Raw genomic sequence first — 57671 nt, 5'->3', positions numbered from 1 at the left:
ACAGCCTGCAATTGGCCGGCCGTCACTTTGCGGGTCAACAGGGTGACGATGTGGCGTTTCTTGCCCTGATTGCCCACCCATTGCTGGTAATCCTCTTCGGACACCGGAGTGAAGCGCACCTGCTGGTCGAGCTCGTAGCCCTTGAACAGGATGTCCTTGAGCACGGATTTGCCTTGCTCGGAGTCGGGAATTTCAACCAGGATGCCGAACGACAGGGTGTCGTGGATCACCGCCTGACCGATGTCGAGAATGTTCACGCCACCTTGGGCCAGAACACCCGTAATGGCCGCCGTCAGACCAGGACGGTCGACTCCCGTGATGTTAATCAGGACGATTTCGCGCAATGCGCACCCCCGCAACTGGAAAAAAACCGCATTCTACCCACTTTCAGTGACCATCGGGCACAGCGAGCGCTTTGCCGGTCTAGGGCCTGTCGCTATACTGCGCGTCAACTTCACGGACAAAAGAGCCGAGCTCAGTGAACCGGCCTACGCCAGTCAAAACCGATAACTTCTTCCTGCTGATCTTCCGTGCACTGCGCCACCGCCGTGTACCGATAGCATTGCGCATTGCCAGCCATAACGTGATCCTGGTCGCTCTGGCCCTGGTGATCTATGCCGGCGTGATGGGTTTGCAATTCAAGCAGGCCATGCACGAGCAGGCCGATGCGCTGGGCGAAAGCCTGACCACGCAGACCGCCACCTCCGCCACGGAGCTGTTGGTGTCCAACGACATCCTCAGCCTTAACGTGCTGCTCAATAACCTGACCAAGAACAAACTGGTCGCCCACGCGGCTATCTATAGCGTGGATAACCGCATCCTCGCCGAATCCGGCCAGCGCCCCAAGCACAGCCTGTTGGGCGAAGCCGAGGGCATGTACGAGAGCAAGATCACTTTCCAGGACGTGACGGCCGGGCAACTGCGCATCAGCCTGGACATGGATCAGTTCCAGCAGCCAATGACCATCAGCTTGCAGAGCATGGGCATTCTCAGTGCAATTCTTTTGGCGCTGTCGCTGGCCTTGAGCCTGCGCATGGGCCGTTATCTGTCCACACCGCTGCTGCAATTACGCGTCTGGCTGCGCCGGATCGACGAGCACACGCCGGGCATAGAGCGCCAGGATGAAATTGGCGATCTGGCGCGGCAACTGCACGCCAACTACGCGCCGGAACCTGCGCCCGAGCCTGAGCCGGAACCTGAGTTCGAGGACGAAGAAGACGAGCCGGAGTTCGAAGTACGCAACCTGCGCGACCCGAGCTTTGACGAAACCCGCCCGCTGGCCGCGCACAAGCCTGCTCCGCGCCATGTGGTCAGCACTGTCGAAGACGATGATGACGACGACGCGTTCGCCGACCTGCGCGACGAGTCTTTGACTGCTGTCGCGCAACCGGCCGTGCGCAAAGCAACGCCGAACGTACCGCAACACACGGCAGTGCTGGCGGTGCAATTGGGCTCGCAAGAGCAACTGCGCCGTTTGCCTCGGGCACGTCTGGAAGAATTGCAGGCGCGCTACCGCGACTGTCTGGATCAAGCCGCTTCGTTGTATCAGGGCGAAATCGAAACCCTGAACGACGGCAGCACGCTGATGCTGTTCCACACCGAAGACAGCGGCGACGACTACCTGACCAACGCGATTTGCTGCGGCGAGTTGCTGCGCGCACTGGGTCATCAGTTGCAAATCGAAGTCGCCGACAGCGGCATCACGCTGCAATTGCAACTGGGCCTGACCCTTGGCGATGAATTGTTCGGTTTGAGTCAGATCGATCTGCTGCTGACTGATTCGGCGCAGGATGCCCTGGCCCTGTCGCAACACAGCCGCAACCTGCTGCTGGTCGAGCGCAAGATCAGTGATGACGCGCTGATCCGCCAGCGTGCGCGGATCCGGCCGATAGCCAGCCCTGAGGGCGCTTGCTGTGTCGAGCGGTTGATGGAGCCTTATCCATCGATGCTGGAGCGGCAACTGGCGCGGATGCATGAGCGTCGGGCTTAAGCCTTAGCCCTGATACGCAAAAGCCCGCAGACGAGTGATTGTCTGCGGGCTTTTTTGTGGTCACCTGAAAGGATCTTCGAACGCGGAATCGGATCGTGTAGGAGCTGCGGCACGCTGCGATCTTTTGATCTTGATGAAGACCAGATCAAAAGATCGCAGCCTTCGGCAGCTCCTACAGGGTTCGCGTGTGTTATTCGTTCGTCCAGACACAACAAAGCCCGCACAAGGGCGGGCTCTGTCTTGACTCGATCCAGCCTTAGAAGCGAAACACTTCCATGTCTGTACGAATCGGCGATGCCATCGGGATCTTCGGCTGCTTCTCAGCTTCGTCGGCCCGCGCTGCCGGTTTCTGCGCCGCTTTACGCGGTACTTCTGCCACAGGAGGCTGATTGGCCAATGGCTTGAGCGCTACCGACAGTTGCTCGGCCAGACGTTGCAACAGAATGCCTTGCGCCTTTACCTGCGACGCTGTGCTGCCCGCATGCAACTCTTGCAGATGAACGATGCGGTTATCGCGCACCTTGCCGCGGCGGTCGATCAAGCGCCATTGCGCATCGAGAATCGCCGGTTGTTTCGCACCGGAGTCCAGACGCGTGATGGTCAGCAACACCTGCACATCCGGGGTAAACCCGCCAGTGGCCGGCGCCAGCACGACACGCTGGCTGTCCAGATGACCGGCAACCTGACGCATCAGCAACTGATCAATATCCGACGAAAGGCTGCCAGCCCAACGACCGTCGGTCGCTGCTTGCAGGCTGCCATCCGGTTGACGTTGCAGCAGGGTTTCACGTTGCAGGTAATCGGCTACGACTACCGGGCCCAACAAAACCGCCATGCCCGCGCTTTGCGCAGGCTGAACCGGACTTCCGCTGTCCAGTTGATAGAGCGACACCGGCTGGTGAACGCTGCAACCCGCCAGGCCAAGAACGCCGGCGAGTAACAAAATAATTGGAAGGCGCAGCGCAGTCATCATCCCGTCCAGGTGGCCGCCACAAAGCTGACCACAGTGAAAATACTCAATAAATATGAAGAACGCTCGGCCACGCCGGCGCTTGAAAGGCCATATCATCCGTGAATATGCGTTCCGACTCCAGCGCCAAAGCGTCGATCTACGCGTTAAATCGTAGATCGAGCTCTCTAGGACGCCTAATTGAGGTTTTCGACGAGCAGCGCATCCACTCGCTGGAAGCCACGCGGAAGCTTGTTACCGCGACGCCCACGCTCACCTTTGTAGTGTTCGAGATCGTCAGCCTTCAGCGACAACGTGCGTTTCCCGGCCTGCAATACCAAGGTCGAGCCTTCCGGAATGACGGCGATGTCCGTTACATATTCTTCGCGACTGGCGACACGCTCACCGGGAATACCGATGATCTTGTTGCCTTTGCCCTTACCTAATTGTGGCAGATCGCTGATTTTGAAGATCAGCAGGCGACCCTCGGTCGTGACCGAGGCCAGCCAGTTGTTCTCACGATCAGCCACCGGACGCGGCGCGATGACCTTGGCGTTGTTCGGCAGGCTCAACAGGGCCTTACCGGCCTTGTTTTTGGCTTGCAGGTCTTCACCTTTAACCACGAAACCATACCCGGCGTCGGAGGCGATGACGTACAGCGCATCGTCTTCGGGCATCAGCACGCATTCAAACGTCGCACCCGGTGGCGGTGTCAGACGACCGGTTAACGGTTCGCCCTGGCCGCGAGCCGACGGCAACGTGTGCGCGGCGACCGAATAGCTGCGGCCGGTGGAGTCAATCACCACGGCAGACTGGTTGGAACGCCCCGCCGCCGAGGTCTTGAAGCCGTCGCCAGCCTTGTACGATAGGCCGGTGGCGTCGATGTCGTGCCCCTTGGCAGAACGGATCCAGCCTTTTTCCGAGAGCACGACGGTGACTTTCTCGTTTGGCAGCAGATCGTGCTCGGTCAGCGCTTTGGCTTCGGCGCGCTCGACGATTGGCGAGCGGCGGTCGTCGCCATAGGTCTCTGCATCCTTGATCAGCTCGGTGCGCACCAGTTTCTTCAGCTTGGCTTCGCTGCCCAGCAGGGCTTGCAGCTTGGCTTGTTCCTTGAGCAGTTCGTCCTGCTCATCACGCAGCTTCATCTCTTCCAGTCGCGCCAATTGACGCAGACGCGTGTCGAGAATGTAGTCGGCCTGAATTTCGCTGAGGGCGAAACGCTCGATCAGCTTGGCTTTCGGGTGTTCCTCGGTACGGATGATGTGGATCACTTCATCCAGGTTGAGGTAGGCAATCAACAAACCGTCCAACAGGTGCAGACGACGCTCGACCTTGTCGAGGCGGAATTGCAGGCGCCGACGCACGGTCTGCACGCGAAACTCCAGCCATTCGACCAGCAATGCGCGCAGGTTTTTCAGCTGCGGTTTGCCATCCAGACCGATGATGTTGACGTTGACCCGGTAGGTCGACTCCAGCTCGGTGCTGGCGAACAGATGCTGCATCAGTGCTTCGTGATCGACGCGGCTGTTGACCGGAATGATCACGATGCGGCACGGGTTTTCGTGGTCGGATTCGTCACGCAGGTCAGCAATCTGCGGCGCTTTCGATGGTTTGGCCTGCATCAGCCCGGCGATCTGCTCCAGCACTTTGGCCCCGGAGACCTGATGCGGCAGCGCGGTGACGATGATGTCGCCGTCCTCGACGTGGTACACGGCGCGCATGCGCACCGAGCCCTTGCCGGTTTCGTACATTTTCAGCAGGTCGGCGCGCGGTGTGATGATTTCCGCTTCGGTCGGATAATCCGGGCCCTGAATGTGTTCGCAGAGCTGTTCGACCGTGGCTTTGGGCTCATCGAGCAAGCGCACGCACGCGGTCGCGACTTCGCGCAGGTTGTGCGGCGGTACGTCGGTGGCCATGCCCACGGCGATACCGGTGGTGCCGTTGAGCAGAATGTTGGGCAGGCGCGCTGGCAACACCAGCGGCTCCTGCAGGGTGCCGTCGAAGTTCGGGCCCCAGTCCGCGGTGCCTTGGCCAAGTTCGCTGAGCAGCACTTCGGAATATCGCGACAGACGCGCTTCGGTGTAACGCATGGCGGCGAAGGACTTGGGATCATCCGGCGCACCCCAGTTGCCCTGACCGTCGACCAGCGTGTAACGATAGCTGAACGGCTGGGCCATCAGCACCATCGCTTCGTAGCACGCCGAGTCACCGTGCGGGTGGAACTTGCCGAGCACGTCGCCGACGGTACGCGCCGATTTCTTGTGCTTGGAATCGGCGTCCAGCCCCAACTCGCTCATCGCGTAGATGATCCGCCGCTGCACTGGTTTCAGGCCGTCGCCGATATGCGGCAGGGCACGGTCCATGATCACGTACATGGAGTAGTTGAGGTAGGCACTTTCGGTGAAGTCAGCCAGCGAGCGGCGTTCAACACCGTCCAGGCTAAGATCAAGGGGATTGCTCATGCAGGCCTCATCGGTTCGTTGTCTGGCGCAGCAGCATGGTGCCACCGCGCTGAGTAAATTCAAGTTTGTTCAGGGCGCTCATGCCGAGCAGCACCTGATCACCATGCAACCCCGGCGCCACCAGTGCGCGGACATCCCGCAACACGATGTCGCCCAGTTGCAGGCGAGCGATTTTTGTACGATAGCCCTGGCTCAGGCCATTGGCCGTGCTCAGGGTCACACCGAAACCTTCTTCCAGCTTCAAACGTTTGGCCAGATCCGCCGGGATCGCGACATCGGTCGCGCCGGTGTCGAGCATGAACTCCACCGGTTCGCCGTTGATCTGACCGCTGGCGACAAAGTGCCCTTGGGCATTGCTCGCCAGTTTCACTTCGATAAATCCTGCGCCCTGCTCCGAACTCACGACGACGTTCGGATTCTGCTGGCGTTGTTCCCACTGGCCAAAAAACCGCGTGGCCAGAAACAGCGCTGCGCACCAGGCCAGAATCATCAGCACCCGACCGGCGCGCTTGCCCGGCGGTTGCTGGCTCATGGCTTGGCGCTCCAGCCACCTTCCGGCGCTGCGAAGCGCCAGACAATCGGGCGGTTCTCGCCATCGGCACGCGGGCCGAAATTATTGTCGACGCCAATCCACGCACCGTCGGCATCGACGATCAACGCTTCTTCCAGCCCATAGTCCTGTGAATAACGGCGATTTTCCTGCAACAGTTCGGCGGCATACGACCAGCAGCGCTCGACCTTGGCCGTCAGCGGATCGCGACGGCAAATCTGAAAGGCGTTGCGCTCGAGGGTGAACAGCTTGCCGTTGAAAAATGACAGGTCGGAAAAATCCCGATCGACAGCTTTGGCATTGGGAAACTGCGCCGGCTGCATTTCCTTGCCGCCTTCGCTCAGCAGTACACAGCGACCGTCGCAGTCCCACACCGTCTGCTGGCGCTTGATCAACAGCAAGCCACGGCTTTGGCGCTCGGCAGCCAACCACATCTGATCCCCCGCCGGATTGATCGCCAGACCTTCGAATATCGCGTTGAATTTCTGCAACATACCCTTGGCTCGCGCTTCGCGAACCACAATCGGCGAGATCTTCAGCCAGTTCGCCGGACCGTTGACAGGCAGTTGCAACACCGCCGCATGCCCCTCGCTGACGATGTAGCGATTGCCGGCGCTGTCGCAACTGATGCCTTCGAAATCCAGATCGCCGCCACGCACAAAGGACGCCGCCCAGTTGCGCGAACGCAAACCCCAGGGCAGCCCGGTCTCGGGTAACTCAGGCACGTCGATGCCCACGGTTTCGGCCTGCCAGGTGGCTTGCCGCGTATCGAGGCGATAGATCTGATCATCGTCGCGATCGGACACCGTCCACAACTCGTTGCCACACTGCGCCAGCCCCGACAGGTTGCCGCCGCGCATGCCGTCTACCGGATGCTCGGACAGCACGCGCAACTCCGGCACCGGCTCGGCAAGCGCCGAAACAGAGGTCAGGAGTAACGCACACGCCAGGGCAAAGCCAACCCGCATCAACCAAGAACCTCGGCCAGGTTGCCTTTGGATTCCAGCCAGGATTTGCGATCACCGGCGCGTTTTTTCGCCAGTAGCATGTCCATCATTTCCGAGGTCGCGTCGAAGTCTTCCAGGGTCAACTGCACCAGACGCCGAGTGTTCGGGTCCATGGTGGTTTCACGCAGTTGCGGCGGGTTCATTTCACCCAGACCTTTGAATCGGGTGACCTGTGGCTTGCCGCGTTTCTTCTCGGCCACCAGACGGTCGAGAATGCCGTCACGCTCAGCCTCGTCGAGGGCGTAGTAGATCTCTTTGCCCAGGTCGATGCGGTACAGCGGCGGCATCGCGACGTAGACGTGACCGGCGTCCACCAGCGGGCGGAAATGCTGGACGAACAACGCGCAGAGCAAGGTTGCGATGTGCAGACCGTCGGAGTCGGCGTCGGCGAGGATGCAGATCTTGCCGTAGCGCAGTTGGGCGATGTCGGCCGAGCCTGGATCGACACCGATGGCCACGGCAATATTGTGCACTTCCTGACTGGCGAGCACTTCGCTGCCGTCGACTTCCCAGGTATTGAGGATCTTGCCGCGCAACGGCAGAATCGCCTGAAATTCCTTGTCCCGCGCTTGCTTGGCGGAACCGCCGGCGGAATCACCTTCGACCAGAAACAGTTCGGAACGCATCGGGTCCTGCCCGGCGCAGTCGGCCAGTTTGCCCGGCAGTGCCGGCCCCTGGGTGACGCGTTTGCGCTCGACTTTCTTGCTCGCTTTCAGGCGACGGCCGGCGTTGTTGATCGCCAGCTCGGCCAGCGCTAGGCCGGTTTCCGGGTTGGCGTTGAGCCACAGGCTGAACGCGTCCTTGACCACACCGGAGACAAACGCCGCCGCTTCACGGGACGACAGACGCTCTTTGGTCTGGCCGGAGAATTGCGGCTCTTGCATCTTCATCGACAGAACGAAGGCAATGCGCTCCCAGACATCTTCCGGCGCCAGCTTCACGCCACGCGGCAGCAGACTGCGGAATTCGCAAAACTCGCGCATCGCATCGAGCAGGCCCTGACGCAGACCGTTGACGTGGGTACCGCCCTGCGCCGTCGGGATCAGGTTGACATAGCTTTCCTGCACCGCGTCGCCACCTTCCGGCAGCCACAGCAATGCCCAATCGACCGCTTCTTTATTACCGGCGAAAGCGCCGCAGAACGGTTCGTTCGGCAGGCGTTCGAACTCGCTGACAGCGTCGACCAGATAGGAGCGCAGGCCGTCTTCGTAATGCCACTCGATTTTCTCGCCGGTGCCTTTGTCTTCAAAGCTGACCAGCAGGCCCGGGCACAACACAGCCTTGGCCTTGAGCACGTGCTTGAGGCGGCTGATGGAGAATTTCGGTGAATCGAAATACTTAGGGTCCGGCGCGAAATACACGCTGGTACCGGTGTTGCGCTTGCCAACGGTGCCGACGACTTCAAGTTCGGTGGCCTTGTAGCCATCGGCGAACGTCATCTGGTACTCGTTGCCATCACGCTTCACGCGCACCCGGACTTCGGTCGACAAGGCGTTGACCACGGAAATACCCACCCCGTGCAGACCGCCGGAGAACTGGTAGTTCTTGTTGGAAAACTTGCCGCCCGCGTGGAGCTTGGTGAGGATCAGCTCAACACCCGACACCCCTTCTTCAGGGTGGATGTCGACCGGCATGCCGCGGCCATCGTCGCTGACTTCCAGCGAGTGGTCGGCGTGCAGGATGACCTGCACCGATTTGGCGTGGCCGGCCAAGGCTTCGTCGACGCTGTTGTCGATGACTTCCTGGGCGAGGTGGTTCGGCCGACTGGTGTCGGTGTACATGCCGGGGCGTTTACGCACCGGGTCGAGGCCCGAGAGGACTTCGATGGCGTCGGCGTTATAAGAGCTAGCGCTGGGAGTGGCCATAGGGTCTCGTCGTCAGTCATTCATGAAATAGGGGCAAGACTTCACAGTGCGGTGAAATCGATTGCCTGATACAAATCGGCGCCAATGCCGGCAAAACTCAGCAACGCCGGCAATTGCCCGGCGAAACCCTGGAAACTGTGGTCGCCGCCGGCCTGGATGCGCAAGGCACAGGCGCGGTAATACTGCTGGGCGAGGCGATAATCCAATGTTTCATCGCCGGTCTGCAACCAGACCTGAAAACGCTGCGCATCCTGGGGCGCCGGCACTTCCAGTTCGGCCAGGGCCGCAACGTGGTCGTGGGTCAATTCCCAGGTTTCATCGGTGTACAGGTTTTTCTGCGTGCCCAGATAGCCGTCGAACATCCGGTGCGGGCTGACCGCCGGGTTGACCAGCAGGGCTTTCAGGCCATGGCGCTCGGCCAGGTGAGTCGCATAGTAGCCGCCGAGTGAGCTTCCCACCAGCAACGGCTGGCCTAGCTCGGCAATCGCCTGTTCCAACTGACCGATGGCTTCACGCGGATGGTGATGCAGGGCCGGGACACGCAATTGCTCGCTCAAACCCATCCGTTCCATCACCGCCACCAGCTGACAGGCCTTTTTTGAGGTCGGAGCGCTGTTGAAACCGTGGATATAGAGGATCGAACCGGACATTTGAGCTCCCTGGGTGTCGGCGAAAGATAGCGGAGTTTACAGGGAGTCACAGCAGGATGGGCCATACAAATGATGCCCATGCTGAGCATGTTGCCTCTTGTAGGAGCTGCCGCAGGCTGCGATCTTTTGATTGTAAAAACAGGGTCAAAAGATCGCAGCCTTCGGCAGCTCCTACAAGGTAGCGTTAGCCGGGGTTGGCATTAGCCGTTGGGAAAAGGAGTTTCAGTACCCGTTGGAGCCGTAGTCGACGGTGAAGGCGAAATCAGTCACGCGCTCAACGCCGGTTTCCAGCCGTCCATCCGGCAACAACCGCAACCAGCGATACCCCGGTGCCTGCTCACCGACCTTGAAGTCTTCACTCCCCGGCTCGAACTGAATGCAGGTCGAAGGTGACGCCATCAAACGCACGCCATTACGCTGGCGATCAATTTCCTGATGCACGTGCCCCCACAGCACCGCCCGCGCCTGCGGAAAACGATCCAGCACTTCGAAAAACGCCTCTGGATTGCGCAAACCAATCGGTTCCATCCACGCACAACCGATCGACACCGGATGATGGTGAAAGCACACCAGATGATGACGCTCCGGCGCTTCGCTCAACGAGCGGGCCAGCAGTTGCAACTGATCGTCCTGCAAGTACCCCGGCACCGAACCCGGTACCGCCGAATCCAGCATCGTCACACGCCAGTTGCCGAGATCGACCACCGATTCGAGCAACGCGCTTTGCACGGCGGCCTCAGCCATGATCATCGGTTCGTCGTGGTTGCCGGGAATCCAGCGCGCCGGCGCATCGATCTGCGCGGTCATTTCACGAAATTGCTGATAGGACTCCAGCGTGCCGTCCTGGGAAATATCCCCGGTGGCCAGCATCAGATCGATCCGTGGCTGCTGCCCCAGGACCAACTCGATGACCTTTTGCAGGCTCTGGCGGGTGTTCATGCCCAGCAGCGAGCCATCCGCTTCGGCGAACAGATGGCTGTCGGACAACTGCACCAGCAACGCCGGATCGGCGGTGGTCAATGTGGATACGCTCGGCAAGGCGTTCTCCCAAGGCAAAAGCACGGAATCGTTAAGTGCCGCAATTATGCTGGGGGATTACTGAAAGAGGAAACCGAGGAACCGGACGCAGTTCACAACTAGCGTACGACTTCGTACTCGTGCCCCAGCGCCAGACAATGACTCAGCCATTCCCCCAGGAACAGATTCAGCTGAGCCTTTTCATCGGGCTGATGCATCGCGGCGTTCGGGTAAGGATAGATGCCGCGAAAGCGTCGTGCATGTTCGGCGCTGATCACTTCAGCCATACGCGCGTCGTGATAGACCTGAACTTCCAGTTGCGGCACCGGCAGCCACGGCAGGCTGTGCTCCTGGCGCACCTGCAACGTGGTGGTATACGGGCAGGTTTGCAGCACTTCGAGGGCCAGTACGCCGAGCATCTGCTCGCCCTGAGTCACGGCGATGCGCCGCGCCTCGGGCTCGTTGCGCATGTCCGGCACCAGTCGCATCAGGCGCGCGTAGTTGGCCTCGCAGGCAGCCTGTAGCCCCACGAGGTCGACTCGATAACGATCGCGCAGCTTGTTTACAACCATAACCCCCTCACTTCGGCGCGGTTGAGCGCCAGCCACTGCAAAGCGATGATGCTCGCCGCGTTGGCAATGCGTCCGTCACGGACGGCCTGCAAGGCATCTTCAAAGGCCCAGACCGTGACGCGGATATCTTCTGCCTCTTCCTCCAGCCCATGCAGGCCGCCAACGCCATCGGTGCTGCAACGCCCCAGATACAGATGCACGAACTCGTTGCTGCCGCCCGGTGACGGGAAATATTTGGTCATCGGCCACAGGGCCTTGATGTCCAGCCCAGCTTCCTCCTGCGCCTCGCGGTGAGCAACTTCTTCCGGTTGTTCATCCTTGTCGATCAGACCAGCGACCAGTTCTACCAGCCACGGATTGTCAGCCTTGCCCATCGCACCGACGCGAAACTGCTCGATCAGCACCACTTCGTCGCGCTGCGGATCGTACGGCAGAACGCACACGGCATCGTGACGCACGAACAATTCACGATTGATCTCGCGACTCATGCCCCCGGCGAACAGCTCATGGCGCAGGTGCACACGGTCGAGCTTGTAGAAGCCCTGATAGCAGCTCTCGCGGCGCACGATGTCGACGGCGGTCGGAATGGCGTTGGCAAAATCAGTCATGAGCATCCTCGTTTACTGCGAATCCATTACGAGGTTGCTTATCGTTACTGGCAACCTCGACTTCGCGCCATCCTAACGCGCCCGTACCGTTTGATGCAGCCCCTTTACCGTCATCGGGATGGACGGTGGCGGCGAAACCCACTCTAATTAGCTTAGTGGCGAACTGACTGCTTCGTTGAGAGTCGAAGCGGTAACTTTTTGCCTTCCCCTGCTTTCGAAAGGACGCCCATGTCGCTTTTCAAAATTGCCTCCGTGGCCGCCATTGCCCTGACCCTGGGCGCGTGCGCGAGCCTGTTCCAGCCCAACTATCGCACGCCGCTGGAAACTACCCGTGATGCGTCGGAACAGCTGAAACCGGGATGTTCCACCCCTGATTGCCCACTGGTGAACATCGACACCCTGCGTTTCCCGGCAGAGCCCGCGCTGGACCCGATCATCGAAAAACGCCTGCTGCAAATGACCCGCACCGAGCCGGGCGCACCTGTTGCGCCGACGCTGGCGGCCTATCGCGAGCAGTTCCTGGCCAACGCCGGCCCGCGCAACAGCAGCTATCTGCAAGCGAAAGTACGTGAGCAGCATGACGGCTTGGTGATCATCGAATTGTCGAGCTACCTCGACACCGGTGGCGCCCATGGCACACCGGGTCGCGGCTTCATCAACTATTCGCGCCAGCAGCACAAAGTGCTGAACCTGTCCGACATGCTGATGCCGGGGCAGGAAGAGGCGTTCTGGAAGGCTGCGCAAGTGGCGCACAACAGCTGGCTGATCAGCACCAAGCTCGATCAGGAGCCCGAGTTCGTCAAAAGCTGGCCATTCGTGAAAACCCCGCACGTGGCGTTGACCTACGGCGGGGTAATCCTCAAGTACGAAGTGAGCACCATCGCTCCTTACGCGCTGGGCCACGTCGAACTGAAGATCCCTTATCCACGTCTGAACGGCATTCTCAAGCCTGAGCTGTTTCCCGGCCGTAACTGAAGGCCCGACCGAGCACAAATTGCAGCAGCCCTGCCAGCACCAGCGCCGGCAGGGTCGCGCCGATGTCCGGATACAGATTCGCCAGCAAGTGATAGGTGCTGACGCCACCCAGCCACGCCAACAACGCCGGCCAGCGCAACGCGGCTGATGCGACCTGCCCCCGGCGCTTGCGCAGGATGAAGTGATCCACCAGCACCACGCCGAACAACGGCGCAAACACCGAGCCGATCAGCAGCAGGAAATTCTGGTATTGCGCCAATGGCGCCAGCAGTGCAATCAGCGTGCAGATGACGCCGATGGCCAAAGCCAGATGCTCGACTTTGAGGCGCAACAGAATCCCGCTGGACACCGCTGCCGAATGAATGTCGGCGAAGGCGTTTTCAGATTCGTCGAGCAGGATCAGCAGCAACGGAATACCCAACCCGGCACCGGCCAGTGCCAGCAGCAACGCATTGACTTCACCGCTCGGCGCGAACGCCAGGGTGTAGGCCACGCCGAGGCTCATCAGCCAGAAATTGCCGATAAAGAAACCGACGGCGGTGCCGCCGAAAACGTTCTTCGCACGCTTGCCGAAACGCGAGTAGTCGGCGATCAGCGGCAGCCACGACAGCGGCATGGCGATGGCGATGTCGAAGCCCACGGCGAATGGCATCGAACCGTCACCGGCACGCGCCCAGAGCGCCGTCAGGTCCGCCTTGGCGAACAGGTTCCAGGTCAGCCAGAGGCACGCAGCCAACAGCAGCCAGATCCCCCATTTGCGCAGGATCTGCCGGACAAACGTCAGCGGCCCGCTGACGGCAAGCAGGGTTGCCAGAGCGCCGAAGAACAGCGTCCACAACACAGGATTGGACCACAGCGAACCTTCGCTGAATGCGCGGGTGCCGAGCAGGCTGGCCGCATCACGCATGACGATGATTTCGAACGAGCCCCAACCGATCAGTTGCAGCAGATTGAGCAGCGCCGGCAAGCTCGCACCTTTGCTGCCGAGGCTGAGTTTGAGTGCAGCCATCGAAGACAGACCGGTGTCGCTGCCGATCACGCCGACGGCCGCCAGCAGCAAAACGCCGACCAGCGTGCCGAGGAAAATGGCCAGCAGCGAACCGGACAAGCCCAGACCCGGCGCAAGCAATGCGCCGGTCTGCAGCACCATCAGGCCGATGCCGAGGGAGAACCATAGGGAAAACAGATCGCGACCGCCGAATACACGCCTGTCGGCGGGCACGGCGAGATCGGGGGAGTAGGTACCGGGTTGAATGCTCAAGGGTGTTGATCTCACGGAGTGATAGCTACAAGTTGCAAGCCACAAGCTGCAAGAAAAAGCAGGTTTCGCATCTGCTTCTAACTTGCAGCTTGTAGCTTGCCGCTTACACTTTTTTATAAAGCTGACTGCCTTCCTTCTTGAACCGCTCAGCCTGTTCCGCCAGGCCTTGGGCGACGTCCACGTCGACCGCTTCGATGCGCTGGTTGGCCGCGTATTCGCGGACTTCCTGAGTGATCTTCATCGAGCAGAATTTCGGCCCGCACATCGAGCAGAAATGCGCGACCTTGGCCGAATCTTTCGGCAAGGTTTCATCGTGGTACGAACGCGCGGTATCCGGATCGAGGCCGAGGTTGAACTGGTCTTCCCAACGGAATTCGAAACGCGCCTTACTCAAGGCGTTGTCGCGGATCTGTGCGCCCGGGTGCCCCTTGGCCAAGTCCGCTGCGTGCGCGGCGATCTTGTAGGTGATGATCCCGGTTTTCACGTCATCCTTGTTCGGCAGGCCCAAGTGCTCCTTCGGCGTCACGTAGCAAAGCATGGCGCAACCGAACCAGCCGATCATCGCCGCACCGATACCGGAGGTGATGTGGTCGTAGCCCGGCGCGATGTCAGTGGTCAACGGGCCAAGGGTATAGAACGGCGCCTCGTCGCAGCATTCCAGCTGCTTGTCCATGTTCTCTTTGATCAACTGCATCGGCACGTGGCCCGGGCCCTCGATCATGCACTGCACGTCGTGCTTCCAGGCGATCTTGGTCAGCTCGCCGAGGGTTTCCAGCTCGCCGAATTGCGCTTCGTCGTTGGCGTCGGCAATCGAGCCCGGACGCAGGCCGTCGCCCAGCGAGAAGCTGACGTCGTAGGCCTTCATGATTTCGCAGATTTCGTCGAAATGGGTGTAGAGGAAGTTCTCTTTGTGGTGCGCCAGGCACCACTTGGCCATGATCGAACCGCCACGGGAAACGATGCCCGTCACACGTTTGGCGGTCAGCGGCACATAGCGCAACAGCACGCCGGCGTGGATGGTGAAGTAGTCGACGCCCTGCTCGGCTTGCTCGATCAGCGTGTCGCGGAACAACTCCCAGGTCAGGTCTTCAGCGGCGCCGCCCACTTTTTCCAACGCCTGGTAGATCGGCACGGTACCGATCGGCACTGGCGAGTTGCGGATGATCCATTCGCGGGTTTCGTGAATGTGCTTGCCGGTGGACAGGTCCATCACCGTGTCCGAACCCCAGCGGATGCCCCAGGTCAGTTTCGCCACTTCTTCTTCGATCGAAGAACCCAAAGCACTGTTGCCGATGTTGCCGTTGATCTTCACCAGGAAGTTACGGCCGATGATCATCGGTTCCAGTTCGGTGTGGTTGATGTTGGCCGGAATGATCGCGCGACCACGGGCAATTTCTTCTCGAACGAATTCAGGGGTGATGACTTTCGGCACGCTGGCACCGAAGCTGTGCCCGGCGTGTTGCTGGTCCAGCAGGCCGGCGGCGCGAGCCACTTCGAGCTTCATGTTTTCGCGGATGGCGACGTATTCCATCTCGGCAGTAATGATGCCTTTGCGCGCATAGTGCATCTGGCTGACGTTGGCCCCGGCCTTGGCGCGGCGCGGGTTGTTCACGTGGGCAAAGCGCAGTTTGGTCAGCTCGGCGTCGGCCAGGCGTTCCTGGCCAAAATTGGAACTCAAGCCAGGCAGGCGCTCGGTGTCGCCACGGGATTCGATCCACGCCGAACGCACATCGCCCAGGCCTTTGCGCACATCGATGATGACGTTGGGATCGGTGTACGGGCCCGAGGTGTCGTACACGACGACCGGCGCGTTGATCTCGCCGCCGAAGTCGGTCGGGGTCACGTCGAGACTGATTTCGCGCATCGGCACGAGGATGTCCGGGCGGGAACCCTGAACGTAGACTTTTTGCGAACGGGTGAACGGCTTGACCGATTGCTCGTCGACCTTGGCCGAGTCACTCAGGTTGATCGCGTTTTTTGGTTTTGTAGTCATCACGGGCTCTCCAGACATCATCCAGGCAGTGGATTGTCGGAGCAGAACCTGAAAGGCACGGACGCACCAGGACTGGTGCTGTGCATCGTCGTCGAGCGCTCGATTGTCGAACAATTTCCCGGACGAAGCACAAGAGGACTCGCCGGGTGACGAGAAATCTTGTTCCCTACGCAGGCGCTAACCTGATCAGGTTCAACGGGATCCGAAATTATTCGATCTCAGCCTCATAGCAAGGCACCCCGACAAGAACCCGGCCAGTCTAGACACAACCGGCAAAGAACGCCAACTCCGCGGCAAACACCATGATGAATGGCGCAATTAACGGATTGTTGCCGAACGCAGGCGCAACTACACTCGCTCTGCCCTGCCGGGCCTTGACGCTACGGGGGGTGCGCCTTACCTTTGGCGCCCGGATTACTTCCATAATATTCATGCTAGGGATCGCCTCATGCTGCGCAAACTTTCACTGGCTCTTGCCGTGTCTTGTGCGTCCAACGCAATGGCCTGGGCAGCAGAAGCGCCCTTGTCGACCAAAACCGATCTGGTCAGCGTCTATCAGGAAGCGGTCGACAACAACGCCGACCTGGCCGCTGCCCGCGCCCAGTACGGTGCACAGAAAGAAGTGGTACCGCAGGCTCGCGCCGGATTGCTGCCGAATCTGTCCGGTGGCGCCGAAGTCGCTGACGTGCGCACTTCGCTCGACCAGCCTTCAGCCATCGCCAACCGCAGCGCTCACTCGTATCAGGCGACCCTGGCTCAGCCGCTGTTCCGCGCCGATCGCTGGTTCCAGTACCAGGCTGCCAAAGACGTCAACGAACAAGCCGCGCTGCAACTGTCGGCCACCGAGCAGAACCTGATCCTGCAATCGGCCGAGAGCTACTTCAACGTGCTGCGCAGCCAGGACAACCTGGCCTCGACCAAGGCTGAAGAAGCCGCGTTCAAGCGCCAGCTCGACCAGTCCAACGAGCGATTCGACGTCGGCCTGTCGGACAAGACCGACGTGCTGCAATCCCAAGCCAGCTACGACACCGCGCGCGCCAACCGGATCGTCGCGCAGCGTCAGGTCGATGATGCGTTCGAAGCGCTGATCACCCTGACCAACCGCCAGTACAACTCGATTCAGGGCATTGTCCATACGCTGCCGATCCTGCCGCCGGCGCCGAATGACGCCAAGTCGTGGGTCGACACCGCCGCCCGACAGAACCTCAATCTGCTCGCCAGCAACTACGCTGTCAGTTCCGCCGAACAGACCCTGAAACAGCGCAAGGCCGGCCACTTGCCGACCCTCGATGCGGTGGCCAAGTACGAAAAAGGTGACAACGACGCCCTCGGTTTCGCCAACCCGAACGCCTTTGGCACACCCTACGGTGGCAACGTCGAGCAAAGCACGCTGGGCCTGCAACTGAACATTCCGATCTACAGCGGCGGGCTGACCAGCTCCCAGGTGCGTGAGTCCTACTCACGCCTCGATCAAACCGAGCAGCAGCGCGAAGCCCTGCGCCGGCAAGTCGTCGAAAACACTCGCAACCTGCACCGCGCGGTGAACACCGACGTCGAGCAGGTGCAGGCGCGCCGCCAGTCGATCATCTCCAACCAGAGCGCGGTGGAAGCCACGGAAATCGGTTATCAGGTGGGCACGCGCAACATCGTCGACGTGCTCGATGCGCAGCGCCAGTTGTATACCTCGGTGCGCAACTACAACAACACGCGTTATGACTACATCCTCGACAACCTGCGCTTGAAGCAGGCCGCGGGGACATTGAACCCGGGTGATCTGGAGGATCTGCGCCGTTACCTGAAGGCCGATTACAACCCGGACAAGGATTTCCTGCCGCCGGATCTGGCCAAGGCTGCCGAGGCGCAGCTCAGGGCCCGCCCTTAAAAGCAAAAGATCGCAGCCTTCGGCAGCTCCTACATTGGAATGCATTTCCATGCAGGAGCTGCCGATTGCTGCGATCTTTTTTGCTTTATTTGATCAGTCGGCCCAAGCCATCCAGCAAACGCTGCAACGCGCCCTGATTGCGGCGCATCACCGCCAGCCCCTCATCAGCCATACGCTGTGCATCCCGTGGCAGTTCGAACAGGCGCTGGACTTCCACTGCCAGCCCTTCGGCATCATCCACTTCAACCAACGCCCCGGCCTCGCGCAACTGCGCGGCGATGTCGAGGAAGTTGAACAGGTGCGGGCCGCTGATCACCGGTTTCGCCAGTGCGGCGGGCTCCAGCAAATTGTGCCCGCCATTCGGCACCAGGCTGCCGCCGACAAAGGCGCTGTCGGCCAAGGCGTAGAGAAACAGCAGCTCACCCATGGTGTCGCCGAGCAGCACCGAAGTTTGCGCATCGACATTAGCGGCGGTCGAACGACGCAGTGTGGCAAAACCTTCGCGCTGACACAGTTCGAACACCGAGTTGAAGCGCTCCGGGTGACGCGGTACCAGAATCAGCAACGCATCCGGATGATTGGCCAACAAACGCCGATGGGCGTTCAACACCACTTCATCCTCGCCTTCATGGGTGCTGGCAGCGATCCACACCGGTCGCTCCAGCGCCTGCCACTGGTCACGCAATTGGGCGGCGCGTTGCAGCAGTTGCGGGTCGATGGTCAGGTCGAATTTGATCGAACCAGTGACCTCGACGGTCTCGGGACGCGCACCCAGATCGCGGAAGCGCTGAGCTTCGGCCTCGGTCTGCACGGCAAAAAAACTCATTTCGGCGAGCATCGGCGTGGTCAGTTTGCTGAAGCGGCCATAACCCTTGGCCGAGCGTTCGGACAATCGTCCGTTGGCGAGCGCCACCGGGATGCCGCGTTTGGCGCACTGATGAATATGGTTGGGCCACAGTTCGGTTTCCATGATCACGGCCAGTTTCGGCTGTGCGCGATCAAGGAAGCGCGCCGCTGCACATGGCAAGTCATAGGGCAGATAGCAATGCTGGATGCGCGGCTCGGTGGCGAACAGTGCCTGAATCCGCTCCGAGCCGGTCGGGGTCATGCAGGTCACGGTGATCGGCAGTTGTGGATAACGTTGCAGCAACGCGCGGATCATCGGCGCGGCGGCGATGCTTTCGCCCACCGACACCGCGTGTACCCAGATGCCGCCGGGTTGCAGCGCCGGCATCGCGTAAGAGAAACGTTCGCCAATGCGCTTGGCATACGCCGGCGCCTTGCGCGCCCGCAGCCACAGCCGAATCGCCACCAATGGCAGCCCCAGGTAAAACAGCGCGGTGTAGAGAGTTCTATTCATGGCGGCGGAGTTTATCGACTTTTTCCGTCGATCGCGCGCAAGTGCACGGCAAAACGCTCGGCCAGCCAACGCGCAGCCGGGCCGAGCGGCTCGTCGCGCCGCCAGACCAGCTCCACCACCAGCGCTGGCGGCGTCCATTCACTGGCGAGTTCGACCATCAAGCCCTGATAGGCCGAGTACTGCACCACGTGCCTGGGCAGCCACGCCCAGCCTAGATCGCGCACCAGCCATTCGGCCATCACGTAAAAACTGTCGGCACGCCACACCTGTGGGCTGGCCGGCTCGTTGCCGGGGTAGACACTGGTTTGCGTCGACATCAAAAGCTGCCGGTGTTGCGCCAGTTGTTGGCAGGTCACGTACGTCTGCGTCGCCAACGGATGATTGATCCCGCAGACCGTGACCATTTCCACGCTCCCCAATACTCGTCGCTCCAGCGCCTCGGGGATTTCATCGTGATAGAACAGCAAGCCGAGATCGGCGCGGCGCTCGACGAGTTTGCGTGCGACTTCGCCTTGAGCAGCGCTGGTGAGTTGTACTTCCAGGCTGGGAAATTGATCGGCCAGCGCGCCGAAACTTTCCACCAGCGCCTGATAGGGCATCGCCTCATCCTGCGCCACGCGCAGTTGCGCTTCCTGGCCGCGCATCATCGCCATGGCCCGGCCATTCAGGCGCTCACACTGGCGCAAGACTTCTCGCGCCTCCTCGAGCAGCGCCTCCCCCGCTTCGGTGAGCCTCGGCTGACGACCGCTGCTACGCTCAAACAGGCTCACGCCCAGATCATCCTCGAGCATGGCGATGGCACTGCTGATCGCCGACTGCGCCTTGCGCTGTTGCCGGGCCACGGCGGAGAACGAACGCTGTTCGGCGACCGCGATAAACACGCGTAGCTGATCCAGATTCCACTGCATACTCATCGCGCAACCCATCTCCCAAACAGATAGGTAATGACTTTACCGCATCTGAACAACCTCTAAAATGCCGACCTCAGAAAGTAACGCTACACACGAGGATTACACATGAACGCCTACGCCTACCTTGCCATCGCCATCTGCGCCGAAGTCATGGCCACCGTTTCGATGAAAGCGGTCAAAGGCTTCAGTACACCGCTGCCGCTGCTGGTAGTGATCGTGGGTTACGCCATCGCGTTCTGGATGCTGATCCTGGTAGTGCGCACGGTGCCGGTGGGTGTCGCTTACGCGGTGTGGGCCGGGATGGGCATTGTGATGGTCAGTATCGCGGCGCTGTTCATCTATGGGCAGAAGCTGGATGTACCGGCGATTTTGGGGATGGGATTGATTGTTCTGGGCGTTGTGGTGATTCAACTGTTCTCGAAAACCGCCGGCCATTAAAAACCAATCGCAGTACCTGTGGGAGCGAGCCTGCTCGCGAAGAGGGCATGTCAGTCGACAACGATATTGCCTGACACAGCGCTTTCGCGAGCAGGCTCTCTCCCACATTTGATTTTGCATCCAGCCTGTTAATCATCGACAAATCCGCCTCTTTCCCGAGTCTGTATACTGCGCCCTCGTCTTAAACACTGAGGTCGCTGCATGCCATCCGTTATTTCCACCGACGTTCTGATTGTCGGCGCTGGTGTCGCCGGCCTCTGGCTGAATGCGCGCCTGCGCCGTCAGGGGTTTTCGACCGTGCTGGTGGAAAGTGCCAGCCTCGGTGGCGGGCAGAGTGTGAAATCCCAAGGCATCATCCACGGCGGCGCCAAGTACGCGCTGCATGGCGCGTTGACCGGTGCTTCGGAAGCCATCGCCGACATGCCGCGACGCTGGCGTGAGGCGCTGGCCGGCAACGGCGAGCTGGATCTGAGTGGCGTGCGCCTGCTCTCCGAAGCCCATTACCTGTGGTCGCCAGGCACCCTCGCCGGCAACCTCACCAGCTTCTTCGCCAGTAAAGCCGTGCGCGGCCGCGTCGATCAGGTCAAGGGCGATCAACTGCCGCCAGCCCTGCAAGACAAGCGTTTCAAGGGCAAGGTCTATCGCCTGGCCGAACTGGTGGTCGATGTGCCGAGCCTGATCCAGCGTCTGGCCGATCTGGCCGGTGACGGTCTGCTCGCCGGGCAGACCATCGAGCCGTTGCTGGAAGCAGGCGTGCTGGTGGGCCTGAAGGTCGACGGTCGCGAGATCCGCGCCCAGCGCATCGTGCTCAGTGCTGGCGAAGGCACCGCGCATTTGCTTGAGCACCTGGGCCTGAGCAAACCGGCCATGCAACGCCGGCCGCTGCACATGATCCTCGCCAAAGGCCCAGGCCTGAAACCGCTGTACGCCCACTGCCTGGGTGGCGGCACCAAACCACGCATTACCGTCACCACGCATCCGGCGGCTGATGGCCAGTGGGTCTGGTACATGGGTGGCGACATTGCCGAAAGTGAAGGCGTGAACCGCGAACCCGCCGAACAGATCGCTACCGCGCAAAAAGAAATCGCCCAGTTGTTGCCGTGGATCGACCTCAGCACCGCGCAATGGGCGACGTTGCGCGTCGACCGTGCCGAGCCGCTGCAAACCGGCCTGACGCGCCCGGACAACGCGTTCCTCGCCGAAGAGGGTCGCCTGCTGGTCGGCTGGCCGACCAAACTGGCGCTGGCGCCGGACTTTGCCGACCGAGTGATGGCCTCATTGCAGCGCGACGGTATCCAGCCGCAACCCGGCGAACCGTTACCGTCGCTGCCAAAACCACCGATGGGCGTTCCGGCCTGGGAGCAACTGTTGCCATGAGCATTGCCACCCTGCATGACTTTCACCGCCCGCTGGGCAGTACCGGCCTGACGGTCTCACCGCTGGGCCTAGGCACGGTCAAACTTGGCCGCGATCAAGGGGTGAAATACCCCAACGGCTTCCAGATTCCCGATGACGACGAAGCGCGGATGCTGCTCAGGCAGGCACGCGAGTTGGGCATCAACCTGATCGACACTGCCCCGGCCTACGGTCGCAGCGAAGAGCGTCTTGGCCCGCTGTTGCGCGGCCAGCGTCAGGATTGGGTGATCGTCAGCAAAGTCGGCGAAGAGTTTGCCGACGGCCTCTCGCGACACGATTTCAGCGCGGCGCATACGCGTTTGTCGGTCGAACGCAGCCTGAAACGTCTGGAAACGGACGTTATCGATCTGGTGCTGGTGCACTCCGATGGCAACGACCTGGCCATTCTTGAGCACGAAGAGGTTTATGCCACACTCGCCGCGCTCAAGGCCGAGGGCAAGATTCGCGGCTTCGGTTTTTCCGGCAAGACCGTCGAAGGTGGCCTCAAAGCATTGGAGCAAGGCGACTGCGCGATGGTCACCTACAATCTGAACGAACAAAACGAGAAGGCTGTCATTGACTATGCTGCTGCGCACGGCAAAGCCATTCTGGTGAAGAAGGCCCTGGCCAGCGGTCACGTTTGCCTGAGCCCGGGCGTGGATCCGGTGCGCGCCAGCTTCGAGTTGCTTTTCGCGCAACCTGGCGTCGCCAGTGCTATCGTCGGGACGATCAATCCGCTGCACCTCGCCCACAACGTTGCGACCGTTGCCCAAGTCCTTCGTAGTCACTGACGCCGCCCCGCGGCCTTAAGCAGGAGCCGATATGCCGCGCACGCTCATCAGAAAGAACCCGAGCAACTTCAAGACTCTGCCGCTGTTCGTCGAAGCTACGCCCGAAGGCCTGACGTATCAGAGCGTCGGGATGCCGCTGAATTTCACGCAGACCTTGCAGCGACGCAAACCGGTCAGCGTGGCGGACGCCGAGCGCTTCTCGCTGGAACTGGCGAATCTGGGAGTCTCGGTGCGCCTGACCCTGCATTGGCAGAATCGCGACTACTGGGTGTTGGTGCGCCAGCGCCGGCAGGATCGCGGCGATGTGGTGCTGAAGTTGATTTCCGGTTACGTACCGGCTCACGAACTGAATATCCCGCTGCACACGGCCATTCAGGAAATCGCCGAAGAGTGTTTGCTGGAAACCCCCGAAGGCTGGCTCGGCGGGCGCTTCAACGACACCTGGCTGCCGGCGCCCTACTCCTCGGCCCTGCACTATCGCGAGGCTTTGCCGTTTCGGTTGACGCCGTTGTCCGGTTCGGCACGCCCCATTCGTAGCGCCAATCTGCAATTGCTGGAGCGGCCGCGGGCCTATGTGCACTTGCCGACAGCATCGCTGCAATTGATCTACGACTTGCGCCTGGACGTGCCCAAGGAAGCCAAGTCCCTGAGCCTGTTCCACGTCGATGAGCGTCTGGAAGGCGATCAACTGGTGGCGCGGCTCGACCGCAAGCGCCCCGATCTGTACTTGATGCCACTCAAGGACGGCGCGCCACTGGCCGAGTTGTACACCCTCAAGCGCGACAAACTGCTACCGGCCAGCACACGCGGGCTGTATCTGGCCGAGAGCTTTGCGAATCAAGAAGGCTGGGTAGTGCGCGAAGAGCGGATTCGCTGGAAAGACTGGCTCGTGCAACAGGGCCTGCAACCGGCAAAGCCCCCTCGTGCGGGCCTCAAACAGCTAAGCCTCAAGGCGTTGCGCCTTGTGGGCCTGGGCAAGAAGCGCGCGCGCTGACTGCCGGTTAGCGCCGGCGATCCAGCCACGTACGCAATGTGGCGAAGAAGTGGAAGTATCGATTCTCGCGTTTGCCCATGCCGCGCTTGGGCGAAAACGACTCCTCGGCAAAGGCGCCGGTAATACGCACTCGCGAAGCCTGGGTCTTCAGTGTGCAAACCTTGGCGTCGGCCTGCTGCAACGCGAATTTAAGCAAGCGTTCGGAATGCAGCTTCCTCCCCGTCGCCTTGCAGAACTCGAAGATGCGCTCGATGCGTTTGCCATACGCGACGTAAGTATCGCGACCGCAAATGGCAAAGCGGTCGTTCAACCCACCCCACCATTGCCAGTCGGGAATGTAGGCATTGTGCCGCCGCGCCTCTGGATGATTGAACACATAAGCAGGTAGCGGGTTGTGGAAGAAATTGTCCGGACGCACGAACACCACGAAATCGGGATCGAAGGATTCAATCATGCTGGTGACGGTGTGCAGTGAGTTGAGCTGATAGATCAGGTTGCGCAACGATGCAAAATCATCCGCCCAGGTGTCGCCCTGTGCTTTGACTTGCTCGAAATCCCAACGATCCAGCACGCCTTCGGTCGAGGTCAGCGTCCCGCTCATCGATTCGAATGGCTGGTAGTTGTCCGCCGCCAGCTCGCCTTTCTCGCCTGAACGGGAGTTCTGCACTTCATCGATTTTGTACAGGTGATAAAAGCACTTCACGTCGCTGCCCGCAGGTAACTGCGCCAGTACGTTCTGCTCGATGGAAGGAAAACAAATCGGCGAGTTTCTCGGGATACCGAAAAAAGCCACGGCAATTTTCAACACTCAACAGCACCTTTTCGAAAGTTGTACGGGTCGGCCGGCACGGACTCGCTTATTTGCGGCGAAACAACTTCTGCCACCAGCGGCGGGGTTGCAGCGGCACGACGATGACGTCCGATTTCTGCAGCCAGTCGCGCTCGTAATCCCAGGCATGCCCACCCCACAGTTTTCCAGCTTCGTTGGAAAAACCCAGGGTCATGAGCTGATAGGTGTACCCGACGTGACCGCGCAACCAGTCGAACAACACGAGCGTGTTGAAACCGGTGGAGGGGCCAACGTAGCGCTTGCCGCCCGGCCGGTCGACCGGATAGTTCCAGAGCGGTGGCAGCGGAATGCGATCCCAGTACATGGCCACCCGAGTCAGCGGACTCATCGGTGCGGCACAGCCGACCAGCATGGTGAAACAGCGCTCACCCGCCTGATCAAACAGCCGCTGCACGTCCGGCCCCAAGGGCAGGCCAAAAAAGTACGCGTCCTGAGCGTTATAGCCATGCACGACGACGTTCACGCTTCGCGAGTCGAGCAGAGACGCCTTGATGCAGGTATTGAAGCTGACCACGACGTCATCGACGCCAATGTTCAACGCCTGAAAATCAGCCGCCGTAATGGCTGGATTGTTGGCAATCAATACGACCCGAGGCGCACGGCTCAGGCATGCCTGCAATGGCGCGGGCAGCGCCTCCAGAACAGACTGGTCACCGCCAGGCAGCGCATCCAGCGCCATGTGTTCGTCCTTCATTCAGGTCGGCACCTTCATCCCGTGGCGTAGCTTGACCCAGAACTGCGTGAACGCCGAAGGCGGCTGCCATGGGCGCATTTCACGCTGGATTTCCGTGGCCAGGGCCTGGCCAACTCGGGCGAAGGAATAGCGACTTTGCGCAAACTCCTGCCCATTCATGGCGATACGTTGCGCCAGCTCCGGGTCGTCCTGCAGCAGTTTGATCTTCGCAACGGCCTCGTCTGCGCTGCGGTAAAACACGGTGTTGTGCATGTCTTCGAAGCCGAGTAACTGGTCTTCTTCGCCCTGGCTCCAGGCCAGCAGCACGCAGCCACAAGCCATGGCTTCAAAATTCTTGATCATGAACTCGTTCATGCCGATGTCAGCACTGACGAAAATCTTGATGCGATTGAGTGTTTCGAGGTATTCCGTACCCGATTTCGTGCGAGTCACCAGCATGCCGGTACGTTGCGCGAGCGACTCAAGCATTGCCTTGCGCTCGGCGTACTCGGTGCTTTTCAGGCTGCCCAGAAAACCGATGGGGATATCGCGCTCGGCGCCGGTATTGCGCAGCATCTGCTCGTCGTAACCCTTGGAGACGAAGACTGTGTCGATGCCTTCAGCGAGCATTTTGCGGGCAACAACGGCGCCGGACACCAGCGCGCGGCAGCTCGGTAGACGACTGTAGAGACGCGAATACACGCCACGATATTTACTGGCGGGCATGTAATTCTGGTAGGCGTCGTGCTCGAGGAACACCAGCCCGGGAATGCACTTGAGCACCCGCAATTGCGTGGCCAGGCGCTTGACCCGAGAGAAGATCACCACGCGGTCGAACGTTTGATAGTCAACCGAGGCCAGAAACGGCCCGAGGTTCATCTGTTGCTGCTTGCTCAGACGGAAGATGACGCATTCATCACAGTTCTGCTGCACGATGTCGTAGAGCCGGTCGAGAATGACCCGCTGCTCGTCCATCACCAGTAGCATGACTTTCATAGGTTAATTGACCACGCGACGTAGGCAGGCAAGCGCATCGGATTCAAACCTGCCGACATCAACGGAAACGGCTAGATCCCCATGGCAAAATCCGTTCACACGCAGTACACAAAGGTAAAAATTCATCTGATCAGCGACTGCGGATTTTTTCGACAATTGCGGTCGTCGAGCTGTTTTCCACAAGCCCCAGCACTTTCACGGTACCGCCATAAGACGTCACGATGTCGGCGCCGACCACTTGGTCGATCCCGTAATCGCCGCCCTTGACCAACACGTCCGGCTTGACCTCACGCAGCAGGTTTTCCGGGGTGCCTTCAGGGAAACTGATGACCCAGTCCACCGCGCCCAACCCTGCCAGAACTGCCATGCGGCGGTCGACACTGTTGATCGGACGACCCGGCCCCTTCAAGCGACTGACCGAAGCATCGTCATTGACCGCGACAATCAGACGATCGCCCTGGGCGCGCGCCTGTTCCAGATAGGTCACGTGGCCGGCGTGCAGAATGTCGAAGCAGCCATTGGTGAACACGATCTTTTCGTTATGCGCCCGAGCATCGGCCACCGCGAGAATCAACTGTTCCAGGCCCAGCACACCGCGCTCGGAGCCTTCTTCACGCTGAATGGCGCGACGCAGTTCCGGAGCACTGATGGCCGCCGTACCGAGTTTGCCGACCACAATGCCTGCGGCCAGATTGGCCAGCGCCACGGCATGGGGCAGCTCTTCGCCGGCGGCGATGGCAGCAGCCAGCGTCGAGATCACCGTGTCACCGGCACCGGTGACGTCGAACACTTCTCGCGCACGGGCCGGCAGGTGCAGCGCCGGATGATCAGGACGCAGCAGGGTCATGCCGTGTTCGCCACGGGTCACCAGCAGCGCACCGAGCTCAAGGTCGTGCATCAGCGCAGCGCCCTTGCTCACCAGCTCATGCTCATCGGCGCAACCGCCGACGATGGCTTCGAATTCGCTGAGGTTGGGGGTGATCAGGCTGGCGCCACGGTAGATCGAGAAATCCTTGCCCTTCGGGTCGGCCAGCACCGGGATATTCCTGGCGCGGGCAGCCTGAATCAGCGCCTGATGGTTTTTCAGTGCGCCTTTGCCGTAGTCGGACAACACCAGCACCTTGATGCCTTCCAGCAGATCATCGACCTGCGAGGCGAGGGCCAGGGCATCGGTGGCAAACGGTTCTTCAAAGTCAATTCGCAGCAATTGCTGGTGCCGGCTCATGACCCGCAGCTTGACGATGGTTGGCTGGTGCGCAATGCGCTGGAACAAGGCACGTACGCCCGCGCCCTTGAGACTGTTGCTCAGGCTGTCGGCAGCTTCGTCGTCACCGGTCACACCGACCAGGGACGCCGGCGCACCCAGCGCGGCAATGTTCAAGGCAACGTTCGCGGCACCGCCCGGACGATCTTCGATTTGCTCGACTTTAACGACCGGCACCGGGGCCTCAGGGGAGATCCGTGAGGTTCCGCCATGCCAGTAACGGTCGAGCATGACATCGCCGACTACCAAGACCGGGGCTTGATCGAAACGCGGCATGGACAACTTCATGGAGCAACCCACATACAAAATGAACAGGGGCGCGATATTAACACAGGGAAAAGCGCCGTCCGCCTCAATCTGAAAGGTCGCGCACCCAGAACAATTCGTGGCGCCGGACAGCCTTGCGGAAAAATTCGTTACTGCCCGTTACAGGCCAGCGGCGCCCGGCCAGAGCCTGCTGGATCCAGCGGCGCAATTGGCGCTTGAACACTTGCCCGCCCTGCAAGTCATGCTCCATCGCCAGTGCCATGGCCTTGTCCAGCTGCGTATCCGCCGACAGCAACGGGCTCCACAAGCGGTCAGCCGGCAACGGCTCGATCGCAGGCGGCAAGGCGATACCGGCACCGGCAGGCCCCATCGGCCAGCGGTCGTTGTCATGCAGGTGATTGGCGTACATCAGGAGCGTCGCCGGCTTCCAGTTGCTCAGGGCAATGGCTTCAAGCAGCGCTTGAGTGGAGGCGACGTGATCGCTGTGGGGGTCGAGCTCAGGATGCGGCGTGACCAGCACCTCGGGACGATAGTGTTCCAGCAGTTTCGCCAGGTCACCGACCAGATTCTGCCAGGTCGGTTGCCCGTCGATGTCGGCGGGCAAGGCCAGAGGATTATGCCGGCGCACGCTGCGCACATCGCTTTCCTGCGACTCTCGGGAGCCGAACGCCTTGCCCGGTTCTGCAGCCATCGCAGGCAATTGCAGGCAGTAATAACCCAGTTGCACGCAACGCTCGGCGGGCACCCCGCCCCACTGCGGAATCGCCAGACTGTCCCAACTGCGCAAACGCCCCTTCAACCGGGCAGCCGCAGCTTGATCCAGACCCAGGCGCTGGAAATCTTCAGCCTCGATCTCGCCTTGGGTCAGAGTGACGATACTGACGTCCTCGCAGCGGCTATACAGGCCGAACGCTGCCAACTCGGCATCATCGGCATGGGGCGCGATGACCATCACACGCTGGCGGCTGTAGTCAGGGCTGGCCATGATCCACAATGTGCCGGCGGTACCCGCTGCACAATAGCGACCGCGCAGGGTCAGTGATCCCTGCTGCAATGCCTTGGCTTGACCGGACAGATTCAGAAAACGCCGCCCGCTGACCCCGCGCTCAAAATCCTGGCGATCATCGCCGACCTGAACGTAAGGATCGAGCCAGCGCCCCAGCCAGCCAGCCTTCAATTCAAGTTCGAGAACAAGCGTCTCGCCTGCTGCCAACGGCTCGCTCAGACGCACAACACCAGCGCTCAGGCTCACCGCCTGACGCGCCGTGTCTGCAGGAAACGCGTATTGATAATCGTCAGAGGGCCGATAGAACAAATGATCGGCAAACCACGCCTCGTGGGCGACCCAGGCCAGCACCAGCAACAGCGGCACCAGCCACCACGCGATGAGTAACCCGATCACAAGCAGCGCGACCAGAAAGGCTACGAGGAACATGCGCTTGTTACGTCGATGGGCCTTGAGAAGCTGTTGCTTGCGAGCGCTCATGAATTCAGACCTTGTAGACCGGCACCGTGTGGCACCAGCGATCCTTGTACTCACGGTCGGCACGACCGAATGAATAACGCAGAGGCTTGCCCAGCGCCTGCGCATCTGCCCAGGCCTGCTGGGTGTTGACGAAGCTCAGGACGCTGCCCGGGCTGAACTCGCGGCTCTGCGGGTCGACGCCACCATTGACGTATTCAAGCGACACCCACTCGGGCGCCTCGACGCGATACAAAACCTGAATGGCCACGGGGGCCGATTCGAGCATGACCACCGAGCCGGTCATGAATTCGCGCAACAGTGTGAAGACCTCGACCAGCCCAGCCTTGCCCGGTACCTCAAAGCCCCAGCGACGCTGAAACAGATCGCCGTAAGCGGCGGCCTGCTCTTGCGGGGTAAATCCGGACATCGGCACCAGCGAGCCACCCGCCTCTTCCAGCAAGCGCTGCTCGCGACGCTGGTTGTAGCGAAATTTCTTCGAATACTCTTCCGGCAACCGGGCAAGGGCCAGGCCCTCCGGCTGCGCTTTCAAGGTGCTGATCCGCTCGGCATTCAGCTGGGAAACATAGGCCATACGCTGACGGACCGGCACGACGATATCGGGTGCGATCGGCAGGATGATTTCTGCATTGCCCATGTCCAGCAAGCCGCGCTTGCCCTCACGCTTGAGCACTTCCTTGGACAAGGCGACGTGGCGCCCCCAGCAAGGAATGGCGGCAAGCACCTCACCGCCAACGATCCAGCCCAGGTAACGCAACTCGATGCCAACGAAGGCCGAAAGCCGTTCGACCACCTCGGGATGTGTCGCGAAACTGCCACCGAAACGCTGCCAGGCACCCGCGTACGCATCCCGGTCGATTTCAGTCCAGCCGCGCTCACGAAAGCTGCGAAACATTGTCAGCATACGTTGGTCACGTGGGCCGGCTGAGGTTCGTCACCCTCTTCAAACTCTTTGGCATGCAGACGCGAGTAGTAGCCGTTCTGCTCGAGCAACTGCGCGTGGGTGCCACGCTCGACGATGCGGCCTTCATCCATGACCAGAATCAGGTCGGCCTTCTCGATGGTGCTCAAACGGTGAGCGATGACCAGCGTCGTGCGGTTCTGCACCACATGATCCAGTGCTGCCTGAATGTGCCGTTCCGACTCCGTATCGAGAGCCGACGTGGCCTCGTCGAGAATCAGCAACGGTGCATCCTTGAGCAGGGCCCGGGCGATCGCGATGCGTTGGCGCTGGCCGCCGGACAGCAATACGCCATTTTCGCCGACCATGGTCTCGTAACCCTCCGGCATCTTGACGATGAACTCGTCAGCATAAGCCTCGGTAGCCGCGCGTTTGACCTCTTCGAAAGGCGCGCCAGCCAGATCGCCGTAAGCGATGTTGTTGGTCACCGTATCGTTGAACAGCGTGACGGCCTGGGTAACCAGAGCGATCTGGCGACGCAGGCTGCGCAAGGTGAAATCCTGAACCTCTACCCCATCAAGCAGAATCTGACCCTGCTCATGCTGGTAGAAGCGCGGAATCAACCCGGCCAGCGTCGACTTGCCGCTGCCCGAACGCCCGACCAGAGCAACCATCTGCCCAGGCTCGACGACAAAGCTGATGTCGTTGAGCACCTTTTTGTCGGTGTCCGGGTACTGGAAGCTCAGATTGCGCACTTCCAGACGACCTTCAAGACGATCGCGCTCGACCGTGCCCTGATCCACTTCCGCCGGCTCATCCAGTTGCTCGAAAATACTCTCGGCACCAGCCACGCCTTTCTGGATGGTCGAGCTGACTTCGGAGAGCTGGCGAATAGGCTTGGGCAACAGACCGGCCATTGTGATGTAGGCCACCAGATCGCCCGGCGATGCGTCACCGCGAAGATAAAGCACGAGGAACATGACCACGGCCATGGCGCTGTACGTCACCAGTTGCAGCATCGGTGTGTAAACCGCGCCGGTCTTGGTCATCGTCAGCTGCTTGTCGGTGTTGCTTTGGCTGGCGTCGCGAAAGCGGTCTTTTTCGTAGACTTCGCCACCGAAACTGCGCACGACGCGATAACCATGAATGGTCTCGGAGGCAACGTGCGTGACGTTGCCCATGGACACCTGGATCTTTTTGCTTTGCTTGCGGAATTTCTTGCTGGTGCTGTTCACCATAATGCCGATCACCGGCAGGATAGCGACCATCACCAGGGTGAGTTTCCAGTTCATCCACAACAGGGTGCAGAACAGGAAAATCACGGTCATGCCTTCACGGATGACCACTTTGATCGCATCCGTCGCCGCCCCCGTGACCATCGTCACGTTGAAGGTGATTCGGGAAATCAGATGACCGGAGTTGTTCTTGTCGAAGAAGCGGTTGGGTAAATCCAGCAACTTGTTGAACAGCACGACCCGCAAGTCATGCACCAGGCCCAGAGAAACCCGCGCCAGAAAAAAGTTGCCGAGAAAAGAACCCACACCCTGCAACACGGCGATGAACACAATCATCAGTGGTACGGTTTCGAGCAACTGCAACTTGCCCAGATAAGGGTTGCCCGGAAACAGACTGGCTTCAGGATTGGCCAGACCGTCGACAAAGTACTTGAGAATGTAAGCGAGCATTGGCTGGGTCGATGCGAAGAGCAGGAACCCGACGATGCTGAGAAGGAAGAGACCGGCGTAAGGCCGCACGTAAGCCAAAAGGCGGAAATAGATCGCCAGCGTTGACTGGGCTTTCGGTTCAGGACTGCTCATGGTGATCCGCACAATTCAGTGAGGCGCGGATGATATCACACGCGTTTTTCCCCCGATAAACATGACTTCACGCCAGCCTTGGAGCAAGTCGGTTAAGATACGCCGCTAATGATGGGAGCCAGATATGCAATCGATTGATCACAGCACTTACGAGGCACTGCGCGAAGGTGCACACGTACTGGAAGCCGACGGCTCCGGCGACAAGGTGCTCAGATTGGCCGATGGACGCATGCTCAAACTGTTCCGTCGCAAGCGGCTGCTCAGCTCTGCGCTGTTCTACCCCTACGCGCAACGCTTTGCCGACAACACCCGGGCCCTTGAACAACGCGGCATCCTCTGCCCCAAAGTCATCGCGGTGTACCGCATCCCGAGCATCGAGCGTGACTGTGTGTATTACAGTCCGCTGGCGGGCAATACCGTGCGCCAGTTACAAGGCACCAGCGAAGAGACTGACTCACTGAGATTCCAACTGGGCGGGTACTTTGCTCAATTGCACGAGAAGGGTGTGTACTTTCGATCGCTGCACTTCGGCAACGTGGTGCTGACCCCCGACGGCCATCTGGGCCTGATCGACATCGCCGACCTGCGCTGCCAGAAGCGCTCGCTCAGCGACAGCAAACGCCTGCGCAATTTCGCTCACCTGCTGCGCTACAAGGAAGATCGGCAATGGTTGCTGGGCCAGGACGCCGGCGACACCTTTATCGAAGGTTACCGACAGGCCCTGCCGAGCAACCGGCAAGCGCCGCTGATCTCGCGCCTGCGCCCGCTGCTTGCTTGAACCCTAGCGACCAATCACCACAACGGTCGCGCCTTTGCGATTGGCGAAATGCTCAAGGATGCGCAGCTTGTGTGCTGCCAGCCACTCGTTCAGCCATGGCTCGTCACCCTTCGCCTCGATCACGAAATAGCGGTAGTCGCCAGCATGCGCTGGCGATATTGCCTCTTCCTGCGTCAGGACTGGCAACACGTAGCCGCGACCCGCGTAATAGCTGATCCGCCCATCCGAGAAGTAAGTCGGCGCGTCCGGTTCGACATGGGAGGACATCCAGCGGCCGGCCTCGATATAGTGGGTTTTCCCGGCCCCGGTGGAGATGACGTTCGAGAGCATCACCAGCAGCGCCAGCACCACCAGCCCCTTGCCCAGACGCGGAAATTCGCGAGCAAACGCTGCCACCCCCATCGCCAGCACAGGCACAAACAACAGATTCAGAAAACTCATGTAGCGCGCGTTCATGAACTGTTGCTTGATGAAAAACAGTACCAGTACCACCAGGTAGAGCAACGCTGCCCAGGCGAAAGGACGATAGTCGCGCCAGTAGATGCCCAGCACGCCCCAGTTGCGCCGCAATATGAACGGGACGGCAAACGGCCCCATCAACTTGACGAAAGTAATCGTCATGGTCGCAAGGATGCCGAAGAAAATGATCCGGCCCGCTTCATCCTGGGAATACTTGTTGATGAGTGAATTGGCGAACTGATCGCAGAGCATCTGGAACGAGGCGAACACACCACGAGGCTCAATCATGTCCAGATACAGCACCACGCGCGCCGACATGAGCACGCCTGTCACCGACACGACCAGCAACCCAAGTACCGGCAACAACGAAAATTGAAAGAACGACAGGCGTCGGCTCGACGACCACAGGCTGGGCAATTGCCACAGCGCCAACGCCGGCATCAACAACAGCGCCTCCAGCCGAAACAAGGCTGCCGCGACAATTGCCATATGAATGAATGCCGCACGCAACCAGCCCCCACGTGCCTGCCAGCGCAACGCGAGCCACAGCGCCAGCGTGCAAAAAAACCAGAAGCCGCACTCACGGATGATGTCATTTCGAAAGGCATTGACCGCCGGCATTGCCAGCATGACAAGACAGGCCCAACGGGTGATGTCGGGCGAACGCTGACGGATGCAGTCCACCATCAACGCACTGGTGCCGGCAAAGAAGAGACCACACCAGAGGTAGGCGCTCAGTTCCAATGGCAACCGCAGGATGGAATGGGTAGCGGCAAGCAGAAGGGAAAACCACGGCCAGTCGAAGGAGGCCCAGGCGACATTGGGACCATGCTCGGTGACTTGTTGTGCGACATCGATGTAAAGCGCGGCATCACGCCCTACTGTCGCAGTCCCCATGACCGCTATCAGCGATAGCAGCAAACTGCCAAAAAATGCCAGCCATACCGGGTATTCGTCGATGATTCTGGAGACCTGAGTACCCACTTTCCCGCTCCTGCCTTTCACCCAGCCACCTCACCAACACTCATTACAAGGTACGCGCAGTCACGGCGGACCATTTATCGAAACAGCAAACGCAAAGCCTTGCGAGTGTAGGACCAGCGCGAAAACGTGCGCCAGTCTGCACGCAGTGCCTGAAAATAGAAGCCCTTGGCCAGGCTGTATTCGCCATGTGAGTAACAATCGCGAAACAGCGACAAGCAACGCTGTGCCAAAAAGGCCTGACGCAGGTCGTGCATCTCCTTTGGCATGCGTCGACTCGAAAACACCTCGCTGACGACCTGCTCCGTACCGGCAGCAAGACTTTGGCGCAAATCGTGACGCATGCTGTCGGCGTGCTTGTAGATCAGCGCCAGAGGCTTGTCGAGGACGGTACAAGGATAGCGCGCCAATACCTGGGCAAACACCGGCAGATCCTCAACGTTGCGCAAATGTTCCGGGTAATTGCCCGGAGCGAATACATCGCGATGCATTGCGCAGGCGCCGTTGGATATCGATACAGTCTTGTCCAGCAGGTAGCCCTGCAAACGCTGACGAGACGTCAACGGCAAAGGCTTGGCGCTCTGCAAGCTGCGCCTGCCGTCAGCAAATACTGACCAATGCGCGCCAATGATCATCAGAGTTTGCGGGTTGCTGGCAATGTGCTGCGAAATCGCGGCCAGTGCACCAGGTGCCATTTCGTCGTCGGAATCGAGAAAAACCAGATATTTCCCGGTCGTTTCTTCAAGCCCCAGATTGCGCACCGTAGACAACCCGCCATTGCTTTTGCGCAGCGCGCGAAAACGCCCGCCATGCTTGAGCAACAGCGATTCCACTACCTCAGGCGTCTCGTCCGTCGACCCATCGTCGATGACCAGCAAATCCGCCGTCGCTTCATCCAACTGCGCCAACACCGACTCCACTGCGCGGGGCAGGGTTCGCGCGTAGTTGTAAACGGGGATCACGACGCTGATCAGGGTTTCAGTCAATTGCGTATCCTTTTACACCCTCTTTAACGACCAGAATATCTTCCATGATCAGGTACTCCAGATCGGAGCCGAAAAACATGTTCAGCGCGTCAGTCGGCGAGCAGATCATCGGTTCGCCACGACGGTTGAGCGAAGTGTTCAGCGACACGCCGTTGCCAGTCAGGTTTTCCAGCGCTTTCATCATGTCATAGTAGCGCGGATTGTATTCGCGCTTGAGCACCTGGGCGCGAGACGTGCCATCTTCGTGGACAACCTCCGGCACACGGGTCTTCCACTCTTCAGATACTTCGAAGGTGAACGTCATGAACGGCGCCGGGTGATCGATCTTGATCATCTGTGGGGCGACAGTGTCGAGCATCGACGGGCAGAAAGGCCTCCAGCGCTCACGGAACTTGATCTGGTGGTTGATCCGGTCAGCAACGCCGGCCACGCTTGGGCAGCCAATGATCGAACGACCGCCCAATGCGCGCGGACCGAACTCCATGCGACCCTGGAACCAGGCCACCGGATTGCCCTCGACCATGATTTTGGCGATCTGCTCCGGCATGTTGTCGAGCTTGCGCCAGACAGGCTTGCTCTCGTGCCGGGCACACGCGGCGATCACGTCTTCGTTGCTGTATGACGGGCCGAGGTAGACGTGTTCCATCTTCTCGACCGGAACGCCGCGAGCGTGTGACACATAGGCTGCTGCGCCAACCGCGGTGCCGGCATCGCCGGACGCCGGCTGCACGAACAGTTCCTTGATGTCATCGCGGGCGATGATTTTCTGGTTCAGCTTGACGTTCAACGCACAGCCGCCGGCGAAAGCCAGTTTGCCGGTCTCCTTGAGCACGTCGCCCAAGTAGTGGTCGATCATCTGCAACGCCAGTTTTTCGAACAGCGCTTGCATGCTCGCGGCGTAGTGGATGTAAGGTTCGTCAGCGATGTCGCCTTCGCGTTTCGGGCCCAGCCATTCGATCAGCTTCGGCGAGAAGTAGAAGCCTTTGCCCTTCTCTTTGTAGCGACGCAGGCCGATGACGTTGGCGTAGTCGGTGTTGATCACCAGTTCGCCATTTTCGAACGACGCCAGACGCGAGAAATCGTATTTGCTGGCGTCACCGTAGGGCGCCATGCCCATGACCTTGAACTCACCGTCGAGCATCTCGAAACCGAGGAACTCGGTGATTGCGCCGTACAGGCCGCCGAGGGAGTCCGGGTCGAAGAATTCCTTGATCTTGTGGATCTTGCCGTTTTCGCCGTAACCGAAGAAGGTCGTGGCGTACTCACCCTTGCCGTCGATACCGAGGATCGCGGTTTTCTCTTTGAAACCGGAGCAATGGTAAGCGCTGGAAGCGTGGGCCAAATGGTGCTCAACCGGTTCGATCTTGATCTTTTTCGGATCAAAACCCAGTTGTTCGAGGCACCAGACGATCTTGTTGCGGTAGCGCTTGTAGCGACGATTGCCCATCAGGATCGCATCAAGCGCGCGGTCCGGGGCGTACCAGTAGCGCTTGGCATAGTGCCAGCGGGCCTTGCCGAACAGACTGATCGGCGCGAAAGGGATTGCCACTACGTCGACATCGGACGGCTTGATGCCGGCCTGTTCAAGACAGAACTTCGCCGACTCGTAGGGCATGCGGTTCTTTGCATGCTTATCGCGTACGAAGCGCTCTTCTTCAGCCGCCGCCACCAGCTTGCCGTCGATGTACAAGGCTGCTGAAGGATCGTGGCTAAGGGCGCCGGACAGGCCAAGAATCGTCAATGCCACAGGGGTCTAGCCTCTTTAGTCTGCGTGCAGGCGCGATGCGCCTTTTAAATTGATGTGTCCTCGCATAAGGCGATAGACAGCTAAAGAGCGGGATTATAGCGTAAACGTGACGGGAATTACCCTGTGCGAATTGCCCCGGGGTGAATGGTTTGCATATTCCTCGTCCGCTGACTCTATAACCGCCCACGCGTCGAAATTTTCGATGCGATCGTGCTGCGTTCTACTGATTTTCGTCCCGGGCTACCGATGGCAATCTCTGAAAATCCGCACCGAGGCCGTTGTGGGCACAGCTCATGGCTTGCGAAGAAACTGCAAGACACTTCAAAGCCCTTATCTCTCACCCGACTCAGACACCACTCGAAATATCTTTCGGCAATCGCTGATCGATCACTTGATATAACGCACTGCTCTCGGGCCAGTTACGCATGAATCGCGCCCGGTCCCTCGCATAGGCCGGGGCAAAGCTGCCCGGCGAGCCATGCTGACACATCGAGTCAAGATCGATCAGCGCCCAGCGATCGTTGTGCCAGAACAGGTTGTGGCCTTTGAAATCGCCATGACTGATGCGCTCGGCAATCAATCGGGCAAACAACCGATCCAGTGCCTGCAACTCCGATTCCGGTGCTTCGCCATTTTCAACGTACGGCGCAAAGCGCTCGATGATGTCCGGCCCCGGCAGGAACTCGGTCACCAGATAGGCACGGCTGCGCAACCACAGGAAGCGCTTTTCCAGCACCGCCAGAGGCTTGGGCGTGGCAATCCCGAGAAACGCCAGGCGATTGCCTTCGCGCCACGAATGCCAGGCACGACTCGGGCGCCAGAACCGCTTGAGCCAATGCGCAAAATCCTTGATGTTGTAGCGCTTGATCACCAATTGGCGCGCACCCACTTCGACCTTGCCGACGCTTGCCGCGCCGCCGGTCTTGTAGAGATGGCCGCGCTCAAGCAGCGCATCCGCCTGTTCAAGCACCGGAACCATGGCCGCTTCTTCCTCGCGACGAATCGCCTGCAGGCCAAACGCACCACGGCGGACGCTGAACAGGGTGCATTCGCGGCCGACCTTGATCAGGTAATCCTTCAGGCGCCAGCGGCGTACCTTGTCGATCTGCTTCTGCAAGGCTTCCAGCGGCAAAGCGTGCTCGCTGTTGCTCAGCAGGTAATACACCAGCAGCTCTTCGGTGAACGGCTCCAACGCCTTGGGCAACTGGGCGAAAAACACGCCGAGATTTTCCAGGACCTTTTCCCGCGACAACGGCTGACCGGCGGTTTCCACGGCAATGCCGGCACCGTCGATCAAGTACAACTGACCGCCGTGGCGCAGCAGATTGTCCAGATGCAGGTCTTCCTGCCAAAGCCCTTTGCCGTGCAACTGGCCAATGGCGGCAAGCGCCTCGGCCAGCACCGCGGTTTGTTCATCCGCCAGCGGCGGCAGTGCCTCGACTTGCGCCCATGCATCGCCAAGGCTTTGCGCGCCTTCCAGGAAGTCGAACAGCAGCCAGCCACCCTCACCGCTCAGTCCATCGGCCAGCAGCAGCGGTGTCGTCAGCCCTTGTGCGGCCAACAGGCGCACGCCTTCCAGTTCACGCTGAAAATGTCGAGCAGCCTTGCTGCCGACCAGCAATTTGGCCAATACCGGACGACCACGCCAAACGCCGGCACCTACGTAACGTTGCCCAGGCAACACGCGCAGCAGGCTCAGCAACTGCAAATCCGCAGCACCGGCCGCATCGGCCAGGGTGACTGTCAGCGGCAATTGCGGGGTACGCCCGACAGTGGCCAGCTCGGACAATTGCATCAGCGAGTCTCCTTGTGACTGCGGCGCGCAGTCAGCCGGGCGAGCCAGCTGTCGAGCAGCGAACTGTCCACAGGCTGATCGAGATAGGCCGACAGCAACTCGCGCAGTTGCGCCTCGTTCCACTGCGGTGCGCGGCGCTGCAGCGGCTCCAGATCCTTGATCCGGTCACGCATGCCGAACAACAGCGGCCGGGTTTTCTCCAGGTCGATCAATTGCGCCTGATACCCGTCGCCGCGGGCCTGAAGAAAAATGTGTTTGGGATAAAAACAGCCATGCACCTGACGCACGCCGTGCAACTGCCGCGCCAGCAACCCGCAGGCCTTGAGGATGGCCGACTGTTGCCCAGCGCTGAGCTGCGACCAGCGCGCAAGCAGCGACTCCAGGTCGCTCCAGCCATCCAGCGCACGCGTCAGCAGAATCGCGCGGACTTCGCCATCGACTTTGCGCTCACCGAAAAACGCCGCTTGCAGCGCGGGAATACCGAGCTTGCGGTAGCGGCTGATATTACGAAATTCGCGGGCAAAACTTGGCTCGCCGAACGGCGCATGCAAGGTGCGGGTCAGGTAATTACTCTGGCGCTTGAGGTAGAAACCCTGACCTTCGAGATCGAGACGGAACACGCTGCTCCAACCGCCACGGGCGGTATTGGGCTCGTCCACCGCTTCAAGCTGTTTGGCCCACAGGGCGTCAAAAGTGCCCAGGCCGTGGCGCTCAAGCAACGCACGGTCTTCATTGGCGAGAAAGTCAGTCATTCGCGTCCCTCGAAAAATCTCACCACGTGCCGAATCCGATTCTTGTCGGCAGTATTGAGCCGATCGCACTGGCGGTATTGCATATAAAAGCGCAGGCGTTGGGTATTGGACAGGTGATATTTGGCGAGCTTGTCGAGACAGGCCAGATCCTTGGTGATCCGATACTTGAGCCAGAAGCCGCGCCAGAATTCGCCATTGGGGCAATCAATAAGAAATATGCGCGCCTGATCGTCGATCAACAGGTTGCGCCATTTCAAATCGTTATGGGTAAAACGGTGATCATGCATCGTGCGCGTATAACCGGCCAACTGTTGGCTGACGGCGTCCACCCAGGCGCGATCCTTGAGCTTGGGATCCTTGCGCTCGGCGAGTGCGGCGAGGTCTTCGGTATTGGGCAGTTCGCGGGTGATCATCGCACCACGGTCGTAAGCCGCGCCGCGTCGCTCAAGCCCCCACGCCACCACTTCAGCGGTGGGAATGCCCCATTTGGCGAACCGTTTGAGGTTCTGCCATTCCATCTTCACGCGCGGTTTACCGAGGTAACGGCGCAGGCCCTTGCCTGCACCGACGTAGCGTTTGACGTAATAGTTGACGCCACCGCGCTGTACGCGAACCACTTCGGACAGCAGATCGCGCGTAAGCCGCTCGCCTTGCAGGGCAAATACGGCTTCCAGACTGCCGAAATCTTCGGCCAGATCGCTGTACGTCGGCTCAAGAGTCCAACCCGCCATCAGAGCGCATCCCCGTAACGCTGTTTACGTGCGTAGAGCTTGTTGGCTTTACCTTCCAGCCAGTTCAGTAGCGGCGCTTCTTGCGCAAGAATCTGCCGTAGCGGCTGCTGGAAATAGCCCTTGAGGAATCGCAGCTTGTCGCGACGGGTCAGGCCGATGTCCAGGGCGGAAAAGTACAACGCAGCCAGATCCTTGTTGCGCCAGCGTTGCGTGATTCTGACGCGGGTCTGGGCGCGGTGCAGGTCGATCACCGAGAGTTTGAAATCATCCGCCGTCACCGGTTTGTCGGTGTGCAGCAGGAAGTGGCAGATGTAGCAGTCGCGGTGATTGACGCCCGCGCGGTGCATCATGCCAGTCATGCGCGCCACTTCGGCAATCAGCGCGTGTTTGAGTTTCGGCTGCGGTGGCTGCTTGAGCCAGTCGATGCTGAAGTCTTCGAGGCTGATGGTCGGCGCCAGTTCTTCGGTAACGATGAACGAATGCTGATCGGCCGGGTTGCTGCCCTTTTCGCCATACGCCACGGCAGTCATGGTCGGCACGCCGACTTCCTGCAAGCGCTGGATGGCTTTCCACTCCTGACCCGCGCCGAGCACCGGCAGTTTGGCGGTCAGCAGGTTCTTGAAGATCTCACCCCAGCCGATGCCACGATGGATCTTCACAAAAAATCCATGGCCGTCGACTTCGGTGCGCAGCGTCCGGCGCGCTTCGAGCTCGCGGTACACCTCGCCCTGCAAGCCCTCGACTTCGGCGAACGGGTCGCGTCCGGCCCAGAGGCTCTTGAACGGTTCAGCCAGCATCAACTTCATTTAAGCGTGCTCCGCCAGAATCACATCCGCCGCGTGTTGCGGCATGCTGTAAAGGTCGGCCGTTTCGGCGAACGCCAGACCATTGCGGCTCCAGGCCGCGCGTGCAGCGTCGTCGCTCAACATATCGGTCAGGTATCGCGTCAGTTGCGCCTGATCGAATGGTTCGTCCAGCACTCGCCCGGCATCCGCCTCGGCAATGTAGTGGGCATAACCGCACACCGCGCTGACCAGCACAGGCAGGCCTGCGACCAGCGCTTCGAGCAGCACTGTACCGGTATTTTCGTTGTACGCCGGGTGGATCAACAGATCGGCGCCGAGCAAGAACCGCGGAATATCGCTGCGGCCCTTGAGGAACGTCACGTTGTCGCCCAGGCCCAAAGTGGCGCTCTGCATCTGGAACAATTTGGGGTCATCCTGGCCGATTACAAACAGCCGGGTGCGTTTCTTCAGTTCGGCGGGCAATGCGGCCAGGGCTTTAAGACTGCGATCGACGCCTTTGGTCTTGAATCCGGAACCGATCTGCACCAGTAGCAGGTCGTCGTCCTTGAGCTTGAATTCGGCACGGAAACCGGCGCGAATCTCATCGGCATCCGCCGGACGGCGACGATCCTGAGCAATGCCCGGCGGCAGCAAATGGAAGCGCTCGAGTGGCGTGTCGTAGTGCTTGATGAAGAGCGGCTGCTGCACTTCGGAAATCATCAGCACTTCGGTTTTCGCCTCTTTGGCGAACACCGCGCGCTCGTACTCGGCGAAGTGGCGATAGCGGCCCCAGCGACGGTACAGCGAATTGCGCAGGTTCTGCGCCTTGTCTTCGAAGCAACCGTCGGCGGCGTAATACACATCCAGACCGGGCATTTTGTTGAACCCGATCAGGCGATCCACCGGACGCTTGGCCAGATCCGCTTCCATCCACGCACTGAGTTTTTCGTTGCGACGGTGATTGAAGAACGCCTTGACCGGCGCCACCAGCACTTCGAAACCGGGCGGCACGTCGCCTTCCCAGATCAGCGTGTAGACGCGGATCTGGTGGCCGCGCTTCTGGCATTCGAGGGCGATGCGCATGAAATCGCGCTGCAAGCCACCGAACGGGAAATATTTGTACAGGACGAATGCCAATTGCATCAGCGCAGCTCCTCAGCCATTAACAACGTGCTCAGTCGGCTGGCGACACGCTCGGGGTTCAGACGCGTGAAGCACAGAGGCTGTTCACGCTTCAGGTCAAACTGACGGGCATCCTGCTCGGTCGGTTGATAAGTGCATTTTTTCTGCAGGCACGGCGCGCATGGAAAGTCGCTGGCCATGTGAATCTGCAACTTGCCGTAGGCGCCGGTCAGGCCCGGGTTGGTCGGGCCGAACAGCGAGATGGTCGGCACGTCCAGCGCCGCCGCCAAGTGGCCGAGACCTGTGTCCACTGCCACACAGGCTTGTGCGCCGGCAAGGACTTTGCCGACCCCGGCCAGATTCAGCTTCGGCAGGACTTCGGCGTGTTTGAAACCGGCGGCGATGCGCTCGGCGCGAGCCTTTTCCAGCGGGTTGCCCCATGGCAGTTTCACGCCAACGCCGAGATAACCGACACGCTCGGTCAGCTCCCGCCAGTAAGCTTCCGGCCAGTGTTTGGTGTCCCACGTCGTACCGTGGAGAAATACCACGAAGGCGTTCTTGCGCGGCAGCTCGACCAGACGCTCGACGTTGAGACCATAATCGCCCAGGCCTTTGGGCAGGTCATAACCGAGAGCGATGGCAAACAACTGACGCACGCGTTCAACGGCATGTTGACCGCGGGCCACGGCCAGCTTGCGATCGTAGAATCGCGCAGCCATCGGTTCACGGGCCGAGCCTTTATCGAGACCGGCCACCGGTGCTTTGACGTAACGGGTCAGCCAGGCGCTTTTCAGCAAGCCCTGCGCGTCGATCACCAAATCGTATTTGTTCGCGCGCACGCTCTGCTTGAAGCGTTTCCACTCGCCGCTGGTGATGGTTTTCCAAAGACTTTTGCGCCAGCGACGGATCGCCACCGGAATCACTTTGTCAACGGCCGGGTGCCAGGTCGGAATCTCGGCAAAGCCTTCTTCCACCACCCAGTCGAACTTGATTCCGGGAATGGCCCGGGCCGCGTCGGTCAGCGCCGGCAACGCATGAATCACGTCGCCCAGCGATGAAGTCTTGATCAGCAATACCCGCAACTTAATGAACCTCGACCACAGAACCGTGCAATTTCTGCAAGGCATCGTTGACCGCGTCCGGCATCAGCTGGCGCAGGCAGTTGTAATGGCCGAAACGGCAGGTTCGGTCGAAGCACGGGCTGCAATCGAGGCCCAAACGGACGATTTCGACGTGCTCGGCCAGCGGCGGAGTAAAGCCCGGAGAGGTCGAACCATAAACCGCCACCAACGGGCGGTTCAGCGCGGAGGCGACGTGCATCAGGCCGGAGTCATTGGAGACTACCGAGTCGGCGCAGGACAGCAGGTCGATGGCTTCGGCCAACGAGGTGCCACCGCTTAGATTCACCGCCTCTTCACGCAAGCCGGGAATCAGCCGCGCGCGGATGTCTTCGCCGACCGAGTGATCGTTTTTCGAACCGAACAGCCACACCTGCCAGCCTTCACGAATCCGCGCTTCGGCAACTTTGGCGTAATGCTCGGATGGCCAGCGCTTGGATTCGCCGAACTCGGCGCCTGGGCACAGAGCCAACACCGGGCGGTCGAGGCTCAAGCCAAACTTGGCCAGCGCCGCTTCGCGGGTGACCGGGTCGATTTGCAAGCTTGGGCGTGGATACGGTTTCGTCAGTTCGGCGTTCGGTTCATAGGCCAGGGCCATGAAACGCTCGATCATCAGCGGATAGCGCTCTTTATCAAGCGTGCGCACGTCGTTGAGCAGGCCATAACGGAACTCGCCGCGCCAGCCGGTGCGTTTCGGGATGCCGGCAAAGAATGGCACCAGCGCCGATTTCAGCGAGTTTGGCAGCAGGATCGCCTGGTCGTACTGGCCGCGCAGGGACTTGCCGATCCGTCGACGGGTCGCCAATTCAAGCGCGCCGTGGCCGAGCGGAAAGCTCAAGGCCTTGCGTACTTCGGGCATGCGCTCAAGGATCGGACGGCTCCACTCGGGGGCCAGCACGTCGATTTCGCATTGCGGGTGGCGTTGCTTGAGACACTGAAACAGTGTCTGCGCCATCACCATGTCACCGACCCAACTGGGCCCAACGATCAGAATATTCATGTGGTTTCCAAAAACGAACCGGGGAGGCCAATGCCTCCCCGCCTCGAGAATTCTACAAACACTGTAGATCTACTGTGGGAGCGAGCTTGCTCGCGATGGGGGCGTCACATTCAACATTATTGTCGTCTGATACTCCGCTATCGCTGGCAAGCCAGGTCCCACAGGGTTTTGCATCCGTTCCAACATCCGCGATTCACCGCAGATCACTGTGGGAGCGAGCTTGCTCGCGATGGGGGCGTCACATTCAACATTATTGTCGTCTGATACTCCGCTATCGCTGGCAAGCCAGCTTCCACAGGGTTTGTTCGTCTTGCCGTAAATCTGCGATCAGCGCAAATCCACTGTGGGAGCGAGCCTGCTCGCGATGGGGCCGGCACATCCAGCATCAATGTCGCCTGACACTCCGTTTTCGCGAGCAGGCTCGCTCCCACATTTGAATCTCACAGCCCTCACTGGCCTTTTTCAGCTTAGCCCCAGCTCACGCCATATTCGCAAAACCTGTCGCCGCTCTTCAGCAAACTGGTCGCCTGCAATCCCCCCGGCGTCCTTCTGCAAGGCCTGCCGGTGGGCGGCGGAGCGGTAGGCTTTATAGGCCTCACGCAACAGACTGGCATCTTCGGCAGGCATCAGCCCTTCGTGCTCCAGCTCTTCCAGAATGCGGATGTTATCGGTCCAGCGCAGCAATGGCGGGTGGCTTTGCGACCACGCAAGAGCCGCGTATTGCACCATAAATTCAATATCGACGATACCTCCGGCGTCCTGCTTGAGGTCGAACGGCGCCGTGGCCTCGAAGGCGTTTGCCGCGGTGCCCGCTGCGGTGCTCTTGCTGCCGAGGTTATCGCGCATCTTCGCGCGCATCTCGCTGACTTCCTGCTGCAGCTTGGCCAGGTCCCGGGTTTTACCCAGCACTTGGGCGCGAACCTTCTCGAAGGCCTGCCCGACATCCTGGCTGCCGACCAGCACCCGCGCCCGCACCAGCGCCTGATGCTCCCACGTCCAGGCTTCGTTTTCCTGATAGCGGGCGAACGCACCCAGCGAACTCACCAGCAACCCCGACGCACCGGACGGCCGCAAACGCATATCCACTTCATAAAGCTGACCGGAGTTGGTCTGCGCCGTCAGCAAGTGGATGATCCGCTGCCCCAGCCGCGTGAAGAATTGCGCGCCATCAATCGGTTTCGGGCCATCGGTTTCTGCCTGTGGATCGCCGTCGTGGATGAACACCAGGTCAAGGTCCGAACCATGCCCCAATTCCAGGCCGCCGACTTTGCCGTAACCGACAATGATGAACCCGGGATCGCACAACGTGCCGTCGGTACGCAACGGCGTGCCGTACTTGGCCACGGTCTGGCGCCAGGCCAGCGCCAGCACTTGCGCAAGAATTGCCTCGGCCAGCCAGGTCAGATAATCGCTGACCTTCATCAGTGGCAAACTGCCGGCGATTTCCGACGCGGCGACGCGCAAGCGGTGCGCCAGTTTGAAATGGCGCAGGGCTTCCATCTGTTGTTCGAGGTCGTCTTCGGGAATCCGCGTCAGACGCTCGCGCAATTCAGCGGCAAGTTCCGGCGCCAATGGCGGCTTGAACAAGCGTCCTTCGTTGAGCAATTCATCGAGCAACAGCGGAAAGCGGGTGATCTGTTCGGCAATCCACGGACTTGCCGCACACAACGTCAACAAGCGACGCAGCGCACCGGGGTTTTCCGTCAGCAACACCAGGTACGCCGAGCGCCGCGCCACCGCTTCAACCAGCGGCAGCACACGCTCCAGCACCAGATCCGGGTTTTCATGCTCAACCGCTTGGGCAATCAGGCGCGGGATGAACAAATCCAGACGTTCGCGCCCCAGACGCTGCATCGCCCGCAGTTGCGGACTGCCGCGTAGCCCGGCCAAGGCCTTCAGCGCTTTCGGTGCATCGCTGAAACCGCCCTCCTCCAACTGACGGCAGGCAGCCTCTTCGTCCTGCGCCTCTTCCCACAGCGGCAGCCATTCACCGCCAACCACCACTTCGCTTTGGGCGCCCTCTTCCTCATCAGGATCAGCGATCACCTGCGCGAAGTGCCAGGCCACCCGGCCGCGCCAGAACATCAGTTTTTCGTGGAAGGCTTCCCAGTCGGCAAACCCAAGCATGAATGCGATACGCGCCTGATCCTGAACGCCATCCGGCAGCATCTGGGTCTGGCGGTCGGCAATCGCCTGGATCGCGTGCTCGGTGTAACGCAGAAATTCATACCCCTCGCGCAACTCGCTGATCACCGCGGGTGGCAGATAACCCTGCCCTTCCAGCGTGCTCAACACCTTTAATAGAGGACGCTGTTGCAGACTCAGATCACGCCCGCCGTGAATCAGTTGAAAAGCCTGGGCGATGAACTCGACCTCGCGGATCCCACCCGAACCGAGCTTGATGTTGTCGGCCATGCCCTTGCGCCGGACTTCCTGCTGAATCAGCTGCTTCATGGTGCGCAGCGCTTCGATTGCCGAGAAGTCCAGATAACGCCGGTAAACAAACGGCCGCAGCATGTCGAGCAACTGCGCGCCCGCCACTTGATCGCCGGCCACCACACGCGCCTTGATCATGGCGTAGCGTTCCCAGTCGCGACCCTGATCCTGGTAATACTGCTCCAGCGCATTGAAGCTCAGCACCAGCGCGCCCGATGAACCATATGGACGCAGACGCATGTCGACACGGAACACGAAACCATCGACGGTCATCGGGTCCAGCGCCTTGATCAGGCGCTGGCCCAGTCGGATGAAGAATTCCTGATTATCCAGCGCGCGCTTCACGCCAACGGTTTCGCCGCCCTCGGGGTAGGCGAAGATCAAGTCGATGTCCGAGGACAGGTTCAACTCAACCGCGCCGAGCTTGCCCATGCCAAGAATGACCATCTGCTGTGGCAAACCGCTGCGACGCCCGGTCGGCGTGCCGAACTGCTGACAATGGCGGCTGTACAACCATTGATAGGCTTGATCGATAGAGGCATCGGCCATGTCCGACAGATCACGGCAGGTCTGCACGAGATCGGCCTGGCGGGTCAGATCACGCCAGATAATCCGCACCTGATGGCGTGCGCGCTGACGGCGCAGGACGTGACCGAGTTCATCTTCGGTCTGGGCGGCCGCCACTGCAGCGGCTATTTGCGCGCACAATTCGCCGGGGGCAAACGGCCGGTCGAGCTCACCGGACTGCACCAGCGTCAGTAACATCAAAGGGTCACGAACGCTCTGTTCAATGACGAACTCGCTGGCGACGGTGACGCGGGCAAATTGCGCCCAGCGTTCGGATGTCCAGTTCGAGAAGCCATGATCGTCTTCAAGCGCGGCGACGGCCGTACGGAACGACTGCTCGGATCGAGTGACCAACGGCAGGAGAATGGCGGGCAGTTCGGCAAGCACGGGCAGGGTCATGGTCTATCCTTGATCGGCGTGTAAATGGCCGCTTGTAGTGAACGGTGAAAACCCGCTACCTGAAGGACTGTCGAACAAAAGTTAGAAATAGCTGATATTTCTTTTTCTTTGGCAGCCAGCATCAAACTTTCACCTTTTTCGGATGGCAATCGACCAACCTTAACGATTATTCTCACAACGTAGTCGGAGGCCACAAGCCTTTCATCTGTAGTTTTACTACTCGTCTATACATTCGAAAGGCTGAAATGCCGGAAGATTTGTAGTAAAACTACACGCCGCCGGAACAACCTGTCGGCAATCCAAGAATTTTAAATCGTCTGCCCACAAGGCCAGTCGCAAACTCAGGCAACCGATTCTGGAAGCCTTTCCGCCCTGGAGCAAGCCATGCAAGACCTCGATCCCGTCGAAACCCAGGAATGGCTGGACGCCCTGGAATCGGTTCTCGACAAAGAAGGCGAAGACCGTGCTCACTATCTGATGACCCGTATGGGCGAACTCGCGACCCGCAGCGGCTCGCAGCTCCCTTACGCCATCACCACGCCTTACCGCAACACCATCCCCGTGACCCACGAAGCACGCATGCCTGGCGACCTGTTCATGGAACGCCGCATTCGCTCGTTGGTACGCTGGAACGCGATGGCCATGGTAATGCGTACGAACCTGAAAGATTCTGACCTGGGTGGTCACATCTCCAGCTTCGCTTCCAGTGCGACCCTGTATGACATCGGCTTCAACTACTTCTTCCAGGCCCCGACCGACGAACACGGCGGCGACCTGATCTACTTCCAGGGCCACACCTCGCCAGGCGTTTACGCCCGTGCATTCATGGAAGGCCGCATCACCGAAGACCAGATGAACAACTTCCGCCAGGAAGTAGACGGTCAGGGCCTGTCGTCCTACCCGCACCCTTGGCTGATGCCTGACTTCTGGCAGTTCCCGACCGTATCGATGGGTCTGGGTCCGATCCAGGCGATCTACCAGGCACGTTTCATGAAGTACCTGGAAGCTCGTGGCTTCATCCCGGAAGGCAAGCAAAAAGTCTGGTGCTTCCTGGGCGACGGCGAGTGCGACGAACCAGAATCCCTGGGCGCCATCTCCCTGGCTGGCCGCGAGAAGCTCGACAACCTGATCTTCGTCATCAACTGCAACCTGCAGCGCCTCGACGGCCCGGTTCGCGGTAACGGCAAGATCATCCAGGAACTCGAAGGCGTGTTCCGCGGTGCTCAGTGGAACGTGACCAAAGTCATCTGGGGCCGTTTCTGGGACCCACTGCTGGCCAAAGACGTCGACGGCATCCTGCAACGTCGCATGGATGAAGTCATCGACGGCGAGTACCAGAACTACAAAGCCAAAGACGGCGCGTTCGTGCGTGAACACTTCTTCAACTCGCCAGAACTCAAGGCGATGGTTGCCGATCTGTCCGACGACGAGATCTGGAAACTCAACCGTGGCGGCCACGACCCGTACAAGGTCTACGCGGCGTACCACGAAGCGGTCAACCACAAAGAACAACCAACCGTCATCCTGGCCAAGACCATCAAGGGTTATGGCACTGGTGCCGGCGAAGCGAAAAACACTGCGCACAACACCAAGAAAGTCGATGTCGACAGCCTGAAGTTGTTCCGCGATCGCTTCGACATCCCGGTCAAGGACGAAGAGCTGGAGAACCTGCCGTTCTTCAAGCCAGAGCCAAACAGCGCCGAAGCCCGCTACCTGAGCGAGCGCCGCACTGCACTGGGCGGTTTCGTGCCACAGCGCCGCGCCAAGTCCTTCGACATTCCTACACCGCCACTCGATACCCTCAAGGCTATCCTCGACGGCTCGGGCGACCGTGAAATCTCCACCACCATGGCTTTCGTGCGGATCCTCGCGCAACTGGTCAAGGACAAGGAAATCGGCTCGCGTATCGTGCCGATCATCCCGGACGAAGCCCGTACCTTTGGTATGGAAGGCATGTTCCGTCAATTGGGCATCTATTCGTCCGTCGGCCAGCTCTACGAGCCAGTCGATAAAGACCAGGTGATGTTCTACAAGGAAGACAAAAAGGGCCAGATCCTCGAAGAAGGCATCAACGAAGCGGGCGCCATGAGCTCCTTCATCGCTGCCGGTACTTCGTACTCCAGCCACAACCAGCCAATGCTGCCGTTCTACATCTTCTACTCGATGTTCGGCTTCCAGCGTATTGGCGACCTGGCTTGGGCAGCAGGCGACAGCCGCACCCGTGGCTTCCTGATCGGCGGTACCGCGGGCCGGACCACCCTGAACGGTGAAGGCCTGCAACACGAAGACGGTCACAGCCACATCCTGGCTGCCACCATCCCGAACTGCCGCACCTTTGATCCAACCTACGGCTACGAGCTGGCGGTGATCATTCAGGACGGCATGAAGAAGATGACCGAAGAGCAGCAGGACGTTTTCTACTACATCACCGTGATGAACGAGTCCTACCAGCAACCTGCCATGCCGGCCGGTGCAGAGGAAGGCATCATCAAGGGCATGTACCTGCTCGAAGAAGACACCCGCGAAGCAGCACACCACGTACAGCTGATGGGCTCCGGCACCATCCTGCGCGAAGTGCGTGAAGCGGCGAAGATCCTGCGTGAACAGTTCAACATCGGCGCCGACGTGTGGAGCGTCACCAGCTTCAACGAACTGCGTCGCGACGGCCTGGCCGTAGAGCGCAGCAACCGTCTCAAGCCTGGCCAGAAGCCTCAGAAGAGCTACGTTGAAGAGTGCCTGAGCGGCCGTAAAGGTCCGGTCATTGCCTCTACCGACTACATGAAGCTGTTCGCCGAGCAGATCCGTCAGTGGGTACCGTCCAAGGAATTCAAGGTCCTGGGCACCGACGGTTTCGGCCGCAGCGACAGCCGCAAGAAACTGCGTCATTTCTTCGAAGTTGACCGTCATTTCGTGGTGTTGGCAGCCCTGGAAGCACTGGCTGACCGTGGTGATATCGAACCCAAGGTTGTGGCTGAAGCCATCACCAAGTTCGGCATCGACCCGGAAAAACGCAACCCACTGGACTGCTGAGGAGACATTTTGTGAGCGAACTCATTCGCGTACCTGACATCGGCAGCGGTGAAGGTGAAGTAATTGAACTGTTTGTGAAGGTCGGCGACCGTATCGAAGCCGACCAGAGCATCCTGACCCTGGAATCGGACAAGGCCAGCATGGAAGTGCCGGCCCCGAAAGCCGGCGTCATCAAGAGCCTGAAAGTGAAGCTGGGCGACCGTCTGAAAGAAGGCGACGAACTGCTGGAGCTGGAAGTCGAGGGCGCCGCTGAAGCGGCCCCCGCACCTGCCGCACCTGCCGCGGCGCCTGCTGCAAAAGCTGAAGCCAAACCGGCTGCCGCTCCTGCTGCTGCCGCGCCAGCCGCTGCCCCTGCTGCCCCTGCTGCCGCTTCGGTTCAGCAAGTGCACGTGCCGGACATCGGTTCGTCGGGCAAGGCGCAGATCATCGAGATCCAGGTCAAGGTCGGCGACACCGTCGAAGCTGATCAATCGCTGATCACCCTTGAATCCGACAAGGCGAGCATGGAAATCCCGTCGCCTGCCGCTGGCGTGGTCAAGGCCATCAGCGTCAAGCTCAACGACGAAGTGGGTACCGGTGACCTGATTCTGGATCTGGAAGTGGCGGGTGCTGCGGCCCCTGCTGCTGCCGCTCCGGCTCAGGCTGCTGCGCCAGCCGCTGCTGCTGCGCCTGCCCCGGCAGCCGCGCCAGCTGCACCGGTGGCCGACAGCGTTCAGGACATCCACGTTCCGGACATCGGTTCGGCCGGCAAGGCCAAGATCATCGAAGTGTTGGTCAAGGCTGGCGACACTGTCGAAGCTGATCAATCGCTGATCACTCTGGAATCCGACAAGGCGAGCATGGAAATCCCGTCGCCTGCCGCTGGCGTGGTCGAAAGCGTTTCCATCAAGCTGGATGACGAAGTCGGCACTGGCGACCTGATTCTGAAGCTGAAAGTCAAAGGCGCGGCGCCTGCTGCTGCCCCGGCTCCAGCTGCCGCTGCAAGTGCTCCGGCACCTGCCGCTGCTGCCCCGGCTGCCGCTGCACCTGCACCCGCTGCTGCCGCACCAGCCGCCGCCCCGGCCAAGCCGGGCGCGAAAGTTCACGCCGGCCCTGCCGTGCGTCAACTGGCCCGCGAATTCGGCGTTGAGCTGAACGCAGTCGGCGCCAGCGGTCCGCACGGTCGTATTCTGAAAGAAGACGTGCAGGTTTACGTCAAAGCGATGATGCAGAAGGCCAAGGAAGCACCGGCCGCTGCTGCTGGCGCTACCGGTGGTGCGGGCATCCCGCCGATTCCGGTTGTCGACTTCAGCCGTTTCGGCGAAATCGAAGAAGTGCCGATGACTCGCCTGATGCAAATCGGCGCGTCGAGCCTGCACCGCAGCTGGCTGAATATTCCGCACGTGACTCAGTTCGATTCGGCTGATATCACTGAGCTGGAAGCGTTCCGCGTCGCACAGAAAGCCGTTGCAGAGAAGGCCGGCGTCAAGCTGACCATCCTGCCGCTGCTGCTCAAGTCGTGCGCGCACATGCTCAAGGAGCTGCCGGACTTCAACAGTTCGCTGGCACCAAGCGGCAAGGCGATCATCCGCAAGAAGTACGTGAACATCGGCTTCGCCGTCGACACCCCGGATGGCCTGCTGGTACCGGTCATCAAGAACGTCGACCAGAAGAGCCTGTTGCAACTGGCAGCCGAAGCCGCTGCGCTGGCCGCCAAAGCCCGCGACAAGAAGCTTACCGCTGACGACATGCAAGGCGCCTGCTTTACCATTTCCAGCCTCGGCCACATTGGCGGCACCGGCTTCACGCCGATCGTCAACGCGCCGGAAGTGGCGATCCTCGGTGTTTCCAAGGCAACCATCCAGCCAGTCTGGGACGGCAAAGCCTTCCAGCCGAAACTGATGCTGCCGCTGTCGCTGTCCTACGATCACCGTGTGATCAACGGCGCCGCTGCCGCACGCTTCACCCAGCGTCTGGGCAGCCTGCTGGCGGACATCCGCACCATCCTGCTGTAATCCAGGCGGCCCTCCGGCGACGGAGGGCCGCTTGTGCACCACGTTTTCGAGCGCCACACGCTCGTACCTCAACCCCGCCAATTGGCGGGGCTTTTTTTGCCTGAAATAAACCAGGCTTCGTGTTTTTCCTACAAGTCGCGCTGACATCGGCCACGACTCCAGTCAACTTTACGCCGACTTATTCATTCAACTTACAACTAACCTTGGCGCAGCAAGTTTATTTAACGAACTTGACACTAAAACTTATTCAGCAATTCATTCGAATGGATTCGAAATGCTAAAACCAACTATCGGCCCGATAATCGGCCATGTAACAACTAATCATGCACGCATATTTATCCGCGGCGACCGCCAGGACAACGCTACCGTGTTTGCCGGGATACGTTATCGCATCGCCGACACACAACAATGGTCTAACGGTATTTTCGCCAAACTGAGTGATCTGCGAGATATGTCGGAAGTTTTCGCACTCAACAACTTGAGCAGCGATACGGAATACGAATTTCAAGCAGGCTGGTTCAGCCCGATGAATCCGGTTCATACCCAGGACTCGGTGGCAGAACTGCCCCTGCAGTGGCCTCGGGAAATCTACCGTCTGCGCACTCGCTCGACAGCAATGCACGCAAAGGCCTACATTGTCGGCTCCTGCCGCTACTTGCGCATGACCGCCGGCATTGCTTCCTTGCCCCAGTTGGGCGACCGGATTTTCGCGTCCATCAACCAATTGATCGAAGGCGCACAACCCCCGATCAGCGCCGCGCTAATGACCGGCGATCAAATTTATGTCGACGACATGAACCTGTTCGCACCGGATCGCGAATACAAGGACATACTCAGTAAATACCGCGCGGCCTTCTCGCAACCCAATATAAAGCGATTGATGTCCAGCACTTCGACTTACATGATTCTCGACGACCATGAAATAGAAGACAACTGGCCGGCCAATGCGAGCAAGTCCGACGGCGCGTTATATCGCAATGCCATGGCGGCCTACGAGTTGTATCAAGCCAGTCACAGCCCGGTGCATCCGCTGACAACTAACGGCCAGATTAATCGCTCTGTACTTGAGCATTACTGGTATCAATTCAGCGACGGTGACATCGAATGGTTCGTGACCGACAGCCGCACTCGACGTAACTTGTCGCCCGATGATCGACGCATCCTTGATGAGGCTCAAGAACACGCGCTGCTGGAGTGGCTGATCAACAGTCCGGCGCGGGTGAAATTCGTAGTGACCAGCGTGATGTTCTACCCGGATCGCAAACGACTTGGCGACGATGCGTGGGAAGCCTTCCCGGAACAGCGCCTGCGCATTCTGGAAACCATTCGCACCCGGCGGATCAAAAACGTGGTGTTCGTCTCGGGCGACGTGCACGGCTCGCTGACTGCGCGTCTGACCCACAGCGAAGATCCGGACTTTGAAGTTCACACCGTCGTTTCCTCGCCACTGTGCAACAGCAAATTGCTTCCCTACGCCAAAGCCTCGACTTTTATGCTCGATCAACCGCTGGTGCGCACAGCGACGGGGGACTATCGGCATGAACTGACCAGCACGGTGGTCAGTGAAGACAACTTTGCCCATGTGGTGGTCGAAGCCGATCAGATTCTGGTCAATTACCATGATCGGAATGGCAAGAAGCTACAGTCGATTGCCATAAAACTGCGTTAAGCCTTGAAAGATCGCAGCCTTGGGCAGCGCCTGCAAAGGTCAAATGCCCCTGTAGCAACTGTCGCAAGCTGCGATCAATCGTTCTTTTCCGACAGACACTGGAGAAATGCCCCGCGCGGCCGACACATTCTTATAGCACTTGGCCTTCATCACTCTTGTCAGTCAGTGCCGCAATGATGCAACCTTGCCGCAGGCAACAGTAAAGAGGGCGAGAGCCCAGCGCGTTCAGCATATTTCCAAGCGAGTTTCCCTCCATGAAGAGCCAACCCGATGCCGCCAGCCGTATGGTGGCCGAGGTAGTGACGCAATTGCCGGTGCCCTCGCGGCTCGGCATGCTGCGTTTCGAGCGCTTGAATGAAGCCAGCTGGGCAATGCTGTTTCTTGATCCCAATTGCGAACGTCAATTCGGTCAACCGGCCGTCGAGCTGTGTGCTCTGGTCGGCTCGCCTTACGCCAGCCTGATGGAGCCGGAAGCGCGCTATCAGTTACACGACACGATCCAGCTGCAACTCAGTGCCAGCCCGCATTATCTGGTGCGTTACACGCTACACACCCCTGCCGGCGCGCTGTCCATCCTGGAACTCGGCGAAGCCTACAAGCAGCACAATCGGCACTTGCTGCGCGGCTATTTGCTGGCGGTCGATAACGTATTCGACGAAACGCCACTGCTGTCTTCAGTTGATCTCGAAACCCAGAATTCACGCCTGCAAATCGCCCTCGAACTCAACCAGCGTGCCCAGCAGGAACAACTGCAGCATCTGGAGCGGGTGCGTGCCCAGCAGGATCTGATTCTGCTGCTCGCCCGCCAGCGCTACAGCACACACAACTCGCTGCAAGAAGCCGCCGAACTGATCACCCGCTGCGCCTGCGATATCTATGAAATCGACTGCGCCAGCCTGTGGAATCTTGAAGGCCAGCGACTGCTGCCGATCTCGGCTTACCACCGCGCGACCCAGGAATACATTATCCCGGACGCGATCGACATCAGCGGCTTCCCAGATTACATGGACGCCCTGCACAGCAGCCGCGCCATCGACGCACACAATGCCATGCGTGACCCGCGCACCCGCGAGATGGCCGAAGCGCTTCGCCCGCGCGACGTCAACGCCATGCTCGACGCCAGCATCCGCGTCGACGGCCATGTGGTCGGCGTGCTGTGTCTGGAGCAGACCGGCGTCACCCGTGCCTGGCAGTCCGATGAAATCGCCTTCGCCGGTGAACTGGCCGACCAGTTCGCCCAAGTCATCAACAACCACAACCGGCGCACCGCCACCAGCGCCCTGCACCTGTTCCAGCGTGCGGTCGAGCAAAGCGCCAATGCCTTTTTGCTGGTCAATTGCGACGGCGTGGTCGAGTACGTCAACCCGAGCTTCACCGCAATCACCCAGTACACCACCGAGGAAGTCCACGGCCAGCGCCTGTCGGAACTGCCGGCCCTGGAAAACCTCAGCGAGCTGCTGTTCGACGCGCCCTCGGCGCTGGCCAAGAGCAACAGCTGGCAGGGCGAATTCAAGAGCCGCCGGAAAAACCTCGAACCCTACTGGGGGCAGTTGTCGATCTCCAAGGTTTACGGCGACAACCGTGAGCTGACCCATTACATCGGCATCTACGAAGACATCACCCAGACCAAACTGGCGCAGCAGCGCATCGAACGTCTGGCGTACACCGACAACCTGACCAACCTCGGCAACCGCCCGGCGTTCATCCGCAACCTCGACGAACGCTTCGCCCGCGATACCGATACTCCGATCAGCCTGCTGCTGGTGGACATCGACAACTTCAAGCGCATCAACGACAGCCTTGGCCACCAGACCGGCGACAAACTGCTGATCAGCCTGGCGCGGCGTTTGCGCAACAGCCTGAGCTCGAGCGGCAGCCTCGCCCGGTTCGCCAGTAACGAATTTGCGGTGCTGCTCGACGACACCGACCTTGAGGTCGGCCAGCAGATCGCCAGCCAGTTGCTGATGACCCTCGACAAACCGATGTTCGTCGACAACCAGTTGATCAGCGTCACCGGTTCCGTGGGCCTTGCCTGCGCGCCCCTGCACGGCCGCGACCCACAAACCCTGATGCGTAACGCTGGCTTGGCCCTGCACAAGGCCAAAGCCAATGGTAAGCATCAGGTGCAAGTCTTCACCGAAGCGCTGAACGCCGAGGCCAGCTACAAGCTGTTCGTCGAGAACAACCTGCGGCGCGCCCTGACCCAGAACGAGCTGGACGTGTTCTACCAGCCCAAGCTCTGCCTGCGCAGTGGTCGCTTGCTGGGGATGGAAGCGCTATTGCGCTGGAATCATCCGGAGCGCGGCATGATTCGTCCGGACCAGTTCATCAGCGTCGCCGAAGAAACCGGCCTGATCATTCCGATCGGCAAATGGATCGCCCGTCAGGCCTGCCGCATGAGCAAAGCGCTGACCGCTGCCGGTCTGGGCAATCTGCAAGTGGCGATCAATCTGTCGCCCAAGCAGTTCTCCGATCCGGACCTGGTCGCGTCCATCGCCAACATCCTCAAGGAAGAAGCGCTGCCGGCCAATCTGCTGGAGCTGGAACTGACCGAAGGCCTGCTGCTGGAAGCCACCGAAGACACGCACTTGCAACTTGATCAACTCAAGCGCCTGGGCCTGACCCTGGCCATGGATGACTTCGGCACCGGCTACTCGTCGCTCAGCTACCTGAAAAAATTCCCGATCGACGTCATCAAGATCGATCGCAGCTTTATCCACGAAATCCCCGACAACCAGGACGACATGGAAATCACCTCTGCGGTGATCGCCATGGCCCACAACCTGAAACTCAAAGTCGTGGCCGAAGGCATCGAAACCGCCGAGCAACTGGCGTTCCTGCGCCGCCATCGTTGCGATGTGGGTCAAGGCTACCTGTTCGACCGGCCGATCCCCGGCGCCGAACTGATCCAAGCCCTGAAACGCTACCCGCGCGGCCCACTCTGCCTCTGATCTCGCCGCTCCCTCATGTAGGAGCTGCCGCAGGCTGCGATCTTTTGATCCTGTTTTTAAAGACAAGATCAAAAGATCGCAGCCTTCGGCAGCTCCTACATTGAATAGTGCGAAATCGGGCATCATTGGGCACACTGGCGGTCTACTTTTTTACATCCCATCCTGACTGAGAGGAACGATCATGGTTCTGCGCTCGGAAATTCTGGTGAACAAAAACGTGCTCCCGACTAAAGAACAAGCTCTGCCCGGCCGCGAAACCGCGATGACCCTGCCTGAAAAGCACTTCGTCTTCGAAGAAACCCCGCTGCTCGGCCCGTTTTTCCAGGACGTCGATTTCGCAATCTTCGGTCTGGGTTGCTTCTGGGGCGCCGAGCGTCGCTTCTGGCAGCGCGAAGGCGTGGTCAGCACGGTGGTTGGCTATGCCGGCGGCTTCACGCCGAACCCGACTTA

The 57671-nt window shown here is 60.0% G+C and carries 45 protein-coding genes and 1 riboswitch (2 of these 46 cut by a window edge); of the genes, 13 read left to right on the top strand and 32 right to left on the bottom strand.

Annotation, left to right across the window (positions count from 1 at the left end):
• Positions 1 to 344, bottom strand: the 5' end (the start) of a protein-coding gene (serB, locus tag AB4P97_RS26650; protein ID WP_047299476.1) for a phosphoserine phosphatase SerB. It extends 871 nt beyond the left edge of the window; the window shows 344 of its 1215 coding nt (coding positions 1–344); its start codon is at positions 342 to 344; its stop codon lies off the left edge, out of view.
• A gap of 134 nt (positions 345 to 478) precedes the next feature.
• On the opposite strand from serB, the gene AB4P97_RS26645 reads away from it, so the two are divergent.
• On the top strand, positions 479 to 1990 hold the full coding sequence (locus tag AB4P97_RS26645) for an AhpA/YtjB family protein (RefSeq protein ID WP_047299475.1): 1512 nt from the start codon (positions 479 to 481) through the stop codon (positions 1988 to 1990).
• A 256-nt stretch (positions 1991 to 2246) separates the two neighbouring features.
• Here the strand turns inward: AB4P97_RS26645 and AB4P97_RS26640 are convergent, their stop codons facing one another.
• From AB4P97_RS26640 to AB4P97_RS26600, 9 genes are all read right to left on the bottom strand, one after another.
• The gene (locus AB4P97_RS26640; protein WP_042557361.1) at positions 2247 to 2960 is read right to left on the bottom strand and encodes a membrane integrity-associated transporter subunit PqiC; all 714 of its coding nucleotides are present in this window, start codon (positions 2958 to 2960) and stop codon (positions 2247 to 2249) included.
• A 176-nt stretch (positions 2961 to 3136) separates the two neighbouring features.
• A complete protein-coding gene (gene parC / locus AB4P97_RS26635) occupies positions 3137 to 5401 on the bottom strand; it encodes a DNA topoisomerase IV subunit A (protein ID WP_047299474.1) in 2265 nt (754 codons plus the stop codon).
• A gap of 7 nt (positions 5402 to 5408) precedes the next feature.
• A complete protein-coding gene (locus AB4P97_RS26630) occupies positions 5409 to 5933 on the bottom strand; it encodes a TIGR02281 family clan AA aspartic protease (RefSeq protein ID WP_042557359.1) in 525 nt (174 codons plus the stop codon).
• The gene (locus AB4P97_RS26625) at positions 5930 to 6919 is read right to left on the bottom strand and encodes an esterase-like activity of phytase family protein (protein WP_395601816.1); all 990 of its coding nucleotides are present in this window, start codon (positions 6917 to 6919) and stop codon (positions 5930 to 5932) included. Before AB4P97_RS26625 ends, AB4P97_RS26630 begins: the two co-directional genes overlap by 4 nt.
• On the bottom strand, positions 6919 to 8823 hold the full coding sequence (gene parE / locus AB4P97_RS26620; protein ID WP_042557357.1) for a DNA topoisomerase IV subunit B: 1905 nt from the start codon (positions 8821 to 8823) through the stop codon (positions 6919 to 6921). Before parE ends, AB4P97_RS26625 begins: the two co-directional genes overlap by 1 nt.
• A 41-nt stretch (positions 8824 to 8864) precedes the next feature.
• On the bottom strand, positions 8865 to 9473 hold the full coding sequence (locus AB4P97_RS26615) for a YqiA/YcfP family alpha/beta fold hydrolase (RefSeq protein ID WP_042557356.1): 609 nt from the start codon (positions 9471 to 9473) through the stop codon (positions 8865 to 8867).
• 222 nt (positions 9474 to 9695) lie between these two features.
• On the bottom strand, positions 9696 to 10511 hold the full coding sequence (gene cpdA / locus AB4P97_RS26610; protein WP_042557355.1) for a 3',5'-cyclic-AMP phosphodiesterase: 816 nt from the start codon (positions 10509 to 10511) through the stop codon (positions 9696 to 9698).
• A 98-nt stretch (positions 10512 to 10609) separates the two neighbouring features.
• Positions 10610 to 11062 (bottom strand): DUF1249 domain-containing protein, encoded by a 453-nt coding sequence (locus AB4P97_RS26605; RefSeq protein ID WP_042557354.1) that lies wholly within the window; start codon positions 11060 to 11062, stop codon positions 10610 to 10612.
• Positions 11053 to 11670 carry an NUDIX domain-containing protein gene (locus tag AB4P97_RS26600; protein WP_042557353.1) on the bottom strand — a complete coding sequence of 206 codons (618 nt, stop codon included), beginning with the start codon at positions 11668 to 11670 and terminating at the stop codon, positions 11053 to 11055. Before AB4P97_RS26600 ends, AB4P97_RS26605 begins: the two co-directional genes overlap by 10 nt.
• 228 nt (positions 11671 to 11898) lie before the next feature.
• Here AB4P97_RS26600 and AB4P97_RS26595 point away from each other — a divergent pair, with 228 nt between their 5' ends.
• Positions 11899 to 12645 (top strand): RsiV family protein, encoded by a 747-nt coding sequence (locus AB4P97_RS26595; RefSeq protein ID WP_042557352.1) that lies wholly within the window; start codon positions 11899 to 11901, stop codon positions 12643 to 12645.
• On the opposite strand, the gene cytX is transcribed toward AB4P97_RS26595, so the two are convergent.
• Positions 12614 to 13906, bottom strand: coding sequence for a putative hydroxymethylpyrimidine transporter CytX (gene cytX / locus AB4P97_RS26590; RefSeq protein WP_042557351.1), 1293 nt, complete (start codon positions 13904 to 13906; stop codon positions 12614 to 12616). The two genes, AB4P97_RS26595 and cytX, sit on opposite strands and share 32 nt — an antisense overlap.
• A 103-nt stretch (positions 13907 to 14009) precedes the next feature.
• Positions 14010 to 15899 carry a phosphomethylpyrimidine synthase ThiC gene (thiC, locus tag AB4P97_RS26585; protein WP_042557350.1) on the bottom strand — a complete coding sequence of 630 codons (1890 nt, stop codon included), beginning with the start codon at positions 15897 to 15899 and terminating at the stop codon, positions 14010 to 14012.
• Between the two features lie 146 nt (positions 15900 to 16045).
• Positions 16046 to 16151, bottom strand: a riboswitch (TPP riboswitch).
• Between the two features lie 196 nt (positions 16152 to 16347).
• On the opposite strand from thiC, the gene AB4P97_RS26580 reads away from it, so the two are divergent.
• Complete coding sequence (locus AB4P97_RS26580; RefSeq protein ID WP_042557349.1) at positions 16348 to 17781, top strand: TolC family outer membrane protein; 1434 nt, start codon at positions 16348 to 16350, stop codon at positions 17779 to 17781.
• Between the two features lie 85 nt (positions 17782 to 17866).
• Here the strand turns inward: AB4P97_RS26580 and waaA are convergent, their stop codons facing one another.
• Together waaA and AB4P97_RS26570 are read right to left on the bottom strand one after the other, a co-directional pair.
• A complete protein-coding gene (gene waaA / locus AB4P97_RS26575; protein WP_042557348.1) occupies positions 17867 to 19141 on the bottom strand; it encodes a lipid IV(A) 3-deoxy-D-manno-octulosonic acid transferase in 1275 nt (424 codons plus the stop codon).
• 11 nt (positions 19142 to 19152) lie between these two features.
• Positions 19153 to 20055 (bottom strand): LysR family transcriptional regulator, encoded by a 903-nt coding sequence (locus AB4P97_RS26570; protein WP_261736289.1) that lies wholly within the window; start codon positions 20053 to 20055, stop codon positions 19153 to 19155.
• 102 nt (positions 20056 to 20157) lie between these two features.
• Here AB4P97_RS26570 and AB4P97_RS26565 point away from each other — a divergent pair, with 102 nt between their 5' ends.
• The 4 genes from AB4P97_RS26565 to AB4P97_RS26550 all read left to right on the top strand — a co-directional run bounded on the left by AB4P97_RS26565 (position 20158) and on the right by AB4P97_RS26550 (position 23670).
• Entirely contained in the window at positions 20158 to 20490 is a 333-nt protein-coding gene (locus AB4P97_RS26565) for a multidrug efflux SMR transporter (protein ID WP_042557345.1), read from the top strand.
• 201 nt (positions 20491 to 20691) lie between these two features.
• Positions 20692 to 21867 (top strand): FAD-binding oxidoreductase, encoded by a 1176-nt coding sequence (locus AB4P97_RS26560; RefSeq protein ID WP_042557344.1) that lies wholly within the window; start codon positions 20692 to 20694, stop codon positions 21865 to 21867.
• Entirely contained in the window at positions 21864 to 22676 is an 813-nt protein-coding gene (locus tag AB4P97_RS26555; RefSeq protein WP_042557343.1) for an aldo/keto reductase, read from the top strand. Before AB4P97_RS26560 ends, AB4P97_RS26555 begins: the two co-directional genes overlap by 4 nt.
• A 31-nt stretch (positions 22677 to 22707) precedes the next feature.
• Entirely contained in the window at positions 22708 to 23670 is a 963-nt protein-coding gene (locus AB4P97_RS26550; protein ID WP_047299465.1) for a hypothetical protein, read from the top strand.
• Positions 23671 to 23677: 7 nt separating this feature from the next.
• Here AB4P97_RS26550 and AB4P97_RS26545 read toward each other — a convergent pair whose 3' ends face one another.
• The 7 genes from AB4P97_RS26545 to msbA all read right to left on the bottom strand — a co-directional run bounded on the left by AB4P97_RS26545 (position 23678) and on the right by msbA (position 31921).
• A complete protein-coding gene (locus AB4P97_RS26545) occupies positions 23678 to 24478 on the bottom strand; it encodes a hypothetical protein (RefSeq protein WP_042557341.1) in 801 nt (266 codons plus the stop codon).
• 49 nt (positions 24479 to 24527) lie between these two features.
• Positions 24528 to 25214 carry a hypothetical protein gene (locus AB4P97_RS26540; RefSeq protein ID WP_042557340.1) on the bottom strand — a complete coding sequence of 229 codons (687 nt, stop codon included), beginning with the start codon at positions 25212 to 25214 and terminating at the stop codon, positions 24528 to 24530.
• On the bottom strand, positions 25215 to 26189 hold the full coding sequence (locus tag AB4P97_RS26535; protein WP_042557339.1) for a glycosyltransferase: 975 nt from the start codon (positions 26187 to 26189) through the stop codon (positions 25215 to 25217).
• Positions 26190 to 26319: 130 nt separating this feature from the next.
• Positions 26320 to 27741, bottom strand: a complete 1422-nt coding sequence (gene hldE / locus AB4P97_RS26530) for a bifunctional D-glycero-beta-D-manno-heptose-7-phosphate kinase/D-glycero-beta-D-manno-heptose 1-phosphate adenylyltransferase HldE (protein ID WP_042557338.1) — start codon at positions 27739 to 27741, stop codon at positions 26320 to 26322.
• Between the two features lie 64 nt (positions 27742 to 27805).
• A complete protein-coding gene (locus tag AB4P97_RS26525; RefSeq protein ID WP_042557337.1) occupies positions 27806 to 29206 on the bottom strand; it encodes a PIG-L deacetylase family protein in 1401 nt (466 codons plus the stop codon).
• Positions 29207 to 29210: 4 nt separating this feature from the next.
• Positions 29211 to 30107, bottom strand: a complete 897-nt coding sequence (locus AB4P97_RS26520) for a GNAT family N-acetyltransferase (protein ID WP_042557336.1) — start codon at positions 30105 to 30107, stop codon at positions 29211 to 29213.
• The gene (gene msbA, locus AB4P97_RS26515; protein WP_042557335.1) at positions 30101 to 31921 is read right to left on the bottom strand and encodes a lipid A export permease/ATP-binding protein MsbA; all 1821 of its coding nucleotides are present in this window, start codon (positions 31919 to 31921) and stop codon (positions 30101 to 30103) included. Before msbA ends, AB4P97_RS26520 begins: the two co-directional genes overlap by 7 nt.
• A 124-nt stretch (positions 31922 to 32045) precedes the next feature.
• Here msbA and AB4P97_RS26510 point away from each other — a divergent pair, with 124 nt between their 5' ends.
• Positions 32046 to 32699, top strand: a complete 654-nt coding sequence (locus tag AB4P97_RS26510; protein ID WP_042557334.1) for a lipopolysaccharide kinase InaA family protein — start codon at positions 32046 to 32048, stop codon at positions 32697 to 32699.
• A 3-nt stretch (positions 32700 to 32702) separates the two neighbouring features.
• Here the strand turns inward: AB4P97_RS26510 and AB4P97_RS26505 are convergent, their stop codons facing one another.
• From AB4P97_RS26505 to glnE, 11 genes are all read right to left on the bottom strand, one after another.
• Positions 32703 to 34142 (bottom strand): hypothetical protein, encoded by a 1440-nt coding sequence (locus AB4P97_RS26505; protein ID WP_230679642.1) that lies wholly within the window; start codon positions 34140 to 34142, stop codon positions 32703 to 32705.
• Positions 34143 to 34216: 74 nt separating this feature from the next.
• The gene (locus AB4P97_RS26500; protein ID WP_042557332.1) at positions 34217 to 35125 is read right to left on the bottom strand and encodes a glycosyltransferase family A protein; all 909 of its coding nucleotides are present in this window, start codon (positions 35123 to 35125) and stop codon (positions 34217 to 34219) included.
• Complete coding sequence (locus AB4P97_RS26495) at positions 35118 to 36872, bottom strand: carbamoyltransferase (RefSeq protein WP_047299460.1); 1755 nt, start codon at positions 36870 to 36872, stop codon at positions 35118 to 35120. Before AB4P97_RS26495 ends, AB4P97_RS26500 begins: the two co-directional genes overlap by 8 nt.
• 346 nt (positions 36873 to 37218) lie before the next feature.
• Positions 37219 to 38667 (bottom strand): lipopolysaccharide kinase InaA family protein, encoded by a 1449-nt coding sequence (locus AB4P97_RS26490; RefSeq protein WP_395601815.1) that lies wholly within the window; start codon positions 38665 to 38667, stop codon positions 37219 to 37221.
• Positions 38667 to 39419, bottom strand: coding sequence for a lipopolysaccharide kinase InaA family protein (locus AB4P97_RS26485; protein ID WP_395601814.1), 753 nt, complete (start codon positions 39417 to 39419; stop codon positions 38667 to 38669). Before AB4P97_RS26485 ends, AB4P97_RS26490 begins: the two co-directional genes overlap by 1 nt.
• Complete coding sequence (locus AB4P97_RS26480) at positions 39416 to 40150, bottom strand: lipopolysaccharide kinase InaA family protein (protein WP_042557328.1); 735 nt, start codon at positions 40148 to 40150, stop codon at positions 39416 to 39418. The genes AB4P97_RS26485 and AB4P97_RS26480 overlap by 4 nt, the downstream gene beginning before the upstream one ends.
• Positions 40150 to 40956 (bottom strand): lipopolysaccharide core heptose(I) kinase RfaP, encoded by an 807-nt coding sequence (gene rfaP, locus AB4P97_RS26475; RefSeq protein ID WP_395601813.1) that lies wholly within the window; start codon positions 40954 to 40956, stop codon positions 40150 to 40152. Before rfaP ends, AB4P97_RS26480 begins: the two co-directional genes overlap by 1 nt.
• On the bottom strand, positions 40957 to 42078 hold the full coding sequence (locus tag AB4P97_RS26470) for a glycosyltransferase family 4 protein (protein ID WP_395601812.1): 1122 nt from the start codon (positions 42076 to 42078) through the stop codon (positions 40957 to 40959). It lies immediately after the preceding gene.
• Positions 42078 to 43139 (bottom strand): lipopolysaccharide heptosyltransferase I, encoded by a 1062-nt coding sequence (gene waaC, locus AB4P97_RS26465; protein WP_047299457.1) that lies wholly within the window; start codon positions 43137 to 43139, stop codon positions 42078 to 42080. Before waaC ends, AB4P97_RS26470 begins: the two co-directional genes overlap by 1 nt.
• Position 43140: 1 nt before the next feature.
• Positions 43141 to 44175, bottom strand: coding sequence for a lipopolysaccharide heptosyltransferase II (waaF, locus tag AB4P97_RS26460; RefSeq protein ID WP_395601811.1), 1035 nt, complete (start codon positions 44173 to 44175; stop codon positions 43141 to 43143).
• A gap of 462 nt (positions 44176 to 44637) precedes the next feature.
• The gene (glnE, locus tag AB4P97_RS26455; protein WP_395601810.1) at positions 44638 to 47577 is read right to left on the bottom strand and encodes a bifunctional [glutamate--ammonia ligase]-adenylyl-L-tyrosine phosphorylase/[glutamate--ammonia-ligase] adenylyltransferase; all 2940 of its coding nucleotides are present in this window, start codon (positions 47575 to 47577) and stop codon (positions 44638 to 44640) included.
• Between the two features lie 384 nt (positions 47578 to 47961).
• Here glnE and aceE point away from each other — a divergent pair, with 384 nt between their 5' ends.
• The 5 genes from aceE to msrA all read left to right on the top strand — a co-directional run.
• Positions 47962 to 50607 (top strand): pyruvate dehydrogenase (acetyl-transferring), homodimeric type, encoded by a 2646-nt coding sequence (gene aceE / locus AB4P97_RS26450; RefSeq protein WP_042557322.1) that lies wholly within the window; start codon positions 47962 to 47964, stop codon positions 50605 to 50607.
• An 11-nt stretch (positions 50608 to 50618) separates the two neighbouring features.
• Positions 50619 to 52601 (top strand): dihydrolipoyllysine-residue acetyltransferase, encoded by a 1983-nt coding sequence (gene aceF, locus AB4P97_RS26445; protein WP_395601809.1) that lies wholly within the window; start codon positions 50619 to 50621, stop codon positions 52599 to 52601.
• Positions 52602 to 52875: 274 nt separating this feature from the next.
• Positions 52876 to 54270: an alkaline phosphatase D family protein gene (locus AB4P97_RS26440; protein WP_042557320.1), complete on the top strand. Its 1395-nt coding sequence runs from the start codon at positions 52876 to 52878 to the stop codon at positions 54268 to 54270.
• Positions 54271 to 54524: 254 nt separating this feature from the next.
• Positions 54525 to 57221 carry a bifunctional diguanylate cyclase/phosphodiesterase gene (locus AB4P97_RS26435; RefSeq protein WP_042557319.1) on the top strand — a complete coding sequence of 899 codons (2697 nt, stop codon included), beginning with the start codon at positions 54525 to 54527 and terminating at the stop codon, positions 57219 to 57221.
• Positions 57222 to 57402: 181 nt separating this feature from the next.
• Positions 57403 to 57671: the start of a peptide-methionine (S)-S-oxide reductase MsrA gene (gene msrA, locus AB4P97_RS26430; RefSeq protein ID WP_047299451.1), read on the top strand. The gene runs 397 nt beyond the window's last position; only the first 269 of its 666 coding nucleotides appear in the window; it begins with the start codon at positions 57403 to 57405; the stop codon falls past the right edge of the window.

It is taken from the genome of Pseudomonas sp. A1230 (assembly GCF_044218825.1).
GTDB classification, from domain to species: Bacteria; Pseudomonadota; Gammaproteobacteria; order Pseudomonadales; family Pseudomonadaceae; genus Aquipseudomonas; species Aquipseudomonas iridis.
This window is presented reverse-complemented; position numbering and strand designations above follow the sequence as displayed.

Coding starts and splice junctions, on each gene's coding strand:
- AB4P97_RS26435 (WP_042557319.1), top strand. CDS start 54,525: ATGAAGAGCCAACCCGATGCCGCCAGCCGTATGGTGGCCGAGGTAGTG.
- AB4P97_RS26595 (WP_042557352.1), top strand. CDS start 11,899: ATGTCGCTTTTCAAAATTGCCTCCGTGGCCGCCATTGCCCTGACCCTG.
- thiC (WP_042557350.1), bottom strand. CDS start 15,899: ATGACTACAAAACCAAAAAACGCGATCAACCTGAGTGACTCGGCCAAG.
- msbA (WP_042557335.1), bottom strand. CDS start 31,921: ATGAGCAGTCCTGAACCGAAAGCCCAGTCAACGCTGGCGATCTATTTC.
- AB4P97_RS26615 (WP_042557356.1), bottom strand. CDS start 9,473: ATGTCCGGTTCGATCCTCTATATCCACGGTTTCAACAGCGCTCCGACC.
- AB4P97_RS26630 (WP_042557359.1), bottom strand. CDS start 5,933: ATGAGCCAGCAACCGCCGGGCAAGCGCGCCGGTCGGGTGCTGATGATT.
- AB4P97_RS26490 (WP_395601815.1), bottom strand. CDS start 38,667: ATGCAATTGTCCGAGCTGGCCACTGTCGGGCGTACCCCGCAATTGCCG.
- AB4P97_RS26600 (WP_042557353.1), bottom strand. CDS start 11,670: ATGACTGATTTTGCCAACGCCATTCCGACCGCCGTCGACATCGTGCGC.
- glnE (WP_395601810.1), bottom strand. CDS start 47,577: ATGACCCTGCCCGTGCTTGCCGAACTGCCCGCCATTCTCCTGCCGTTG.
- AB4P97_RS26440 (WP_042557320.1), top strand. CDS start 52,876: ATGCTAAAACCAACTATCGGCCCGATAATCGGCCATGTAACAACTAAT.
- hldE (WP_042557338.1), bottom strand. CDS start 27,741: ATGAAGTTGTCCATGCCGCGTTTCGATCAAGCCCCGGTCTTGGTAGTC.
- AB4P97_RS26525 (WP_042557337.1), bottom strand. CDS start 29,206: ATGAGCGCTCGCAAGCAACAGCTTCTCAAGGCCCATCGACGTAACAAG.
- AB4P97_RS26570 (WP_261736289.1), bottom strand. CDS start 20,055: ATGAGTATGCAGTGGAATCTGGATCAGCTACGCGTGTTTATCGCGGTC.
- AB4P97_RS26470 (WP_395601812.1), bottom strand. CDS start 42,078: ATGCAATTGGCATTCGTCCTGTACAAATATTTCCCGTTCGGTGGCTTG.
- AB4P97_RS26510 (WP_042557334.1), top strand. CDS start 32,046: ATGCAATCGATTGATCACAGCACTTACGAGGCACTGCGCGAAGGTGCA.
- AB4P97_RS26565 (WP_042557345.1), top strand. CDS start 20,158: ATGAACGCCTACGCCTACCTTGCCATCGCCATCTGCGCCGAAGTCATG.
- parC (WP_047299474.1), bottom strand. CDS start 5,401: ATGAGCAATCCCCTTGATCTTAGCCTGGACGGTGTTGAACGCCGCTCG.
- AB4P97_RS26560 (WP_042557344.1), top strand. CDS start 20,692: ATGCCATCCGTTATTTCCACCGACGTTCTGATTGTCGGCGCTGGTGTC.
- AB4P97_RS26550 (WP_047299465.1), top strand. CDS start 22,708: ATGCCGCGCACGCTCATCAGAAAGAACCCGAGCAACTTCAAGACTCTG.
- parE (WP_042557357.1), bottom strand. CDS start 8,823: ATGGCCACTCCCAGCGCTAGCTCTTATAACGCCGACGCCATCGAAGTC.
- AB4P97_RS26555 (WP_042557343.1), top strand. CDS start 21,864: ATGAGCATTGCCACCCTGCATGACTTTCACCGCCCGCTGGGCAGTACC.
- AB4P97_RS26605 (WP_042557354.1), bottom strand. CDS start 11,062: ATGGTTGTAAACAAGCTGCGCGATCGTTATCGAGTCGACCTCGTGGGG.
- AB4P97_RS26580 (WP_042557349.1), top strand. CDS start 16,348: ATGCTGCGCAAACTTTCACTGGCTCTTGCCGTGTCTTGTGCGTCCAAC.
- AB4P97_RS26520 (WP_042557336.1), bottom strand. CDS start 30,107: ATGCTGACAATGTTTCGCAGCTTTCGTGAGCGCGGCTGGACTGAAATC.
- AB4P97_RS26480 (WP_042557328.1), bottom strand. CDS start 40,150: ATGGCGGGTTGGACTCTTGAGCCGACGTACAGCGATCTGGCCGAAGAT.
- AB4P97_RS26535 (WP_042557339.1), bottom strand. CDS start 26,189: ATGAAAGTCATGCTACTGGTGATGGACGAGCAGCGGGTCATTCTCGAC.
- AB4P97_RS26540 (WP_042557340.1), bottom strand. CDS start 25,214: ATGAAGGACGAACACATGGCGCTGGATGCGCTGCCTGGCGGTGACCAG.
- AB4P97_RS26625 (WP_395601816.1), bottom strand. CDS start 6,919: ATGCGGGTTGGCTTTGCCCTGGCGTGTGCGTTACTCCTGACCTCTGTT.
- waaF (WP_395601811.1), bottom strand. CDS start 44,175: ATGAATATTCTGATCGTTGGGCCCAGTTGGGTCGGTGACATGGTGATG.
- aceE (WP_042557322.1), top strand. CDS start 47,962: ATGCAAGACCTCGATCCCGTCGAAACCCAGGAATGGCTGGACGCCCTG.
- rfaP (WP_395601813.1), bottom strand. CDS start 40,956: ATGAAGTTGATGCTGGCTGAACCGTTCAAGAGCCTCTGGGCCGGACGC.
- waaA (WP_042557348.1), bottom strand. CDS start 19,141: ATGAATAGAACTCTCTACACCGCGCTGTTTTACCTGGGGCTGCCATTG.
- AB4P97_RS26485 (WP_395601814.1), bottom strand. CDS start 39,419: ATGACTGACTTTCTCGCCAATGAAGACCGTGCGTTGCTTGAGCGCCAC.
- AB4P97_RS26640 (WP_042557361.1), bottom strand. CDS start 2,960: ATGACTGCGCTGCGCCTTCCAATTATTTTGTTACTCGCCGGCGTTCTT.